The sequence below is a fragment of the Algibacter sp. Ld11 genome (assembly GCF_045066735.1).
In the GTDB taxonomy this organism is placed as follows: domain Bacteria; phylum Bacteroidota; class Bacteroidia; order Flavobacteriales; family Flavobacteriaceae; genus Algibacter.
This window is the reverse complement of the sequence record NZ_JBISHH010000005.1, coordinates 57,672-115,342: the sequence shown is the minus strand read 5'-3', so window position 1 is coordinate 115,342 and position 57,671 is coordinate 57,672. Positions and strand designations below refer to the sequence as shown.

Here is a 57,671-nt window from a genome sequence, read left to right as displayed (position 1 = left end):
AAAATAGAATAGTTTAAAATTTAATTCAAGCCTTTTAAAAACATATAAACTAAGCTGAGATATAACTTCAATTTAGGCATATATAAGCGCTTAAAATAATCGCAATCTATTTTTCTAACATATTACACCAAAAAAATAAACCCCGTAAACCAAATGTTTACGGGGTTTTGCGGAGAAAGATGAACTACACATAATCTAATTTTTGTAGTATTGATAAGTGATAACTAAATGTTTTAGTTTTTACGTACCAAATTAAGTTTTATAGGGATGGTTATAAAATGAACAACCCTAAAAACTTTGAAAATAGATTTTACTAAGTATTATTTTAGCCTCTAAAAGGGTGCAATAATTTATTTATAAACACAAAAAATAGCTTATCGCTCTCAAAACCTTCTCGTATTTTCTGAAAAGCTATACGCATTTGAGCCTCTACAGTTTTTATAGAAATACCCATTTTTACAGCTATCTCCTTATACTTAATTCCTTGAATCTTATTCATTTTAAGAATCTCTTTACATTTAGGAGGTAGAGATTCTATAATTTCGTTCATTCTTTTAATACGGTTATCTAAAGCTTCTTTATCTTCTTCTATTCTATCTCTCAAGGCTTTTTCATATATAGAATCTAAAAGCTTTGTTTGCTTTTTTTGTTTTTTCATACTATCAACATATCTATTGTGAGCTATAGCATACAAATAATTTTTTGGTGATTTTACTTCAAGTAATTTTTCCCTGTCTTTCCATAAGTCTACAAAAGTTTGTTGCACAATATCTTCTGCACTCATTTTATTATGTGTATAAATAATAACATAAGCTACAAGTCTATCATAATAGAGATTAAACAAATAACTAAATGCTTTTTTATCACCTTCTTTAAACGCCTTTACAGCATCTTTTTCTGTCATATGAAAAAACTTTTACCCAAAGGTTAAAAAAAAAATAAAATTTTTTAGGGGTTTTTTAAAATTTTAAAGCATAATAATAAAGGAATATTATAAAAGGTTGTTAAATCGAATAAAATTCGTTAAAAAAATATGAAATCCCACATCTCTAAACTTTTAGAAGGCACCATTTCAGAATCTGAAATTATAGAACTTAACTCTTGGTTAAAAGATTCTAAAAATAAATCTATTCTTGAAGCTTATATAAAAGATTATCACGATTTAAACTTAGCTATTTTAGAAAACAATATAGATGAAGCATTTAAGAATGTAACAGACAAAATAGAAAACACAAAAACACCTGTAAAAGTTTTACCTTTTTATAAAAAGAGTTTCTTTAAATATGCAGCAGTAATGCTACTATTTCTTTCTGCTGGTTACTTTTATTTAGATAAAATAAACCAGTTTAATAACACACCTATTATAGTTAACAATAATATTGAAATAGGAACAGATAAAGCGACCTTGACATTAGGAGACGGAACCAACATTACTTTAGAAAAAGGGTTACAATATATATCACAGAATATAGAAAGTAATGGTGAAAAGATTATTTATAAATCTTCTAAAAAAACAAAACCAGAAATCGCTTATAATTATTTAACCATTCCAAGAGGGGGCCAGTACCATTTATACCTTTCAGATGGTACCCAAGTCTGGTTAAACTCTGAATCTAAACTTAAATACCCTACATTATTTATAGATGGAGAAATACGCAATGTAGAATTAGTATATGGAGAAGCTTATTTTGTTGTATCATCAAGTACAAAACATAATGGGGCTAAATTTAAGGTACTAACAAAGACTCAAGATGTAGAAGTTCTTGGAACAGAATTTAATATTAAAGCATATAATAATGAAAATGCTATTTACACAACATTAGTTGAAGGTAAGGTAGCAGTGAGTAATGGCAATGTATTTAAAGTTTTAAAACCTGAACAACAATCTATAATTAATCAATCTAATTCTGGTATTGCAGTTAATTCTGTAGATATTTTTACAGAAACCTCATGGAAAAGAGGCGTCTTTAGTTTTAAAGGAAAACCCTTAAAAGAGATTTTTAAAGTCTTATCGCGTTGGTATGATTTTGATTTTATAATTGAAAATAAAAATTTAAATGCTATTACTTTTAAAGGCGTTTTAGGAAGAAATCAAAATATTGAAGAAGTCATGTCGGCAATAAAAAACTCAAGTATAATTAACAATTACGAAATACATGATAAAACGATAACAATAAAATAAAAAACAAAGGGATAAAGTGTTGACCGTGGGAAGTTTTGTGCTTCATCCCTTTTACTTATTACTAATTAATTTTTAACTAACTAATAACATGTAAATTTATGAAAATTAAATTAACCAATGTTCTTTTCTTTTTTAGAAAAAAACTTTTAATCGTCATTATGAGATCATTTATATTCTTATTCTGTGTTGCTGCATTTAGTCTCTCACCCTTAGATGTCGCATCTCAAAATTCAAAAATTAAGATTAAAACAGACAAATCTCTTACTGTTGATGAAGTTTTTGATCTTATCATGAAGCAAACAGATTACAAATTTGTCTATCAAGAAGGCATTTTTGACAAACATCCAAGTATTGATTTAAAAAAAGGAGTTATAAGTACCAATAAGCTGTTACAAGAAAGCTTAGACAGTGATGATTATAATCTAGTATTATCAGAAAACAACACCATTCTAATCAAAAAGAAATCTATTATTAGTAGCTTATTTCAAAGGCAAAAGGTTTCTGGGAAAATTACAGATGCAAATGGGCTACCAATAGTTGGGGCTACCATTTTAGTTAAAGGTACAACAACAGGAACTATTAGTAATTTTGATGGTAGCTATAGTATAATTATTCCGCCTACAGACAATGTATTGGTTGTTTCTTTTGTAGGTTATCAAAACCAAGAAATTCTTGTTGGAAATAAAACCATTATTAATATCATTCTAAAAGAAGAACTAAATACACTTGATGAAGTGGTTATTACAGGGTATCAAAAACTATCTCTAAATCAATCTACGGGTTCGGTTTCTAAAGTTAAAGGCGAAGACATTGTAAAAAGAGGGCGTTCTAATTTAATTAGTGCTCTAGAAGGAAAAATAGCAGGCTTAGGTGTAACTGCAGATATTAACAATGAAGGAGGCTCTAAAATAGATATTAGAGGAATAAGTACGGTTAATGGAAACTCTTCTCCTTTAATAGTAATTGATGGTTTTCCCACCCAAATAGATATTACACAAATTAATCCTTACGATATTGAGTCTGTTACCGTTTTAAAAGATGCTGGAGCAGCTTCAATTTATGGAGCACAAGCTGCTAACGGTGTTATTGTTATAACAACTAAAAAAGGTGAAAAAGGAACTTTAAATATAAATTATACTCAAAACATCACTGTTAATCAAAAACCAGATGTAAGATATAGATTAAACAGGTTAACAGGATCTGATTTAGTTGACGCACAAATTAAAGCTACTGAAAACCTTGCTCCTTTTGTATCTTTTCACTCTTATCAATACGAATTAGATAATGCTTTTTTACCTCCCGCATTCATTTTCCCAATTGCTCAAGCACGTACTCAAGTATTTAATGCTATGGCAAATTTGAATGATGGTGTTATAACACAAGCAGAAGCAGATGCTATTATAAACCCGCTACGCAGTATAGATAACACTAACCAAATACAGGATTACTTTACTCAAAGCCCATTTGAGCAACAACACAACCTTAGCATTAGTGGTGGAGGAGAAAACAATGTATTTAGAGCTACTTTAAACTATACCAGTAATAAAACATCGTTTGTAGGTAATAAACAAGACCGTATATTATTTGATTTTCAAAACAGTACAGACATCTCTAAAAAAGTTAAACTAGATATTAATGGTAATGTAACCATAAACGATAACAAATCTATACCTTACAATAGAGATATTGTTTTTGGTCAGATTAGTCCTTATGAGTTATTCGCAGATGCTTCAGGCAACCCTTTACCAGTTACTGTTGGTAACATAGGTGAGTTTTACTCAGTAAATACTGGAGGATTATTTGGAGGAAAAGACCCTATTGAAATTCAACGTTTAATCGATTTAGGCTTATATGATGAAACGTATTACCCATTAAGAGAACTCAACAACTACAGTAATAAGGCAAATAATTTAAACACACGCTTACAAGCTATGCTTCATGCAGACTTAGCCAAAGGTTTAAAAGCTACTGTAGGTTTTCAATATCAAATATCTGCTAACAGAAATACCAATATTTCTACAGAAGACTCTTTTGAAATGAAATCGCTTATTAACAATACCGCGTCAAGTAATTTTAATGGAGATAACACAACATTAATTATTCCAAGAGGAGGTAGACTTATTGAAACACGTGGAGATACTCGTTCTTATACGGGACGAGTACAATTAGATTACGAAACCAGCTATAAAAAACATAATTTTAGAGCGCTCGCTGGTACAGAAATTAGGCATTTATTCAGTTCTTCTATAACGACAGATCGTTTCGGGTATAACGAAAAATCTTTAAATACTGTTCCTGTAAATAAGTATACCTATGGTACTGATGGTCTTGCTCAAACCCTCACCGGTACAAACTATCCTATATTTGGCTTTATATCAGGAGGATTAACCTTTTATGATGATATTTCAGAAAACACCGACAGGTTTTTCTCTGCCTATGGGAATTTTAGTTATGATTTTGATAATAAATATGTGCTTACAGGTAGTGTTCGTTTAGATCAATCTAACCTTTTTGGAACAGACCCTAAATTCAGGTATAAACCATTTTGGTCTGTAGGTGGAAAATGGAATATACATGAAGAAGACTTTTTTAATATTGATGCCATAGATAGATTATCTTTAAGAGCCTCTTATGGTATTAATGGAAATATTGCTAATCTTAATGGTCCTTTTAATGTTGCTCAACTTGGCATATCAGGAAGAGCTGGGTTTATAGAAGGTGCAGAAATTATTTCTCCTGCTGTTAAAAACTTAAGATGGGAACGTACTGCTACTAGTAATTTTGGTGTAGACGTATCTATGTTAAAAAACCGTGTGGCCTTAAGTCTAGATTATTACAGAAAGAAAACATCAGATATTTTTGCTTCTGGGAGAAATAACCCAATAAACGGAGTAAACAGAATATTAAGAAATGATGCAACAATAACTAATGATGGTTTTGAAGTCTCATTAAACACTAGAAATATTACATCTAACAATTTTAATTGGTCTAGCACACTTGTATTTAGACACAATAAGAATAATGTAGAAAAAATTAATGTTCAAGAACGTTTTGCCACTTCCTTTGTTACCAGCCCTAGAAACCAAACTGGTAATCCTGCAAATGGTTTATATGTCTTTGATTGGGCAGGTATAGATAACGAAGGAAATGCTACTGTAAAAACTAAAGATGGTGAAATAGTAACTTTAGCTGGATCTTTTAATGTAGGCGGGGATGAATTAATTAGAGAAGATTTAGTTTACGCAGGAACTATTAATCCTACATTCACAGGTGCTATAACCAATAATTTAAACTATAAAAACTTTAATTTGTCCTTTATATTTGTTACAAATCAAGGGCACAAACTACTAAAAGACTCTTATAACGGAGAAACCTCTCCTGGTCAACCACAAAATATAAATACAGATGCTCTTTTTGCTTGGAATGCTCCTGGAGATGAAACATCAACAGATATTCCTCAAATAGGAAAATCAGGAATTGTTGCCTCTACAACAGCAGTTGCTAAGTATAGTACAAAGAATGTTATTGATGGTGGTTTTGTAAGATTAAGAGAAGTACTCCTTAGTTATACCTTACCACAAGATGCTATAAAGGCAATAGGCGCTAAAAACGCTAGTATTAACTTAAGAGGAAATAACTTATGGTTAAGCACTAAAAATAACGAAGGGATTGATCCTGAAGCTCATGGATATGGCGTACGATATTTCCCGAGACAAGCTTCATTTACTTTTGGTGTCAATGTTAACTTTTAAAATGAAAAAAATGAAAAATAAATTAATTATATATTTAGTTTTACTATCATGCGCACTTTATAGCTGTGACGATTATCTTGATGTTGAACCTGTAGGTCGAGTAATACCCGAGACCATAGAAGATTTCGACCTTTTATTAGTTGGAGGAGACTTTTCTATACACACCACTTCTGATGAAAATCTACTATATTTATCGGCTGACGATGTTACACCAAATGCACCATTTATAGGAAGTCTTGATAATCTTGAAAACCCGAGAGCAAAAGCTATTAGATGGGATAAAGAACTATTCTTTGCTGAAGCCGAAGTTAATCTATGGAATAATCCATATAAAAATATATACACTTACAATGTAATTATTGAAAATATAGATAATGTTATAGGAGATAATGAAGAAGCTAGAAAACGTATTAAGGCAGAAGCCAGAACCATGCGTTCTTATGAATATTTTATATTAGTAAATGGCTTTGCTAAACAATATAATACTTCTACAGCAAATGGAGACCCTGGAGTACCACTAGTTACAACTCCAGATGTTGTTGGAGACCCTATAGGAAGATCCTCTGTACAAGAGGTCTACGATTTTATAATTGAAAACATAGCAGAATCTATTAACGACTTACCAACCAATGCTCTTGGAATAACCAGAGCCAATAAAGCAACAGCTTATGGGTTATTGGCTAGAACATATCTGCAAATGGGTGACTATCAAAATGCTAAAATTAATGCAGATTTAGCCTTAGCAGAAAATGGTAACATAAGTGATTACACAGTTACTGGTGCTGATTTAGTAAGTCTTTATAATGTTGAACAGTATTGCGATAGATATTTTGGCGCTCTATCAGGATTTGCTGGTGGTGCTTTATCTGATGATTTAGTAAATCAATACGATATAGTAAATGATATGCGTCTTAATGGTATTTATCAATTCAATTTCCGAGCCAATGGTTATACTAGAAACTTTCGTATAAAAAGTAACCATTGTGTTTCTAGTCCAGAAATGTACCTTATTAGAGCAGAATGTAATGCACGATTAGCAAATAGCACTGTACAAGATGTACTAGACGATGTTAACTTAATACGTAGAAATAGAATTTTAAATTATACAGACGAAACCAGTATTACAACAAAAGAAGATGCCTTAAGTTTTGCTGTAACCGAAAGACGCCTTGAACTTCTTGGAACAGGAATGCGTTGGTTTGATTTAAAACGACTAAATAAAGAATCTGCATTTGCAAAAACACTAACGCATACCTTAGGCGGCGAAACATATACACTAGAACCTAATTCTAGTCGTTATGTATTCCCTATACCTCCAGAGACTCTTAATTTTAGCCCAAATATGGAACAAAATATTAGAGATTAAATTAATCTACAGGGCACTTCGTATGGCGAAGTGCCTGTTTTAACCCCTTAATAAAAATGTTATGAATTTAAAACAATTATCCATTGTCATACTTACTCTAGTATTTAGCTTTAGTAATGCTCAAAAAACTAAAAAAAATCCAGTTAAAGTAGACGCTATAAATTCTAAATACGAAGGTGAGACAAAAAAAGGTCTTGCCAATGGGAAAGGGAAAGCTACTGGAACAGAAGACAGTTATGAAGGAGCCTTTAAAAAAGGCTATCCGCATGGAGAAGGAACCTATACATGGGCTAATGGGAATACTTACGTTGGAGAGTTCTCAAAAGGTAGTTTAAATGGAAAAGGAAAGTTAATTGTACTTAAAGCAGATAAATCTATAGACAAAATAGAGGAAGGCTATTTTAAAGACAATGAATATATAGGCCTTTATAAAGACCCTTATAAAATAATTTCAGATGGAGGTGTTCGTAACACTATTTTTCAAAAACGTAGTGGAGAACTTAATCAATTAACCTTTGAGGTTTTTTCTAACGGTGTTGCAGTTCCTCTTAATAAACTAGAAATTACAGACCTAAATAACTCATTGGTTCAGGTTATTAATAATCTTAAAACCATATCAAATATTAATTTCCCTTTAAAAAGAGTGCAGGTACGTTTTAGCATAGATAATGCTAATTACGACCTCATTTTTGATCTTTACCAAAAAGGAAATTGGCATCTTACAATTTCGGTATAATATATTTTTCAAAGCTTATTGAAGTAAAATATAATAAACAAACCTCATCATATTAGGTTATTCTTAGGCGCTAGTTTATGTGGTTTAAATCTCCTGATAATTCAAAAACTTATAAAATGTTAAAATCAAAATATTTGCTATTAGTATTAGGCTTAGCCTTAATAGCATGTAAAAAAGAAAAGCTAGATCATTACACTATTAACGGTACTATAAATGGTGTTAAAGACGGTACTAAAGTGGTGTTATCTTTACAACATCCCGAATTTTTTTTAGGATTAAGAAAAAAAGTAGCAGATACTACAACGATACAAAACGGACAATTTACGTTTACAGGAAAACTAGAAAATCCAACTTTATACCATATTGTTTTAGTAGAACCAGAAAAAAAGAGATTTGAAAGTTTAGTGATTCCTGTATTTTTTGAAAATGAGACTATAAAAATTTCTACTAAAAAAGAAGCTATATCAACTCTTTCTAATTTATATAATGGTACATATAATTTTGATGCTATTAAATTGGAAGGCGCCAAAATACATTTAACATACGTAGATTACTTAAAAGATATGTCCAGAGTACAACTTAAAGAGGGAAAACTCTGGGACGAAAACTTAAAAAACTTTAAAGAAAAAAGAAAACTTTCAGTTTCACAAGGTATTGAATTTGCCAATAGATTCGAAGTTGTTTGGAAAGAAAAAAATGAGTTTTCTTTTAATTTTGTTAAAAATAATATCAATTCAACATTAGGGCAATTTGTCGGTTACCTCTCAACAGTTATGTCTCCCGCAAAATACACTAAAGAACAATTAAATGAGATTAATTCACTTATTCCAGAAAACGCTAATGGTTTTCCTGGAATAAAAGTGTTGAAAGACCATATTGTTGCTTATGAAAAAATAGCTCCAGGTTCTCAATATATAGACTTGCCTTTTAAAGATAAAGACGGTAATAATACAAAACTATCTAATCATGTAGGCAAGGGTAAATATATTCTTTTAGAGTTTTGGGCTTCTTGGTGTGGTCCATGTAGAATGGATATACCTCATCTAAAAGATATTTACAAATTATATAGTAGTGAAAATTTTGATATTATAAGTATTTCTATGGATAGTAGCCATGAAAATTGGCAAAAAGCTATAAATGAAGAGCAAATGCCTTGGCTTCAAGTGTCAGACGGAGAGGATTTTAATGGCGATTTAGCTAGAAAATATAAAATACAAGGCATACCTGCATGTTTTTTAATAGACCCAAATGGCATTATTGTAACCAATAATATGCGTGGGTCTTATATGGACAAACGCCTTATTGAAATGTATGGTAATAAGTTTGGAGATAAATATTAAACAATTAACAAAATAGTTATTAAAAAGGGAAGTGTATAACTTACCTTTTTAAATTTATAAACATTTTAACATTTACTTAATAAGGGCACTTCACTTTTTTCTACTCTATAATTATATAACTTATAATCAAACTTAAAAAGATGAAAAAAATCTTAACAGTATTATCACTTTTTTTAATTACAAGCATTAGCGCCCAAAATTTAAGCGCGCCATTACCTGTAGATTCTAGCATTAAAAAAGGCGTTTTATCTAACGGTATGACGTACTATTTACACAGTACAGATGTTACCAAAGATGTTGCTAGTTACTATATTATTCAAAATGTAGGATCTGTTTTAGAAGAAGACAATCAACAAGGTTTAGCTCACTTTTTAGAGCATATGGCATTTAATGGTACAGAAAACTTTAAAGGAAAAGGTATTTTAAATACTTTAGAAAAAGAAGGTATTGTTTTTGGTAAAGACATAAATGCATACACATCTTTTGATGAAACGGTTTATAATGTAGACAATGTACCAACAACGCCTAAATTAATAGATACAGGTTTGCAAATTCTTCACGATTGGTCTAATTATCTTTTATTAACCGAAGAAGAAATAGATGCAGAACGTGGTGTTATTAAAGAAGAATGGCGTACACGCCAAAACGGACAAATGCGTATACTAGAAAGCACAATAGGCGCTATGTTTGGACATTCTGTTTACTCAAAAAGACTTCCAATTGGATTAATGGATATTGTAGAAAACTTTGAATACAAGGCTTTACGCGATTTTTACCATAACTGGTATCGCACAGATTTGCAAGCTATTGCTATAGTTGGCGATTTTGACGTGGCAGAAATGGAAGCCAAAATTAAATCTAAATTCTCGGCTATACCAGCGATAAAAAATGGACCAAAACGTTTTAATATTAAAATTGATGATAACCAAGCCCTAGATTATGCCATTGGTATGGACGATGAAGTATCTACAGCTAGTATTCAATTTGGTATTCGCCATAATAATAGTTTAGCCAACGAAACTGTTGCCGATTTAAAAGAAAGTTTATTAAATGGTATTATTTCAAGTATATTAAGAGAACGTTTTAGTAATATTACTCAAAATCCAGACGCACCTTTTATTGGTGTACGTGCTGGCTATAGTAACGCTACTCGTTTACACAATGCGTTTAATATTCAAATAACTCCTAAAGAAGGTAAACAACAAGAGGCTTTTAAACTAGCCATGCAAGAAATTAATAGAGCTGTAAAATTTGGTTTTACTAACGCCGAAATTAATCGTGTATTAGTAAGCTATAAAAGCGGTTACGAAAATCAAATAGCAAAACTAGAAGACAGAAGTCATAAGCAAATTATTAAGATTATTCAATCTAATTATTTAGATAATAATACAATAGGAGATTTAGCTAAAGAATATGAAATTGCAAAGCAAATATTAAACCATATTACCCAAGAAGATTTACTTAAACAAATACAAAAGTTGTACACCAAAAAGAACAGGAGTTTAATTGTTACAGGGGTAAAAGGCAAAAACAACTTGACTAAAAATCAAGCTATAAGTATTTTAAACGAAGTAGAAAACAGTACAACATTAAAGCCTTATAAGGAAGAAGAAGCATTAAAACCTTTAATGGCTGGTGTAAATTTAACGCCTGGAAAAATTATTAACAAAGAAATTAATAAAACTCTTGGCTTTACTACATATACACTTAGCAACAATGTAAAAGTACATTTTCAATTTGTTAACAAAGACAAAAATAAAGTAAGTATGTTAGTGCATAGCTATGGTGGCACATCTTTACTTCCTTTAGAGGATATGCCTTCTGCAAGTATTTTAGGTAATGTAGTTAGTATGTCTGGACTAGGCGAATTTTCTGCCACAGAATTACCAAAAGTACTAGCTGGAAAACAGGCTAACGTTAACTTTAAAATTAGCGGTTTGTCTGAAACCATATCTGGTGGCTCTACAACTAAAGATGTAGAAACTATGTTAAAATTGGCAAACTTACGTTTTACCAAACCTCGCTTTGATAAAACTGCATACAATGTATTTATGCAAAATGTAGATAATTACTTAGTCAGAAAAAGTCAAGATTTAAAATCTAAAATGAGTGATAGTTTAACTGTAACATTATACGGTGAAAACAATCCTAGAAAACCTCTTTTTAACAAATCGTATATCCAAAAATTTAGTTTAGATAAAGTTGAAGACATTTACAGATCTAGATTTGCTAACATAGGCGATTTTCAAGTCTTTATTTCTGGAGATGTTACTGCAGAGCACTTAGAGCCTTTATTAGAAAAATATATTGCTAGCATACCTGCAACTAAAGAAAAAGAAAATTGGAAAGACAACTCTGTAAGTTGGATAAGAGACAATACAGATAAAGATATTTACTTGCCTATGCAAGATGCCAAAACATCGGTTAAGATTGCTATAAAAAACGAGATGCCTTATAATTTAAAAAATGCTTACTTAATGAGTATTTTAGGCGATATACTTACACTTAGGTACACACAGTCTTTAAGAGAGGAAGAAGGTGGTACTTATGGCGCTAGAAGTAGCGGGGCTTTATCTAAAAAACCAGTTTCTATAGCTAGTTTAGGTGTTAGTTTTGATTGTAATCCAGATCTTGCAGAAAAGTTAATTAGTATAGTTTATAAAGAAATTGATTTAATTAAAAATGGTACGATACAACAAAACGACTTAGATAAAGTTTTAACTAACTTTTTAAAAGAAAGAGAAGAAAGTAAAAACTCTAATCGTTACGATATGAATGCTATGCAAACTCTTATTTTAGAAGGTTATAATAGAACTGAAGCTGAAAATTTCGAAGATATTATTAATGCTATAACCACAAAAGATATTCAGGAAATTGCCAAGAAATTATTAAAAAACAAGAAATCTTACGAGGTTGTTTTTAAACCTCAACAATAAAACTTCTTCCTTTAATAGCAAAAGCCAGTTATATAAATATAGCTGGCTTTTTTTATACAAAATAATGCTACTTAATTTAAGTAAACTGCCTCACTATAAACAATAAAAATGGTGTGTCTTCAAATCCCTTTCTTATTTTTTTAAAGGCTATACCCATTTGCACCTCTACTGTTTTTATAGAAATATCTAGTTTTTCTGCTATCTCGCTATATTTAAAACCTTCAAACTTATTCATTCTTAAAATTTGTTGACATCTTGGCGGTAAATCGTTTATAATAGCTTTTAACTTTTCTAGCCTCTTTTTCATTAATTCTTCATCTTCTTCTACTAAATCGCGTAATGCCTTTTCTCTTAAATCATCAAAAAAAGTATCTTGCTTTTTCTTTTTCCTGTAATTATCGATATAAGAGTTATAAGCTACAGAGTACAAATAGCTTTTTGGAGATTTTAAAATTTTTATTTCCTTTCTTTTTGTCCAAAAAATAATAAAAGACTGTTGTGCAATATCTTCAGCCAAATAAACATCATTGGTAAAAGTATTAATGTAGCCAACTAAAGGTGTGTAATACTTATCAAAGAAAATTTTGAATGCCTTTTTATCATTCTTCTTAATCGCCTCTAATAAAAAAATATCCTTCATTAACTGTTTCTAAGAGGTAAACTTAGCAGAAATCGCATCAATAAAAAAAAATATTTAACAATTATTTAATTTTTCTTTAGGGGGTTTCTTAAAAGTTTGCGTCACTAACATACAACACTAAAAAAAAAGACGTGAACAATTTAATTAGTAAGCTTTTATCAGATTCTATTACAGAAGAAGAAAAAAAAACACTGCGCATTTGGCTTAAAAACCCTAAAAACAAAAAAGTCTTTAATGCACAAGTACGTCATGCTTATACTTTAAATCTACTTTATAATAAAATAAACGAAGAAGAGGCTTACAACAAAGTATTTAAAACTATAGAACAACAAAACAAACCTATACCACTGTACAAACGCAACTTTATTAAATATGCTGCTGCCATTGTATTATTTATGGCTATTGGGTATTTTTATGTAAATAAGAATAACTTAAATAAAAGTAATATTACCATAAGTGAAACCAATATTAAAGTTGGCACAGACAAGGCTACTTTAACTCTAGAAAACGGTACCAATATTTTTTTAGAAAAGGGTCAAAATTATATTTCAAATAATGTAGAAAGTAATGGAAAGGCGCTAACCTATAAAATAAAAAAAGACGCTAATAAAGATATAGCTTATAACTATTTAACAGTTCCTAGAGGCGGACAATATAATGTAACACTAGCAGATGGAACTAAGGTTTGGCTAAATTCTGAATCGCAATTAAAATACCCAGTACACTTTATAAAGGGGCAAACAAGACATACAGAATTGGTTTATGGAGAAGCTTATTTTGATGTATCTCCAAGCACTAACCACGATGGTGCTAAATTTAAAGTACTAACTAACGGGCAAGAAGTTGAGGTTTTAGGTACAGAGTTTAACATTAAAGCCTATAAAAACGATAATGCCACATATACAACGCTAATAGAAGGTAGCGTATCTGTAAATAAAGCTAATAATAACAAACTTTTAATACCAAATCAACAAGCTGTTGTTTTTAATAAAAATGAAGATATTTCTATTTATAACATTGATGTTTATAATGAAATTTCTTGGAAAGAAGGCGTTTTTAGTTTTAAAAATAAACCTTTAAAAGAGATTATGGCAACATTATCCAGGTGGTATGATGTTGATATTATATTCGAAAATAAAGATTTAGAAGATGATCTATTTGGTGGCGTTTTTGATAAAAGTCAAAAAATAAGTGAAATTCTTAATTTAGTCCAACAAACAAATGCTGTGTCATTCAAAAAAGAAAAAAATGTAATTATTGTAAAATAAAAAAAAAGGAACAGAGTCTAGACATCCTACCGTACCATTCTCAGTCCCCTTTATTGCGTCTTAATTAATTAAATGTTTAACTAACTAAAAACAATCAAATTTATGAAAATTAAATTTATTAAAGGTCCTATATTGTATAGGAAGAAATTCTCTTTGATTATTATGAAAACTATCATCTTTTTATGTTGTGCTTTAACTTTTGGTTTTAACCCGAATACAGGGTTTTCTCAAAACGTAAAAATACATATCGATAAGGATAAAGAGGTCTCGGTAATAGATGTTTTTGAGCTCATTAAAAAGGCGACAGATTACAGGTTTTTTTATAAAACCGAAGATTTTAAAAACGCGCCGAAAGTCTCTTTAATTAAGGGAGAAATAACAGCTCATAACTTACTATCTCAAAGTTTATCGTACGGGAGTTATTCTTATGAGTTAACAGAACAAAAAACCATTGTTCTCAAAAAGAGTAGTAAAGTTTTTAAATCTAAATATCAACAAGAAATATCAGGTACAATTAAAGATGTAAATGGTGCGCCGCTACCAGGTACTACTATTTCTGTTGCAAACTCTGGCGGCGTTATTTTGAGAGGAACTACTTCAGACTTTGATGGAAACTATAGCATAAAAGCAACAAAAGGTAATACGTTAAGTTTCTCGTACTTAGGTTTTGTTACTCAAAAAGTAATTATCGAATATGAGTATAATATTAATATTACTCTTTTAGAAAATACAAACTTACTCGACGAAGTTGTTTTAAGTACCGGATATCAAAAAGTATCAAAAGAAAGAACTACGGGATCTTTCGAGAGTATAGGTGCAAAAACTTTAGGAATAAAGACAGCTCAAAATGTATTTGATAAGATAGAAGGCGAAGTTGCTGGAGTAGTATTTGAACAAGATTCCGACGGTAATAATACTGCCATTGTTAGAGGGCTAAGTACTATAAACTCGGTAAGAACACCTTTAATTGTAGTTGATGGTTTTCCAATAGAACAAGGTTTAGAAACCATTAATCCAAACGATGTAGAAAATATTACCATTTTAAAAGATGCCGCTGCTGCTTCTATATGGGGTATTAGAGCTGCAAATGGAGTTATTGTTATTGTAACTAGAAAAGGGTCTAAAAACACTAAAACAAATGTTTCATATTCATCAAATTTTTCTATAACACCTCAAATAGATTTACATGAGCAGCCTTACGCTTCTACAAGTAGTTTTCTTGAATTTGAAAAGCACATGGCAGATAATGATTGGAGAACCCTACCTAATGCTTTTAACTCGTCAAACATTAGTAAAGGTTTAGAAACGTATCTTTCCTTGAATGAGGGATTAATAAATGAAGATGAAGCTAATGCTACCATTAACAATTTAAAAACCATAGATAGCAGGCAACAATTTGAAGACTTATTTTTATCTAATCAAACCTGGACACAACACAACCTAAGCATTAGTGGCGGTGGAGAAAGTAGCAGCTACCAAGCATCATTATTATATAATGAAAATAAAAATCAAGGTTCCTTTAACAATAATGATAGCAATCAAATTATTGCTAATATTAGTAATCAAATAGACATATCTCCAAAATTTACTTTTACAGGAAGAATTAATTATTCTCAAGATAGATCTAAACGAAATGGTATGTCTTTAGGCAATGCACAAGGATTAGATCAATATCAAAACATATTAGGTGAAAACGGAGAATACCTTGTTCAACCTCAAGGTTTTTACGAAGAATTTAAAGATGAACGTAGCGTAGAGAATGGCTACCCATACAACTGGGATTACAACTTAAAACAAGAGCTTGAAAATAAAAACAATAAAATAACAAACTCACGTATAAGGTTACAAACAGCATTAAAATATAACATCACAGATTATTTATCTCTAGAAGGACGCTATCAATATGAAAAAGGTGTTTATGAAACAAAATACCTATATAACGAAAATACGTTTCAAGTAAGAAACTTAATTAACACATATACTACAAATTCTGGAGGAACAATTTCTAGTGCAATCCCTAAGGGAAGTATATTAGATTTAGGAAACATTAATAGCGAGTCACAATCTGGACGATTACAATTAAACTACAATCAATCTTTCAAAAACAATTTGCATAACATAAGTGCTATAGGAGGTTATGAGGTTAGAAAAGTTTTATCTAATTCTCATAACAATAGATTATATGCTTACGATGATCAATCTTTAGATTTTGCACGAAATATAAACTATGCAGATCGTTTTCCTACGGTATACTTTTTTGGTCAAAGTCAAATACCAAATTACGAAAGAGTAGCAGAAAGTGAAGACAGATATATTTCTTACTATGGTAATTTTGCATATACCTATGATAGAAAATATTCCCTAACAGGAAGTGTTCGTTTAGATGATGCCAATTTATTTGGAGCCAGTGATGAGTACAAAAATATTCCTTTGTTTTCTGTTGGTGGTAAGTGGGCAATTCATAATGAAGAATTTTTTAATAGTAAGGTAATTAATAAGTTATCGTTAAGAGCGACTTATGGTAGTAATGGTAATGTAAATAATTCTACTAGCCCATTTGTACAGGTAGGTATTTCTAGCGATCCTTTTACTGGTAATGAGTATGGATTCATTTCTAATGTTAAAAATCCAGAATTAAGATTAGAAAAAGTTTATGTAACTAATTTTGGGCTAGACTTTGGAATGTTTAATAATAGACTAAACGGTAGTATTGAATATTATGAAAGAAAAAGTGAAGATCTTTTATCAAATGTAATTTTCCCTTCGGTATTAGGATTTAACTCTGCATTAATTAACGCAGGAAAAATGGAAAATAAAGGTATAGATATATCTCTACGAGGTTTAATACTTAAAACTAAAAACTTTAGATATAATACCACTTTAAATTTTAGTTACAATAAAAACACAGTAACTGAGGTAGATATTCCTAACGATACGCCATTTGCTTACACTGTAACGCAAACACCTTTAGTAAATACACCTTTACGCTATCTATATAGTTACCAATTTGAAGGTTTAAATGATGAAGGAGACCCTATGTTTTTAAACGAAAACGGAGAGTTAGTAAATAGAGACATTGATGTAGTAGAAGCTCTTAAATACGAAGGCACTACGTTACCTAAATTTTATGGAGGTTGGATAAATCAATTCTCGTATAAAGACTTTACTTTAAGAGCATTAACTAGCTTTAAGTTAGGACATGTTTTTAGAAACACAAATTTCTTAGACTACTCAGATTTACCTAATAAATTTGGCGGTAATAAGTTTATACATCAAGATTTTGAAAGTAGATGGCAAAACCCTGGAGATGAAGCCACAACTAATATTCCAAGAATACCAACTACAAGAACAGATGCTGTACTAGATACATACATGACCTATTACAGATACGGTAGCCAGCATGTAGATGATGCCTCTCATATTCGCTTAAGAGAAGTGGTGCTTTCTTATAATTTAAACCCTAAAGTAACAAGTTTAGTAGGCTTAAACAATTTAAGTATTAACCTACAAGCTAAAAATTTAGCAGTGATTAATTTCAATAAATGGAATGTTGACCCAGAAAGCTTCATATTTAAACAAAGGCCTACGTTTACTATAGGTGTAAATGCTAATTTTTAAAAATAAAAAAGATGAAAAATACAATATATATACTTTGTCTTGCGCTTCTAGCATTGTCTTGCGATAGAGAAGAGTTTTTAGACATTCAACCTAAGGGACAAGTAATTCCTTCAAAAATAAAAGACTACCGTCTATTACTAGACCAAACTGAGCGATTTGGAAATACTCAAGGTTTACAAGTTATTTCTCCTGGTTTTGTTAACAGCTATTCTAATTCAGAATTAGCCAGTGACGATGTCATGATAACAGATAATTTTATAAGTTTTTATCCAGAAGGATCAACTTCCACCAATACTTTTACTTGGAATGATAATATTTATACAGATGCCCAAGAAGACGGAGATTGGCAAGCATTGTATGGACAAATTTATGTTGCAAATATTATAATAGAAGATATTTTAAATACTATTGATGGTACCCTAGAAGAACAAATGGCTTTAAAAGCCGAAGCATTAGCTCATAGGGCATTTGCTAATTTTATTTTAGTAAATTTATATGGAGTTCACTACAATGTAGCATCTGCAAGTACAGATTCTGGAATACCTTTAAGGTTGGGTACAGAACTTGTTAGTGTTCAATTGCCTCGCGCTACAGTACAAGAGGTTTATGATGTTATTTTATCAGATTTAAACGAAGCCATAGACAATTTACCAGAAACAGCAGAGTTAGTTCATCGACCATCAAAGGCAGGTGCTTACGCGCTTTTATCTCGTGTATATTTATATATGGGTGATTTTGAAAAAGCTAGAGATGCAGCAGATTCTGCATTAACATTAAGTAATACCTTAGTAGATTTTAACATATTTCCAGATTGGTTTTTTCCTACTATAGCAGAGCTTGGAGATATAGCACAAGAGGATTCTGAAATTATTTGGCATAAAGCATCGAATGCAACATATGGCACTAGGCTCGCTTCTAACGAGTATCTTAGCTTATTAGAACCAACAGATCAAAGGAGAAGGTTGTTTGGCCCTCCATCTCTATTTGGACTATCTGGTACTGAGCAAATATATGCTATGGGGTTTGTTAGAAACTTTAGACCAGTAGGTCCCTCTGTTCCAGAAATGTTACTTACTAGAGCAGAATGCAATGCCAGACTTAACAACTTAACTCCTGCTTTAAGCGATCTTAATACACTTCGTGAAAAAAGGATGGATACAGGTACATTTGTTGAAATAGTTAGCACAGACCAAGACGAAGTATTAGCCTTGGTTAAAAAAGAAAGAAGACTTGAGCTATTTATGAAAGGGCATCGTTTTTTTGATTTAAAACGCTATAATATTTATGATACGCCAACAATAAATCTTACTCATGTTTATGATGGTAACTCTTTTAATTTAGACGCAAACAGTAAAAACTGGGCATTACCAATAGCAGCAAAATATATTCTTCAAAATCCAGAAATAGGAGAAAACACAAGAGATTAGTAACTTTTTAATTTCTTTAAAAGCAAAAAGCTAAATACAGTATTATTTAGCTTTTTGTCTTTACACTCATACTCTTTTTTTAATATTTCATTACATCAATACAACTTATACGCATTATGAAAAAAATAGCATTATATATACTTAGCATTTCACTATTTACAAGTGCTTGTGCAAATAAAGACACCACACCATTATTAAACACGTGTAAAATACAAATACATGTGGATGGTACAAGTACTGGCATTGCAACAATAGCTCCATATCAAAGGGTTCAAAGCATGGAAGAATACAATAAATTCACCATAAAAGATTCTATAAAAGGTAAAACATCTACTATAGAAATAGATACAGTACAAGCATTAAGAAAAGTAACATTAAACTATAATAACAAAATGTATAGTACCAAACTATTTACTGGTGTTGGCGAATATATTTTAACTATTAAAAACGATAGTCTTATAGTTAAAGGTGCTCCAAGACACGAAGAATTCTTAAAAATAAATGAGACCCTTGGCATTTCTAAAATGGAAGATTTAAAATACAAAAAAAATCTAACCAAAGTAGAGGACGATTTCAAAACTAATTTTTCCAAGAACCTTATCGAAACAATAAAAAAACACCCAAAAAATACAGCTTTAGCTCAAACAGCTTATGGCCAATTTTGGGCAGAAGATGTGGCAACTCTAGACAAGGTTTTAAATAGTTTTGATCAAAGTATGCATGCCAATTACTTTTTAACCCCATTAGTAGAAAGAAGAAAAAATTTAGACATAGTTACGGTTGGTAAGCCTGCTCCAATATTCACACTTAAAAGCTATGAGAATAAAGATATATCCATCTCGGACTACAAAGGAAAATATCTTTTAATAGATTTTTGGGCTTATTGGTGCGCACCTTGCATAAAGGGATTTCCTGAGTTAAAAGAAATTAGAAAGTCTTATCCAGAAGATAAACTAGCCATTTTAAGTATTAGTACAGATAAAAACTATGATAAGTGGATTGAGGCTGTAGATAAACACAAACTACCGTGGACGCAAGTTATTGATGACGCAAAATTACCTGTAGATATTAGCTCTAAGTACGTTGTTACGTCAATTCCTCACTTACTTTTAATATCTCCAGAAGGTAATATTATTTATAAACATAAATATACTGACAATCTTACTGATGAATTAAAAAAGATATTAAACTAACACATGAAAAAATCATTAATAGTATTAGGCATAGCGTACTGTTTCTTTTCTTGTAAAGAGCATGCTTCAACAAAACAAAGCTTAAAAGAAGATTATACTATAATTTCTGGAAAAATAGTAAATACCGATACTAAAAAGATAGACTTAACAAGCTCAGTAATGTTTAGTGCAAACCCTAACCCTAAATATTCTATACCTGTATTAAAAGACGGTACCTTTAGAGACACCTTAACTTTAACACCAGGGCATTATCAATTCACAGAAGGTGAAAACAGTACAGAACTACATTTATTTAAGGGAGCAGATATTAATATTTCTTATAATGCAAAAGACTTTAAAAAGACCTTAAATTTTTCTGGTAAAGGCTCTGGAGTTGCAAAATTTCTTTTAGAAAAAAATAAAATAACCACAAAAGTCTACGCTAGGGATAGCGTTACTGGTACTAACATTTATAATAATACAGAAAAAGACTTTAAGGCAAAAATAGACCTTGTAAAAAGTGATTTAGAATTAGCTTTATCTTCAAATAAAAATATTTCTGAAGACATTAGAGCTATAGAAAAAAGAGACATACATTATTTACATGTAGATTTTATAAACAGGTTTAAGGGTGTCCACGCCTTTATAAGTGGAGACTCTACTTATATCCCATCTAAAAAATTCACTAAAGAGCTAGATGAATTGACGTACGACAATGAAGAAGATTTTATATATTCAAGAACTTATGCATACTTGTTATTAGAGCATTTTAGAGATAAGGCCATTAAAAAAGAAAGTGAAAGGTATCCTTCTAATATGGAGTTATTAAAATCTTTTTTAAATATCCCGAACGAAAGCATTAAAAATACAATGCTTGCATTCTATGGAAAATCTTCTTTACCAAGAGCGAAAAACTTAAAAGATATGTACACTCTTTTAAATTCTAACTCAACAAATAATAAAGACAAAGAAAGTTTTACCCAATTATACAACGACTTAAAACTATTAACCAAGGGGCAGCCATCTCCAATGTTTGAAAATTATGAAAACTATGAAGGAGGTGCCATGTCTTTAAAAGACTTAAAAGGAAAATATGTATTTATAGATGTTTGGGCTACTTGGTGCGGACCATGTAAATATGAAATTCCTTACCTAGAAAAACTAGAAAAAGAGTATCATAATAAAAACGTAGCTTTTATTAGTTTATCTGTAGATAGAAAAAATGCTTATGATGCGTGGAAAGAAATGATAAAAAATAAAAACATGGGAGGTATTCAGCTCCTTGCAGACCATGATTTTAAATCTAAGTTTATTCAAGATTATAAAATTAGAGCTATACCACGGTTTATATTAATAGACCCTCAAGGCAATATTATTAGCGCCAATGCACCTAAACCCTCTAGTGCAGAAATTAGACCGCTTTTAGATGAGTTGATAAATTAACAACATTAATAAATATATACTATAGAATCAACATTTGAAACTTTAACATTATTAATAATAGCAAATTTAAATTTTCTGGTTTTAGATTATATAAACACAATAAATAACAAATTCAATGAAAAAAGTATTATCAGTTTTAATAGTTACGTTATTTTTCAATATTACATTCTCACAAGGTGTTTCTTTTGAACACGGAACTTTTAGCGAAGTTTTAGAAAAAGCAAAAAAGGAAAACAAATTGGTTTTTATGGACTGCTATACAACGTGGTGTGGACCTTGCAAATGGATGACAAAAGAAATTTTCCCTCAAAAAGAGGTTGGAGATTTTTTCAATAAAAACTTTGTAAGTATAAAAGTAGATATGGAAAAAGGAGAAGGTGTTGAGTTAAACACTAGGTATGGTGTAAAAGCATATCCAACGCTATTATTTATTGATGCTAACGGACAAATAATTCATCAGCTTGTTGGAGGAAAACCAGCTGATGAATTAATAAAAGGAGCAGAAAATGCTCTTAACCCTAGCATGACCATGAGTGCCATGACTAAAAAATATGAGAATGGAGAAAGAGATTTAGATTTTGTTTTAAGTTACATAGATGTCTTAGATCAAGCATATAGTAAAAAAGAGAGCCAAAAAGTATCAAAAGAGTTAATGTCTAAATTACCTGTAAAGAAATTTGCAAACAAAGACATGTTTAAAGTTATAGCAAACTCTGATGTAGATTATAATTCTGAAGCTTACCAATATGTTTTAAAAAACAAAGAAATGCTTTTATCAAAAAAAATTGACTCTACTCAATATTTTGGAGTTATAAGTGGAGCTATTAGAAACTATTTAGAAAATAAGGCTGAAACCGTTGAAACTCTTGACGAGTTAAAAGCTGAAATTGAAAAATGTAAAAAAGATTATGCTTCGCCATATCAAGAAGTAATAGAACAAAGGCTAACCTATACCTATTATTTAGCTCAAAAAGATTTTGATACTTGGTTTAATTTAAAACTAGAAGAGGCTAACAAACAAAAAGGAGAACAAAGCTATGTATACACTGTTCACGATATAGGCGATGAAGTTTTAAGAAATCCAAAATTTGAAGGTTCTAAAGCATCTATAGATAGGGTTTTAAAATTAGGACACGAACTATATGAGCTAGAAGATAATAGTGGTATTATTATGGGAGGTTTTTTATTAGCAAAAACATACCTTAGAGCTAAAAACAAAGAAGAAGCATTAAAATATTTCAATATTTTCTTTGAAGAAAATAAAAAATCTGGAGGAAATAATGACCATCCTTCAGTAAGTAGTGTTTTAAATGCTATTGAAATTCTTTAATATTTGTTTTCTAATTACATGGATTACTTAAAAAACCGCGCTAAAAAGGCGTGGTTTTTTATTTTTTAAAATTAAGTTATTCTTTAATGAAGTATTCAAATAAATATTCATTATTTAAAACCATTTACGTAATTATTTAAATGTTTCCTGATTATTAAATTTCTATTAATATCTTTTTTATAGATTTGTAAAAACCTTAAGCTCTCTCAACTTAATGAACCTTATTCTTGAGGAAATAAGAAAAAAAAACGAAATAGTTTTTAAAAACTTTTTTGACAAACATTATAAAGAGTTGGTTGTGTATGCTAACGGTTTTCTTTTTGATATAGATGCCAGTGAAGACATAGCACAAGAAATCTTTATATACATATGGGAGCATGCCAATAAGTTAAATATTGAAACTTCTTTAAAAGGTTATCTCTATACTATGGTAAGGAATAGATGTTTCAACTATCTAAAATCTATAAAAATTACCGATAATTTTGAATTGTTAGATTTTAATATCAATTTAATCACAGAGCACGTTTTTAATTCTACTTCAGACGAAGATAAAACCATTGTATATCATCAAATTCTTAAAATTGTTGATACACTTCCTGAAAAAATGCAGCAAGTCGTTAAACTTAAGTTTCTTCATAATTATAAGTACTCCGAGATAGCTAAGGAACTCGGGATTTCTGTAAATACTGTTAAAACACAGTTGAAAAGAGCAAAATTGAAAATTACAGAAATGGTAACGGTTATACTTGTTTTGCTTGAAATAAATCAGTAAAAATTAATATTCGTTGATTTAAAATCATTGAATTTGATTTTTTTTTGAAAAAAAAGTATTTTTTTTGTCACCCATTATTATCTTTTTGTTGTCTTAATGTTAAAGCATTGTAATACAAGACAACTAAATGGAATTCAAATTAATTATAAAGAAACTAAATAACACCCTTTCTGAAGAAGAAGCCACTATTTTTCAGGATTGGTATAATGAGTCCAACTTTCATAGAGCATACTTTAAGAAAGTGAAGGAAAATTATCATAATGAAATAGTTTTAATAGACATTGAAAAAGGTTGGAAAGAAGTAGAACAGAAAATAAAACCGGTTGCAGTTAATAAAACTGGCTATTTAAAGTATGCTGTTGCCGCAGCTATTGTGTTATTAATTTCTATATCTTTTTTATTTAATAACGGAAAGGATAGGGAGGTAGTAGTCCCAGTAATAACCAATAATACTATTAAAACAGGTACAGATAAAGCAACGCTTACTTTAGAAGATGGTACATTGATAGCTTTAGAAAAAGGAGAGCAATATATTTCTGAAAATTTAGAAAGTGATGGAGAAGCTTTAGTCTATAAAGGATCTAGTGTAACTTCAAAAGAAATGGTTTATAATTATTTAACCATTCCAAGAGGTGGTCAATATCACATAGTTCTATCAGACGGTACAGAGGTTTGGTTAAACTCAGATTCTCAAATAAAATATCCTGTGACATTTATAAAAGGTGAAACTAGACAAATTGAATTGGTTTATGGAGAAGCCTATTTTGATGTAACTCCAAGTACAGCTAATAACGGATCTAAGTTTAAAGTACGTACAGAATCACAAGAAATAGAAGTTCTAGGTACTGAGTTTAATATTAGTGCTTACAAGGATGAAAGGGCGATTTATACCACTTTAATTGAAGGGAAAGTTGCTGTAATAAATGGTAAAGCAAATACTATTTTAAGCCCTAGCCAGCAATCAATTATTGTAAAAGAAAAAAATGGTATAAATGTAGTTAAGGCTGATGTTTATTCTGTGACTTCATGGAGAAAAGGTGTTTTTAGCTTCGATAATATGCCTTTAGAAAATATTATGAAAGTTTTAGCAAGATGGTATGATGTAGATGTTGTATTTGCTAATCCTAATTTAATGAACGAGCACTTTACCGGTGTTTTGAGAAAAAATCAAAATATAGAAGATATTTTAAATTCAATTCAAACCACTAATAATATAGCGTATGAAATAAATAATAAAACAATAACTTTTAAATAGAAAAAGAAAAGGGAATTGAGGCTCGAATATCTCACCAAACTAACCTCGCTTTCCCCTTTAACCATTAATTAATCAAATTATTAACTAACACAGCAAATTTATGGAAATTAATTTAACCAATGTTCTTTCCCTTAAAAGAAAAAACGTGCTAAACATTATTATGAGAACATTTATTTTCTTCTTTTGTTCTACCGTTTTTAGCTTTTCTTCAGGAGATGTATTCTCTCAGAACGTAAAAGTTCAAATAAATTCGGACAAGACAATAAGTATTGACGAGGTATTTAACATTATTAAAGAGCAAACAGATTTTAATTTTATATATAAATCTGGAATGTTTAAAAACTATCCAAAAGTAGATGTAAAGCAAGGTACAGTAAAAGCAAATAGATTGTTAGAAAGAAGTCTTTCAAGCGGTGATTTTAAAATTATCATTTCTGATAAAAACACTATTGTTATAAGGCAAGAATCTGATATTCAGGACATTGGGATTAGAGGGCAAATAACAGACTCAAAAGGGCTTCCTTTAACAGGAATAACCGTTTATGTTTCCAATAGGCAACCGTCTTATGATAGAGTTTCTAGTGACTTCGTTATTAGAGGCACAGCTACTGATTTTGATGGTAATTTTAAACTAAAAGCAGAAGTTGGATATTATTTAGTTGTAACGGGTTTAGGTTATGAAATACATTCTGAAATTATAACAACGGAAACAACTTATAATATTGCTTTAAAGGAAAGAGCAGATGTTTTAGACGAAGTTCTTGTAGTTTCAACAGGTTATCAGGAAATCTCGAAAGAGAGAGCAACTGGTGCGTATGTTGGTGTTAGTCAAAATCAATTAGAAAAACCAGCTTCAAGCATATCAGAAAGAATTGTTGGTATGGTTGCCGGTGTACAAAGTACGGTAAATGCCGATGGTACTGTAGACTTTCAAATTAGAGGGCAATCTAGTCTTTCTGCTAATCAACAACCATTAATTGTTGTCGATGGTTTTCCAATAGAACAAGGGTTTAGTGCCTTTGACGATCTTGGTTTGTTTGGTTCCAACAGTCCAGATGTTCAAGGAGGTTTTGGTACTATAAATCCAAATGATGTTGAAAGTATTACAGTTTTAAAAGATGCAGCAGCATCTTCTATTTGGGGAGCAAGAGCAGCCAACGGGGTTATTGTTGTTACTACAAAAAAAGGAAAAAAGGGAAGAACAAATGTATCCATTTCTTCCTTCGTTAAAATGTCAAGTAAATTAGATTTAGATTACGCTCTTACAAGAGGTTCTAGTTCGGATCTTATTGATTACCAGCAAACAGCATTCGACTCCAATTTCTTTAGTAGTGCCTTTGGTGGGCCTCAAGGCGCTACTTCACGTGATTTAGGAGCATATTCACAAGCTTTTGTAGCCATGAATGAAGCACGCTTAGGTAGAATAACAGAAGCAGAAAGAGATGCAAGACTTGCAGCATACAGAGGTTTAGATAATACTAAGCAAATTAGAGATTATTTACTGGAATCTCCTTTAACAACTCAGCATAACATTAGCATTTCTGGTGGAAATGAAAAAATGACTAACAATGTATCCTTGTTGTTTGAAGACAATAAAGGCTTTTTTCAAGGTGATGATTCTAAAAAATACTTAATAAATTTTAGAAATAACACAGCTTTAAGTAAAAGAATTAGTTTTCAGTTTGGAGCTATGATGCAACATAAAAGCGTAAATACTAATTCTGGTCAGCAAGATCCTTTATCTGGAGCCGGTGATATGTTAAGCACCATAAGAGGTTTGGCTCCATGGGATATGTTAAAAAACCCTGATGGTAGTTTAACAGATATGTCTTACTTAAAATACTACAGACCAAATCTAGATGCTTTTGTTCCTTTAGAGAGTTTCCCTTACTCAGACTGGTCGTACAACCCAATTTCGGAAGTTCAAAATAGAGATATTAACACAAAGCAATTAAATGCTCGTATTAATGCAGGTTTAACTATTGATGTAATGGAAGGGATGAAGTTTTCTTCTAGCCTGCAGTACGAACAATTTAAAACAACAGCAGAAAATTATTATAGCGATAAAACTTTTGATGTTCGCCAATTTATTAACGAAACTTCTGGTCCAGAATGGAATTTTGGAGGTACGCCAACACAACTTGTACCAAGTGGAGGTGTTTTAGAACAAGCGTCATCAGAAATTGAATCTTATAATTTTAGAAATCAATTAACTTACAATCGTATATTTAATGAAAAGCATGCTGTAGATTTTGTAGCGGGTACAGAAGTTAGAAGTAGAGTTGCATCTACCACTCAAAACCCTCCTGCTTTTGGTTACGACCCAGAAACTTTAATAACTTCGGAACTTCTAGGAGATCGAAATTCGGCAACTTTGTGGAACTACTACCCAGCACAATATGCCAGTTATTTCTACGATTTTAGTTTAGCTGCAGAACATCAATTTACAGAAAACACCGATAGATTCTTTTCGGTTTACGGAAACTTAGCATATACCTATAACGATAAATATACTGTTTCGGGAAGTTATAGAACAGATGCTGCAAACATTATATCTGATGATCCAGCATTACGTTACGATCCTTTTTGGTCGGCTGGTTTAGGATGGCATATAGGACAGGAAGATTTTTTAAGTCATGTAGATTGGATAGATAGGTTGTATTTAAGAAGTACATATGGATCAGGTGGTAATATAATTCCAACAGCTTCATTTACACCACTTATAAATTTAAGTAGTTCATTGAATGATGTTACAAATCAAATTACAGGGAGTATTACAGATGTTGGGAATCCAACACTTAGATGGGAAAAAACTAAAAGTTGGAATATAGGAACAGACTTCTCTATATTAAACGGAAAGCTAAATGGTTCTGTAGATGTTTATAACAAAAAAGGAGAAGATCTAATTGTAAACCAATCGTTACCTACGGTATATGGTACAAACGAACAAATGCTAAATAATGGTAAAATGGTGAACAAAGGATTCGAATTAAATATTGGTACCAATTTACCGCTTAAAGGAAATGATATTGTGTGGTCTAGTAATTTTACATTCGCCCACAATAAAAATGAAATTACAGAATTCGATAAAGGAACCTATCACCAAACCGAATTATATGGCGGCCCTACATCTTCATATAGGGAAGGTTTTGATGCGAACACCCTTTGGGCTTACCAATATGCTGGTATGCAAGACATAGGTTCAGGTACAGTTGTTCCAACCGTAGTAGGAGAAAATAATACGAACATAGCTATAACAGGCTGGGCATCTGGTGATGCACGTAATTTTATGGTAAGTCAAGGTACAACCAATGCACCTACAACTATTGGTTTTAGAAATTCTTTTAAAATTTACGATTTTAATTTATCTTTTATTTTAACAGGTAAATTTGGTCACGTTTTTAATAGACAAAGCTTTAACTACCCTGGAAGCACAGGTGGTTCTAATTATAATATTAATAGCAACTATAACGAAGTCGCTAATGGTGATCCTGATTTAATAATTCCAATACCAACTGATGAACCTAGTTATTACTTCTATGATAGGTATTATCCTTACATGGACTATTTATCGCAAGATGCTGGGCATATAAGAATTCAAGAAATAAATTTAACGTATTCATTACCTAGAAATATAATCCAAAAATTAAGAGTGAATTCTATAAATCTCTTTGCCCAGGCAAATAATGTAGGTGTTATTTTGTTTAATGATTTTGGGGAAGATCCAGAATATCCTAAAGGAACTTTAAGACCTCAAGCAACTTTTACATTTGGAATGAATTTAAACTTTTAATTTAAAAACTATGAAAAAATTATATAAACATATATTAGTAATTGCCATTTTGACTTCATTCTTCAGTTGCGATTCGTTTTTAGAAGAAAGTCCAACAAAATCAGCATCTATTGTACCAGAATCTTTAGCGCATTTTGAAGCGCTATTAAATGATTATTCTAGTTTTAGTGATGAAGGTATATCTGCATTAATGTTCGGAACGGACGATTATGAATTATCTACAGATTTATATGATGGTTTTAGTAGAGCATATAGACCCGCTCAAGCTATTTTTGCTACTTGGGATATGGATCTTGTAGCTAATGAAGGTATTAGGTATTCTGGATGGGATACTGAATTTGAAAAAATTTTTACTGCAAACTTAATATTAGAACAAATTAATGATGTAGATGCAACAGATAGTGAAAAGGCTAATCTTATAGCTGAGGCTCACTTTATTCGTGCTTATAGTTATTTTATACTTTCAAACGTATTTTGTTTGCCTTATACAGAAGCTAATAAGGGCGAACTTGGTTTACCAATTAAGCAAACTACAAGTTTTGATGAAGCTATAGAAAGAGCAACCCTTGAAGAAACATATGCACTTATAGAATCCGATTTAATGAAAGCCTTAGAAATTACGCGTGAGTTTGGGCAAGTAAATGGCCTTAATAATTCATGGCGTGCTAGTACTGCTGCTGTAAATGGATTTGCGGCGCGTTATTACTTAGCGCTGAACGAATATGATATGGCTCAAGAATATGCGCAAAATGCATTAGATGAATATGATGATTTAAGAAATTATAATACAGATATGCGCTATTCGGATATTCCAGAACAAGCTACAATATTTAACCCGGGGCCAACTAATGTTGATATCTTATACCCATACACACATGATCAACAAACGGTTGTAGAAGATAGATTAGATTTCGGAGAGTCTTACTACTATAGACAGTTAACTAATGCTTATTGGGCATATTGGCCTTCTCAAGAGTTATTAGGGCTTTATGATCAAACAAATGATCTTAGATATAAGTATCATATCGTTGAGGATTATACATATACCCGTGGAGCTGTTTACCCACCTTATAGTTATCCTGGGTATATTTTCTTCTTTAAAAGTGATATTCTTAGTGGCCCTTCGGTATCTGAAATGTTATTAATTAAGGCTGAGTGCCAAGTAAGATTAGGTTTGTGGTCAGATGGAATTACAACTGCAAATGTGTTAAGAGTAGCTAGAATGGATGCCACAGCTGATTCTTCTGATATTAATTTAAGTGCAACTTCTCAAGCAGAAGCCTTAGTTAAAGTTTTAGAAGAGCGTCGTAGAGAACTTCCTTTTGTGCATAGATGGTATGATGTGAGACGTTACAATAATAATGACGATGCATCGGATGATGTTGTAATGACTAGAACGTTCTATCCTTTTAATGCAAGTGCTATTATTAGTAGTGAAGCTCCTATAACTTATACTTTAGAGAAAAACTCGAGAAAGTTTGCTTACCCAATTCCTAATGATGAAATCTTAATTTCTAATGGGAAATTAGAACAAAACAAATATTAACACAATGAGATAAGATTGAAATGTTAGGGTTTATAAATTTTATAAACCCTAACATTTTCAAATAATCATTACACCCTTACTATTTTCAAGTTTTTAATTGCATGTATTTATTTAATACAGAGCAAAGGAGCTTTGTATATCAATTACAAAAAAAATTGTTACGTATAGTTTATAAGCATGCTATGTGAAATTTTGATGTACTGAGTATTTATGGAAGTGATTTAGTTCCCTGTAAATAAGTGGAATACGCGTTTAATGTGCTCTAAAATTAATTGTAAAACAAATTATCAAATGAAGAAATTAGCTCTAATAGTTATTACTGTTTTAATTGTTTTCTATAGTAATAAAATAACATCGCAAACCACAACAGCATCTGGATACACTATTACTGGAACAGTTAAAGGTATTGATAATGTTTATATTAAATTAAGAGAAGAGGGAATTCGCGATCGTTCAGAAATAAAGACCCTTGACAGTGTTAAAATAACCAATGGTAAATTTGAATTCAAAGGAAAAGTGGATTTAATTGACATGGTGGGTTTAATAATTGATGATCTATACTTTGGCCGAATTATACTTGAAAATAGCCCTATTTCTGTGGAAATAGATGTTACCAATCTTAATAAGAGTAACCCTTATTTTGTTCCTGTAGTTCGTGGATCTAAAAGTCATGACCAGTATGCTGCGGTAGATGCAAAAGTAAAAGCAGTTTTTAAAAATCCAAAGTATAAACCTTTAGATGCGTTGCGAGAAATGTATATGACGGCCAAAAAAACGAAAGATCCAAATGATATGGATAAGGCCAACGCAAAACAAAAAAAGCTTATACCGTTGTCTGAAGAAAGGATAAATACTATGACTAAAATTAAATATGATTTTGTTAGAAATAATCCAAGCTCTCCAGTAGCGGTTCATGTTTTAGGCTATCAGTATACTGAAGGTAGAATGACCAAAGATGAACTCAAAGAGTTTTATCATTTATTTAAAGGAGATGCTAGAGAAACCAATTTCTTTAAGCACCATATAACCAAAGTTTATAAAGACAATTTTGAGAATTTAGGTATTGGTAATATAGCTCCAGACTTTACATTAAAAACCGTCAATAATAAAGAATTAACGCTTTCAAAAGTAGAAGGTAAGTATTTGCTAGTAGATTTTTGGGCATCATGGTGCATCCCTTGTAGAGCATCGTTTCCGCATTTAAAGGAACTGAGAAAGCAATATGGAACAGAAGGATTTACAATTGTAGGAATTGGAACTGCGGATAAAGAAGACAAATGGGGAAAAGCTATTGAGGAAGACCAAACACCTTGGCTTCATGTTTTTGACACGAATGAGGAAGGAAAACAGATGTACGGCCCCGTAGCTATAAGCTATAGCGTTCCGCATTTACCAACTACTTTTTTAGTAGATCGTGATTTAAAAATTATTCTACGTAATCCTTCAAAAGAGGAGTTAGATACTAAGCTAAAAGAATTGTTTGGACATTAAAACAACATAACTATTAAAATATTAACTATATGAAACATATCATAAAAAAAGCTGTTTTTGTACTATTCATAGTTGCATTTGTTTTTTCAAACAAAACAAACGCTCAAGAAACTAATAATAAATTCACATTAACAGGAGAAATAAAAGGGCTTTCTGGTAACTTATATTACAATAATCCAGATAGAGAATATACAAGAGAATTTCGAGCAGATTCTATTATTGTTGTAGATGGAAAATTTCAGTTGTCAGATTCCATTTCTAAATTAGCATTATTAAGAGTTTATCCGTCATTTAGAGATAAAAACAATAAAGTATTTAAGATTCCTAAAGGAGGAAGAGGATATTTTCCTGTGAAATCTGCTTATTTAATGTTTTACGCTTTTCCGGGGGGCAATATTACTGTTTCAGGTGAAGCTACAGATTTTGTTAATGCCTATCCTTCGGGTGATAAATACAATAATAGTTTAGCTGCGGCAAACAAGATAACCTACCCAAATTATAATAAAATGGGAAACTTGGCTGTACAAAATACCTACGAAACAGATTCATTAAAAATTAAAGAAAATGAATTAGAAGCAGAAAAAATATTTAAAACGAATACAGAAGCATTAATAGCACATATTAAAGCAAATCCAAAGTCGTTAGCTGCTGCTTGGTATTTAAATGATATGTTGGTTCGTTCACATATTGATAATGAGCAGGCCGAGGTGTTGTTTAATAATTTGTCTACAGAATTATCGGAATATTCAGATTATAAAGATGTAGCTGCTCGCATTGAAGGCACAAAAGCCACTAAAGAAGGGTTTCCTGTTCCAACTATTAAAACAACTGCAACGTTAGACGGTAAAGAGTTCGATATTAAATCATTTAGAGGCAAGTATGTGTTAATTGATTTTTGGGGTATTTGGTGCGGACCATGTGTTGCCGAAATGCCACAGGTTAAGGAATTCCAAGAAAAGCATAAGGATAAATTAGTGGTTCTGGGAATTAATTCTGGTGATACTAAAGAGAAAGTTCAAAATTTCATTAATGAAAAAGGATATGATTGGCAACAAATTTTAAGCTCTAAAGAAAGTAATTCAGACAACTTTGTAAACCGTTTTAATGTACAAGGCTTTCCAACTAAATTAATTATCGATCCTCGAGGGAATATTGTAAAACGATTTGTTGGTGGTGGAGAAGAAGCTTTTCAATTATTAGAGGAATTATTAGAAAAATAAAACATATACATATGTGCCTAAATAAATTTTATCTCATATCTACTATTTCAATTCTAACAATAATAGCTTCAGGTTGTAACTCAAAAACACATGTCGATTACGCAGTTGTTTCGGGGAAATTTAAAAATGTAAATGAGAATGAAGTTGGCTTTAGGTCATCAGTTTATGTTCCTATAGGGGACACATTAGAAGCTGTGGTTAAAACTATTAATTTTGATGAATACGGTAATTTTGTTGATACGATTTATTTAAAAAAAGGCAGAGATTTTACAATTTTCAATAATAAAAATTGGTTAAATATTCATCTTAGACTTGGTGATAAATTGCAGGTAACAGCAGATATTAATGATTTGGAAACTACCGTGAAATATAAAGGAACTGCAGCTCCAATTAATAACTATTTCCTTAATTACTATCAATTATCTAATAAAGAAAATAAAAACTACCAGGCTAATTTAAAACTAGATGAGTCTGAATTTAAAATTGTAAAAGAGGAATATAAAAATTCTATGCTTAAGATGTTAGATTCTATTGATGGGCTCCCAGTAGAATTTATCGAAGCTCAAAAAAAAGATTTGCATTATGGCTTAGTTGGAAACTACATAAACTATGCTGAGCGTCATGGAATGGTGGTTGGTGATGAACATTACAAACCCTCTTCAAAGTTTTTAGATATAGTAGCAACGGTTAATTTGAATGATTTAGAAGAATTTAATAGGTCTTTGCATTATGGTCAGCTTCTAAAGAAATATTACACTTACGAGTACTCCAAAATTGGTGACTTTTTTGAGGAAGACAAAGTTAAGTTTGTTCAGTTTTTGGAACGTGAAATTAAGAATCAGAAAATAAAGGAGGAGCTTTTGTTTCTGTATGGTGCTCCAATCCTAACAAGTACCAAAAAAGTGGAATTATGTTTGGATATCTTAAATAGAAATATTTCTAATGAGGACTATAAAAAAGTATTATTAGAGAAGTATAATCAATTACAATTAATGATGCCAGGGAAACCATCTCCATCATTTACATATCAAAATGTAGACGATAGCGATGTTTCTTTAAGTGACTTTAAAGGGAAATATGTTTATATAGATCTTTGGGCAACTTGGTGTGGGCCATGCAAGGCTGAATTTCCTTATTTAAAAGCGGTTGAAAAGAAATATCACGGTAATGGGAAAATTGAATTTATAGGTATTTCCATTGATAATTTTAAAAATATTGAGAAATGGAAAGACGATGTCGAAAAACATGACTTAAAAGGGATTCAATTAATTGCAGGAGACGACAGAACCTCTGGTTTTATTGGTGAATACCAAGTAGAAGGTATTCCTAGATTTATTCTAATAGATCCTGAAGGAAAAATTGTTGATGCTGATGCACTTAGACCATCTGACCCAAAATTAATTGAACTGTTTGAAGAATTAGGAATATAAAATATAATTTAAATGAAAACACTATTTAATACTATAACACTAATAGCATTATGCTTTTTTGTGTTTGTAAGTTGTAAAAAAAACGAACCAAAACATGATGGTTATACAATTACTGGAAATGTTTCAGGAGTAGATTCAGAATGGGTAAAAATAGTTAAACCCAATTATGCAGATCGAGGAAGTCTAGGAACAGTAATAGACAGTGCTCAAATACAGAATGGAACTTTCAAAATGAAAGGAAAAGTAGAACATGTAGATATGATGAGCATTTTTATTGGTGAAAAATACAGAACTATGGGAGGGTTTTTATTAGAAAATAGTGCCATAACTCTAACTATGGATCTTTCTATGGCTGATAAACATGGGCAATTTAAACCAACAGTTTTAGGTTCTAAAATGCAGGACAGTTATGAAGCTCAGGAAGCTAAAGATATGGCTGTGTTTAATGATGATAAATATGCGTCGCTTTTAGCTTTAAGAAAAGAAATGGAGGAAGCATATGAGTCTAAAGATGAGGCAGTAATTAAGGCTTATCGAGAAAAAGCTGAAGGCCTTAGAGATTTAATGAATACACGCCAAAAGGAATATCAACAAAGTAAAATTGATTATGTGTTGAAAAACCCAAGCTCTCCGGTTGCGCCTTATATTTTGAGTTTTCAATTTAGTGAAGGACGCATGTCTAAAGATAAAATGAAAGCCATTTATCCTGTTTTTAAAGGTGAAGCTAAACATACTGCTATGTTTAAGTATTATGAAAAAACATATGATGATATATTCAATAGCTTAGGAGAAGGGTCAATTGCTCCTGATTTTAAATTGAACGATGTAAATGGTAATGAAGTAAAACTATCTGAAGTAAAGGCTAAATACAAGTTAGTCGATTTTTGGGCTTCATGGTGTGTGCCTTGTAGAGCATCTTTTCCGCATTTAAAAGAATTATACAAAAAATATGAAAAAGATGGCTTTGAGATTGTAGGTGTTGGAACAGCCGACGAAGAAGAGAAGTGGAGAAAGGCCATAGAAGAAGATCAAACGCCTTGGATGCATTTAAATGATACTGGAGCAAATCATCAATGGGGTGTTGTTGCAAGACAATATAGCGTCCCCTTTTTACCTACAACATTTTTGATGGATGAGAATGAAAAAATTATTCTAAGAAACCCAACAAAAGAAGATTTAGATAATAAACTAACCGAACTTTTTAACTATTAAAAGAGTAATAAAACATTAAAAATGAAAAATAAATTTATTTACAGTTTAGCTGCCGCATTATGCATATCTATCATAAGTTATGCTCAAAAAAAGCAAAATATCAGTGTGCTTTATGTGGGCTATAGTGCTGAAAAGCCAATACATGAAAACTTGGAATCGATAGTTGTTTCTGGCGGAATGACCCCAGAACGATTTAAGGAAGAATACGGAAAAAGAATGCCCGCGTTTAAGGGGTTGTTAGAGACGTATTTTACAAACGTTAAAACAGTAGATGCCAGAGATTATAAAGAAGTCATGTCATCAAATTATGATGTAACTGTTTTCGATGAAGCGCCAACACCAATAAAAGATCGTGTTATTCATAACGATCCTGTAACGGGAGAATTTGTGAGTATGGAACCGGCTAAATATGTAAGTGATGATTTTAATAGACCATCCATTTTTATTGGACATACATCATCTGTAATAGGGAGTAGTTTAGGCTCTAAGTTGGATTGGTATTGTCTGTGTTTAGATAGACATGCGCATCATATTAAAACAGAACATGCCATTTTTAAAGGTCCATTTAAAACAGAAATTACTTTAAAAAATAGAGCTACCCCAGAAGGTGTTTTAAAAGCGTTTGACGGTTTAGATGAGCCCTCCGAAATCCCAATGTGGGAAGTTGACAGTGAAGGATATGAAGATGGTAAAGGTTTTAGAATAGGTATGGTAGCTCGTGGATGGGGATTTGAAGACTCGCCAGAAGCCGAAATTATTTCAAGTGGTGAATGTTCCAAACAAAAAACAGCTGTTGCTCTAGGAAGGCATGGTAATTTCTTTTTATGGGGCTTTGCCGGGTCGCCAGATTACATGACAGAAGAGGCTAAAGCGGTATTTGCTAATGCTATAGTTTATACTAATAAAAATGCCGATGATAATATAATAGTTAGAAAATACAACCAGCGTATTGCTACTAAGGAATATATAGATGAGATGCTTTTTTACACAACAAAACCATCTTATTTAAGTTATGTTGAATTTTATAAGAAAGTTAATGAAGAAACAGAAAAGCAGAAAATAGCCTTAGAAAAAAAGCAAGCTGCAAATGAAGAATTAACTCAATTTGAAAAAAGGATGCTAAATAGTAAACCGCAAGTAATTGCCACTAGAGAAGGTTACCTTAAAAAGAATATAGGCAGAAACTCGTGGGCAGAGATTACAGGATTAGATACGCTGGCTATTAGAAAATACCTTATTGAAAATAGAGATTACTTTTATTCTGAGCCTAATGGTTTTTACGATTTAAAGGTTGACGATGATATTAAAAGTTTGGGCATTGCAAACACCGATATAAAAATGCTTGATAAAGCAATAAGTATGTTAGAAAAAGGTGTTGAAACAGAAAAGGCACATAGAATATTATTGCGATATACACTCGAAGATTTTACTTCACCCAAAGCATGGAGAACTTGGTTTAATAAACATAAAAACAATATGTTTTTTACCGAAGCTGGTGGTTATGTTTGGATGATAAATGATGCAAATGCAAACCCGAAAGTAAGACCAAGAAATGAAATAGACATTGTATCAAACAAATCTAATTAATTTAAAACTATGAGCTATAGGTTACTTATTATTTTGTTGTTTATAACTAGTGGAATTGGTTGGGCGCAAAAAACAGAAATATTACCAGATTTAATAAACAAAGTTGAACTGGCATCTAATACGTTGGAAGAAGCTAAACCGAATCATATGGATCCGTTGGCATTAAAAGCAACACTAGTTTGGTCTGAAGATAAATCGCAACTAGCTATAATAATGAAAGCAACTCTATTGGAAGGCTGGCATATTTATGCTTATGTACCAGAAACACAACCCTATATAGCAACCGATATGAGATTAATACTTCCCAAAGGAATAACTAAAATTAAAGATTGGGAAAATCCTTATAGCACTCCGTATGAAAATGGGATTTATATTTATGAGGGTAGTATTGTATTTGTTCAATATTGTTCAGTGAATAGTTTTAACAAAGACGATGTAATAACTAGTGGATTATATTATCAAACCTGCGATATACGCAAATGTTTTCCTCCAGAAACAAAGACGATTAGTTTAGTTTTAGATTAAATATTATACACATCAAATAAAAATATAATGAAAAAAATAATAATCGTACTCGTCATAAGTATTTTTAGTTTCGGATGTAAAGAAACTCCACTAAAAGCAAACAAAACAGTAAAGTTAAGTGGAACCATAGTAAATTATACTCAAGACACCTTGTATATGGATAATGTTACTTCTAAAGACATGTTGTTTATAGAAGACATTCAACCTATTATTCTAGATAATAAAACAAGTTTCAATTATACTTTTGAACTGGATAAACCTGCGTATTTCCAGATTGGTAGAACATTTTTGTATCTCTCTCCAGGAGATAGTTTAGTGGCTAATTTAGATACTAATGGTCGTGATTTGGCGTCTTTTACGGGTAAAGGTGCAGAAGCAAACAATTATTTACGAATGGTTCCTTACCCAAAAGGTGGATCTTATTGGGGAAACAGAGCTATTTCTTCTAGTATAAAAACCTACCAAGATATGCCCGAGGCTTTTAAAAAAGCTGCTAAAATTCGATTAGATGAGCTTAATCAGGTAACCAATGTGTCAGAAGAGTTTAAACATTTGGAAAAGGCACGTATAAAGTTTGATTATGTAAATAGTTTAAATTCTGTTATTTATTTATACATCAGTAAATTGATGAGTAAACAAATTACTCAAGAAGAAGCCGATAAAATAAAAGCAGAAGCAGAAGCCTATTTTGTGCCCTATGTTAAAGAATATTTAGACGATTTTAATAATATAGAATACCTTCAGCTAGAAACCTTTCAATCGGTTTTGTATGTCTTAAAAGATGATGAGTTTAGAGCAAAACACAATTTACCAGAGTTAAGCCCAAAGCTAAGTGAGTATATTTTAACAAATGAATTAATAAACGAACTGAAATTTAATGGGTATTCCAATGAGGCAGGAAATAAATTAAAAGAGGGAATAAAACAAGTTGTAAATCAAGATTATGTTGAGGTTTTAAAAAAATTACAATCTGAATATGAAACTATTACAAAAGGAAATCCAGCATCCGACCTTACGTTTACAAAATTAGATGGTAGCACCGTTAAATTAAGTGATTATAAAGGCAAAGTAATTGTGTTGGATTTGTGGGCAACTTGGTGTGGACCATGTATGGCAGAAAAACCTTTTTTTGAAGCTCTTGAAAAAAAATACCAAGAGGATAATAATGTCGAGTTAATTTCTCTTTCTATAGATACTGAAAAAGTTTGGCAAGCTTATTTTAAAAAAAATAAAGTAGTTGGAAATCAGCTACAAATAAATAGAAGCCAACTTACCAATTATAAAGTAGCAGGTATTCCAAGGTTTTTTGTGATAGACAAGAATTTTAATATCATAGATGTTTATGCACCTCTACCTTCTTCAGGAGATTTAGAAACTTTAATCAATCAATACAAATAATAAAAACAGTTTAAAAATGAAAAAATATACAACACTAGTTATAGCCCTTTTAGTGCTTTGGGGATGCAAAAAAGAAGAACCTATTAATTATGTTATCCTTTCTGGTACAATTACAAATAAAACAGAAGATTTCACAATTATGTCTCGCGATAGATCCTTTAAACATGCGCTTACCATGGGGGAAGACGGAAGTTTTCTTGATACGCTTCGGGTAAATGCAGGGACTTATATGTTATATGGTGGAAAAAATGTAGCCGCAGTGTATTTAGAAAAAGGAAATAATATTATAATCAATGCAGATGCCAATAATTTTGATGAAACGCTATCATTTTCTGGCAAAGGATCGGAAGTAAGTAAATATCTTGTAGCTAAGTCAGCTAAAGAAAAAGAATTAAAAGGGGAAGGTCGTACTTTTTACACCCTTGAAGAAGCTGATTTTAAGGCCAAAGCTAAAGAAATTGAGACTACTTTGAAGAAAATGGTTGACACACAGGAAGGTGTTTCGGAAGAATTTAAAGCTAAAGAAAAGAAAGATTTGCACTATGCTTATTTAATGAACTTGAACAGCTATGGCCAATACCATTCGTATTATGCTAAAAAACCTGATTTCAAACCATCGGATTCTTTTTTGACAGAATTTAAAGATTTTGATTTTAATAATGAGGAAGATTACATTGCTTCAGCTAACTACAGGCAATTGGTGTCAGGTAATGTTATGGATGAAGCACAGAAAATGATTAAAGACGAATCTTTGAGCTATAATATGGCAAGTTTAAAATCTGCAACCAACATTAAAAATGAGTACATTAAAAATGATATTCTTTATTCGACAGCAAAAATGGGTATGACCTTTACTAATGATGTTCAAGGCTATTATAAAATATTCATGGATGCGTCTACCGACGACAAGAATAATAAAGAAATTTCAGAGACTTACAACAAATTGAAAACTGTGGCTCCAGGACAACCGTCACCAAAATTTGTTGATTATGAAAACTATGCAGGAGGCTCAACCTCTTTAGATGATTTAAAAGGCAAGTACGTGTATATAGATATATGGGCAACTTGGTGTGGTCCGTGTAAAGCAGAAATACCATTTTTGCAAAAAGTGGAAAAACAATACCATGGTAAAAATATAGAGTTCGTAAGTATTTCTGTTGATAGGAAGGCTGATCATGATAAGTGGAAAGCTATGGTTAAAGAAAAAGAGCTTGGAGGCATCCAATTGTTTACGGGCAATGATTTTAAGACTAAATTTATTGAAGACTACTTTGTAATGGGCATTCCCAAATTTATTTTACTGGATCCTAACGGCGATATTGTTCAATCAAGTGCACCAAGACCTTCTGATGAAAAGTTAATTGAGTTATTTGATGAGTTAGGTGTTTAGTGATTCTTTAAAAATTAACATTTTATTAATAAGGGAGATAACTATTATTAGTGTCTTCTATACATAATCAAAACATAAAACATAAATGAAAAAACTAACAATTTTATTATGTCTGTTATCGGGCTTTATCTTAAGTTCTCAAAATTTAGATTTACCACTGCCAACAGATCAAAGTATTAAAACAGGTGTTTTACCTAATGGTCTTACTTATTATATAAAAAGTACAGATATTGTAGAAGATGCTGCCAGTTACTATATCATTCAAAATGTTGGGTCGGTTTTAGAGAATGACGATCAACAAGGTTTGGCTCACTTTTTAGAGCATATGGCTTTTAATGGTACCGAAAATTTTAAAGGAAAAGGTATTTTAAATACGTTTCAGGAAAAAGGGTTGGTTTTTGGTAGAGATATAAATGCTTATACAGGTTTTGATGAAACGGTTTATAATATTGACAATGTTCCAACAACTCCAGAATTAATAGATGCAGGACTTTTGGTACTGCACGATTGGTGTAATTATTTATCACTAACAGAGGATGAAATTGATGCGGAGCGCGGTGTTATTAAAGAAGAATGGCGTACACGTCAAAACGGGCAAATGCGTTTGTTTCAAACATCGCTACCTATTACTTTTAATCACTCTAAATATTCAAAACGCTTACCAATTGGTTTAATGAGCATTGTTGAAAATTTTGAATATAAAGCATTGCGCGATTTTTATCACGATTGGTACCGTACAGATTTACAGGTTATTGCCGTTGTTGGAGATATTAATGTTGATAAAGTAGAAGCAAAAATTAAAGCATTGTTTTCTGAAATCCCAGTTGTTAAAAATCCCAGAGAGCGCTTTATTGTAGAAGTGCCTGATAACCAAAAAATGCTGTATAGCTTAGGGATGGATAAAGAAATTTCTACAGCTTCAATAGATTTTGGTATTCGTCATAAAAAATCTTTAAAAGACCAAACCGTTAAAGATTTAAAAAAATCTTTGCTAGAGTCCATGGCGACTTCCATGCTTAGTTTAAGAATTAATGAAAAGGCTCAAAATCCGCAAGCTTCTTTTTTAGGTGCGAGAGTTAATTATGGAAGTATGGCAAGAGCTAATAATGCTTTTAGCGTTAGAGTTAGTCCAAAACCAGGGGAACAACAACAGGCTTTTACAGAAGTGTTGACTGAGGTGATTCGGGCTGTAAATTTTGGATTTACACAATCTGAAATTAATAGAACCATAAAAGAGTTTTCAAATTATTATGAAACTCAGATTGCTAAAAAAGATGATAAATCTCATGGAGCAATAATTAACGAAATAAAAGGAGATTATCTTAGTAATGAAACCATTACTGATATTGAAAAGGAATATGCTATTACGAAAAAACTATTTCAATCTTTAACTACTGATGATTTACATAATACTATTAAAAGATTATATTCTAAAACCAATCGATATTTAAATGTTACAGGTGTTGAAGGGCAAAATAATTTAAGCGAAAAAGAAGCTATTTCTATTATCGATAAAGTAGAAAATAGTAAAGATATTTTGGCATACACCGAAGCATTTGAAGGAAAAACTCTAATATCTGGATTAAACATAAAAGCGGGGAGTATTCTTAATACAGAAGAAAATAAAGAGTTAGGTTCTACAACATATACCTTAAGTAATGGTATTAAAGTACATTACAAGTTTGCCGATAAACAAAAAAATATAGTAGCGTTTAAAGCTATTAGTTATGGTGGGAAATCTTTGTTATCAGATGATGATTTGCCCTCTGCAGATTTATTAGGAAATTTAGTTCAAATGTCGGGGTTAGGAGACTACTCAGCTACAGAGCTAAAAAAAGTTTTAGCAGGAAAAACAGCTTCTATGGGTATAGATTTATCTGAAATTACAGAGAATTTAAATGGGTCTTCATCAACTAAAGATGTAGAAACCATGTTGCAATTAATGTATTTGTATTTTGAAAATCCACGTTTTGATGAACAGGCTTATCAAGTTTTACAAGGTGGTATTAACAATTATTTAATTCAAAGAAGTAAGAATATTGATGAGCAAATAAAAGATGGTATCACCACCACGTTATACGGTAACAGCAACCCAAGAAAACGTGTTTTTAATCAAGAATTTGTAAACGATGTTTCTTTTGAGAAAATTAAAGAGGTCTATTTAAATAGGTTTGCGAATCCTGCAGATTTCGATTTTTACATTGTTGGAGATGTTAAGGCAGAGCAATTGGAACCATTATTATCAAAATATATGGCCAGTCTTCCTACTACTAACGATAAAGAAATGTTTAAAGATGTTACTCCAGAATGGATGAGCGACAACGTAGATCAAGATGTGTTTTTAGATATGGAAGATCCTAAAACTAACGTTAATATGGCTTTTAAAGTAAACCGTGATTATTCCGTTAAAAACGAGTTTGTGTCAAGAGCATTGGGAGCGATAATGCAATTAAGATTAACCGAAACACTTAGAGAGGAAGAGGGTGGAGTTTATAGTCCAAGAGCTCAGGCATTTTTGGTTAAGGAGCCAGTATCACTATCGTACTTGTCTATTAAATTTGATTGTAATCCAGATTTAGCAGAAAAGCTAATTAGCATAGTGCATACTGAAATAGCAAAAATTAGTAATGGAGATTTTAAGCAAGAAGATTTGGATAAAACTCTTTCCAGTTACAAAAAAGAAAGGGAACAGGCTAAAAGTGATAACCGTTATGATATGTCCTTATTAACCACGTTTTATAGAGATGGTTATGATATGAATAAGTCTAAGAATTTTGATGATATAATAGGAAATATTTCGAAAAATGATATTGAATCCTTAGCAAAAGAAATGAAGAGAAATGGTAAATCTTTTGAAGTCGTTATTAAACCAAAAAAATAAAAAATTAACACCTTTCTATGTTCTTTTTGTTTCAAAATATTTGAGTTAGTCATTAAATAAATTTAAACAACTTAGAAAGACTCTAAAAGGGTTGTGTTAAAATAACAACCCTTTTTTTAAACACTATAAAAATGAAAAAAGTCACCTTATTACTCTTGTTATTAGTTAGTTATTTCGGGAATTCGCAAGTTCTGGAACCCGTAAAATGGTCTACACAAGTAGAGAAAACGTCAGACAAGGAATATCAATTAATAGCAACAGCTACTATTGATGAGAATTGGCATTTGTATTCCCAAAATGTACCAGAAAACGGACCAATTCCAACAACATTTTCTTTTAAAAGTAATGCCAATTATTTAAAAAAAGGGAATACAAAAGAAGACGCAGGTCACACTATTAATGACCCTGTTTTTGGCATGGAAATTAAGTACTTTGAAAACAAGGCTGTATTTAAACAGCGAATAATGCTAAAAAATAAGACCGCATTTACAGTGGATGCTATAGTTGAGTTTATGGTGTGTGATGATTCTAGATGCTTACCGCCAACAGAAGTAGATTTAGTTTTCGATATAAAATAATTGACTAAATAATTCCAAAATGAAAAAGCTTATTTTATTACTCTCTTTGTTGTTTGTGACTTTAGGAAACTCACAGATTGTGGAACCCGTAAAATGGAAAACATCTGTCGAGAAAATATCAGATAACACATATAAACTCATTTCAAAAGCCTCAATTGAAGCTGGCTGGCATTTGTACAGTCAAAATGTTCCGGAAGATGGTCCCATTCCAACAACGTTTATGTTTGATGATGAAAATGGAGCTTTCAAAATTGTTGGTAATACAACTGAAGGTGAGGGGCATACCGTTGATGATCCGGTTTTTGAAATGAAGATTAAGTTCTTTGAAGGTATGGCAACCTTTGAGCAAACAGTAGAAGTAACTGGAGACAAGAATACGGTGCATGGAGCTGTGGAATTTATGGTTTGTGATGACTCTCGATGTTTGCCGCCAACCGAAGTTGATTTGCAGTTTAATCTTTTTGATAAAAACACTTCGCCTAAAGTGGCTAGCTCTAATACACAAGAAGTTTCAGCAATTTCAAATACTTCCGATTCAAAATCAAGCTCTAAAAATGGACTTTGGGGCATATTCTTTATCGCTTTTTTTTCAGGATTTGCGGCTTTGTTAACTCCATGTGTGTTTCCCATGATTCCTATGACGGTAAGTTTCTTTACCAAACAAAGTAAAACAAAAGCAGCAGGCATAAAAAATGCTATTATATATGGATTATCAATTATTGTAATTTATGTGTTATTAGGCATTTTGGTTAGTTTAATATTTGGAGCAGATGCTTTAAATGCCTTATCTACCAATGTATGGTTTAATATTCTATTTTTCATATTGTTATTAGTTTTTGCTACATCATTTTTAGGTGCTTTCGAAATTATGTTACCAAATTCTTGGGCAAACAAAGTAGACTCACAGGCAGATAGGGGAGGTTTAATAGGTATATTTTTTATGGCATTAGCACTGGCTATTGTTTCATTTTCTTGTACGGGTCCTATTGTTGGAACCTTACTTGTTGAGGCAGCAGCAGGCGGAAGTCAAGTAGGGCCAATTATAGGTATGCTTGGGTTTTCATTAGCCATAGCCTTACCATTTGCTTTATTTGCTGCTTTTCCTGGGTGGTTAAATTCTCTTCCAAAATCTGGAGGTTGGTTAAACACAGTTAAAGTAGTTTTAGGCTTTTTAGAATTAGCATTAGCATTTAAGTTTTTATCAAATGCAGATTTGGTTTTACAATTACATTGGTTAGAACGTGAAGTTTTTATCGCTATTTGGATTGCCATATTTGGAGCTTTAGCTTTTTATCTTTTCGGAAAAATACAATTACCACACGATTCGCCATTAACCCATATTTCTGTAGGTAGATTAGGTTTAGGTTTATTGGTTATGTCGTTTACAATATATATGATTCCTGGTCTTTGGGGAGCTCCACTTAATTTTATAAGTGCATTTCCGCCTCCACAGCATTATAGTGAATCGCCTTATGGTGTTGGGTTTACACAATTGGGATCTGCTTCCGCCAATCATGAAACAATTCCAGAAGGAGCTCATTTAATGCCTCCGCATGATATATTGGCTTTCAATGATTATGATAAAGGTTTGGCTTATGCAAAGAAAGTTGGAAAACCAGTGATGATAGATTTTACGGGGCATGCCTGTGTAAATTGTAGAAAAATGGAGCAAAATGTTTGGGTAAAACCGCATGTTTTAGAAAAGCTTAAAAACGATGTTATCCTTATTTCTTTATATGTAGATGATAAGCGTCCTTTGTTGGAAAGTGAAGTTGTAGACTCTAAACTTAAACCTGGTAAAAAGTTAAAGTATATAGGGCAGAAGTGGAGCGAATTACAAACCATAAAATATAAAGCTAATACGCAACCGATGTATGTACTCATGGATCATAATGAAGAGAATTTGATTGATCCCGTAGCATATACTCCAGATATAGAAGAATACAATACTTGGTTAAAAAAGGGTATATCAAATTTTAAAAAATAGATAATTCCTAATTCCTAACTAATATCAACTAAAAAATAATTTGAGTTTAAAATCTTATGATTAAGTCTGAAACAAAAGAAGCAATATCAAATTCAAACCCATCGCGTTTAGAAACTTATTTTAAGAGCTTTAGGGATAATATTATAGGTAATAATCAAGAATTTGAATCACCTTACGGAAAGCAAAAAGTTTTATATGCAGATTGGACAGCGAGTGGAAGGCTGTATCGGCCTATAGAAGAGAAACTAATAAATGATATTGGGCCATTTGTAGCAAATACGCATACAGAAACATCCGTTACAGGTGCTTCCATGACACGAGCTTATCACGAGGCTAGAAATATTATTAAAAGTCATGTAAATGCATCTAAAGATGATGTTTTAATTACTGTTGGTACTGGTATGACCGGGGCTATTAATAAGTTTCAGCGTCTTTTAGGAATTAAATTAAATGAGAATTTAAAAGATCATACGCAAGTGCCTGCTATGCTGCGTCCAGTTATTTTTGTGTCTCACATGGAGCATCATTCTAATCAAACTTCATGGTTAGAAACTATTGCTAAGGTAGAAGTGATCCCTTCCAATTTGGATGGGTTACCATGTTTAAAAAGTCTTCAATCACTTTTAGATAAATATGTGGAAACCCCAATAAAGATGGCTGCAATTACTGGCTGTTCTAACGTTACTGGCATCAAAACAAATTATTACGAAGTCGCTAGATTGATGCATCAAAACAATGGTTTATGTTTTGTAGATTTTGCATGTTCTGCACCCTATGTTGAAATTAATATGCACCCAGAAAATGAAGATGAATATTTGGATGCCATTACCTTCTCTCCTCATAAATTTTTAGGAGGTCCTGGTGCATCTGGTGTTTTAATTTTTAATAAGAAATTATATAAAAACTTAGTCCCTGATAACCCTGGAGGAGGAACCGTTTTGTATACAAATCCATGGGGTGATCATGATTATATAGATGATATAGAAACTAGAGAAGATGGCGGTACACCGGGGTTTTTACAAGCTATTAGAATCGCACTTGCTATAAAGTTAAAGCAACAAATGGGTGTGGAAAACATATTAGAAAGAGAGCATGAACTAAATGATATCATCTTTCAAAGACTTACAAAAATTGAAAATTTACACATTCTAGCGGAAAATCATAGAGACCGATTGGGAGTGTTTTCTTTTTATATAGATAATGTTCATTATAACTTAGTTGTAAAATTGTTGAATGATCGTTTTGGTGTACAAACGCGTGGCGGCTGTTCTTGTGCAGGTACTTATGGTCATTATTTGTTACATGTAAACCAATTAACATCCAAAAGTATTGAGCAAAAAATATTAGAAGGTTGTTTAATGGAGCGGCCAGGTTGGATAAGAATGTCCATTCACCCAACAATGACAAACGATGAAGTTGTATTTATCTGTAATGCCATTGAACAAGTTTCGAAAAACTATCAAGAATGGCAATTAGATTACCAATACAATGCCGTTAAACATGAATACATTCACAGAAATAAAATAACTGTAGAAGAAGAAATAACTCAAGATTGGTTTGAGCTTTAGTAAATCACACTTCTAAAAAATAGTGAAGCGATTAATGTTAAAATTATTAATGTGAGCTTTTATCCTAATTTAATTGTCGTAATATTTATTATGCCATATGCTTATAAATTAATCAGCTGATACTGTCAAAACTATCTTCAGCCAACAAAAGTTTGATTAATGCAGGTTTATATCGTTTTAGAGGGCGGATTCAATTTGGTAGAGCTTACTGTTTTGCTGATTCTTTAAAAGAGCTAAAGGAATAGTTAACCGAAAGATTACATTTTCTTTACCAACAAGTCTTTCGGCGTTATTTCTGTAATATTTTTATTATAAAATTATCAATAGCATCTTTGTCTTTAGGTTGTTGCCTCATTAAATGTTCGTGATAGGTTACAAACGTAATTAGTTACTCGTTTTTAGAAAGCGTTTCTTGAATTTTATTAACATAGATTTTAATAGTATCCATATATCTATGAAACTCACAGATATTGGTGTTAGTCTCATGAACCTTAATTGCTTTAAAATTTCATGTAGTCAAGAGCACTTTTCGTTTAATACTGAATTAGCAACGTTTACCATTTGTAGATATCCTTAAGTAAATTATAGTATAACCGTTTTTATCGACATCGTTTTCTTCTAAGGTAAAATAAGATTGAGAATGCAGTTTGCATCGGTACGTCACTTATATTCAAAATTTAAGAACCGAATCTCGAAAATTTAATATAATTTTATTTGATATCGATAGAAATTAAAAAAGCCCATAAACATAATATTTACGGGCTTTTAGTGAGATTTTTTAATCTCTAAGCGGAGAAAGAGGGATTCGAACCCCCGGAGGTGTGACCCTCAACAGTTTTCAAGACTGCCGCATTCGACCACTCTGCCATTTCTCCTGAGTGCCTTATCAGGTTATTCCCTGAATGCGGGTGCAAATATAAGAGCCTTTTTCGTTCTATTCAAATAAAAATATAGTTTTTTTAAAATAATTTTAAAAGTAATTTATAACCTATTCATTTATAGGTTAAAACAGAAAAAATAAATGTTTAAAAAAAATATCATTGAACAAAAGCAGCAACATTTCCGAAATAATTCAAAAAAAACAAACTTTTAAAACCTTACTTTTGTAAATCAATTAAGTAAAACCGAATGGATATTATAAAACAGTTGCAATGGCGTTATGCAACCAAAAAGTTCGACGCTAGCAAAATATTAACACCAGCAAAGTTAAATACAATTAAAGAGGCCTTTAACTTAACCGCAACCTCTTTTGGTTTACAAACGTTAAATCTTGTAATTGTAAAAAATAAAACACTTCGCGAGAGCCTGTTACCGTATTCTTACAATCAAGCGCAAGTAGTAAATGCATCGCACTTGCTGGTAATATGCATTCAAGAAAATATAGAAGATACCGACATTATAGAGTATTATAACAATATAAAAACTATACGCAACACGCCAGAAAGTATATTAAACCCATACCGCGAGCAGCTTAAAGGTATGATGCAAAATAAAACTTTAGAACAACGCCAAAGTTGGTCTAAAAACCAAGCCTATATAGCTCTCGGTAACCTCATGACGGTCTGTGCCATCGAAAATATAGATGCCTGCCCAATGGAAGGATTTTTACCTGAGAAATACGACGATATCCTTCAACTTAAAGAAAAAGGATTAAAATCAGCATTAATTATGCCTGTTGGATATCGCGCGGACGATGATATGTTTTCAACCCTAAAAAAAGTACGAAAACCAATTAATCAAACCGTTATAGAAATTTAATATATTTGGGCGTTACCGCAAGGGTCGGGCTTTCACTACTCAATCTTTTTGTTTTTTCACTAAAACAAAAAGGATTTCAAACAAGCCGTTCAATCCCTAACGCAGCAACCGTCCAACATAGAATAAAAAGATAAAAACACAACAATATGCCAGGATTCGAATTATTTGGAGAATTAGAAAAACAAGAAGTAAACGATGTTTTAGACAATGGTGTTTTAATGCGCTATGGTTTCGATGGTATGCGTAAAGGGCATTGGAAAGCGAAAGCCTTAGAAAGCGAACTGCAAAACACATTTCAATCTAAACACGTACAACTCGTATCAAGCGGTACAGCGGCTGTATCGGTCGCTTTAGGATCTGCTGGCGTTGGAGCAGGAGACGAGGTTATTATGCCAACCTTTACTTTTGTAGCTAGTTTTGAAGCTATAATGATGTTAGGCGCTGTTCCTGTTTTAGTAGATATAGATGATACTTTAGGTTTAAATCCTGAAGCTGTAGAAGCCGCTATAACACCAAAAACAAAAGCCATTATGGTGGTACAAATGTGTGGTAGCATGGCAAATATGGATGCCTTGCAAGCCATTGCTAAAAAACATGATATTTTGTTAGTAGAAGATGCTTGCCAAGCTATCGGGGGCACGTATCACGGAAAACCTTTAGGAAGTGTTGGAGATCTTGGTTGTTTTTCGTTCGATTTTGTAAAAACAATTACCTGTGGAGAAGGTGGTGCAGTAATAACCAATAATGAGACGTATTACACCAATGCCGACCATTACAGTGATCATGGTCACGATCATGTTGGTAGCGATCGTGGGGCAGAAACACATCCGTTTTTAGGCTATAATTTTAGAATATCAGAATTGCATGCCGCTGTAGGTTTAGCACAAGTAAAACGTTTACCAGAATTTTTAGATATACAAAAGCGTAATTTTAATATTATACGTGAGGCTTTATCGGTAATTCCAGAAGTTACTTTTAGAACGGTTCCAGAAGGAGGTGTAGAAAGTTGTGCGTTTTTAAACTTCTTTTTACCCGATTTAGAAACCTCTAGAAAAGTAATTGAAGCCTTTAAAAATGGAGGCGTAGATGCTTGTTGGAATTATTTCGATAACAACTGGCATTACATTCGTAAATGGGATCATTTAAAAGATTTAAAATCTTTATTTCCTATTACTAAAGAAGTAAAAGAAGGTTTAGAGTATCTTCAAACTAAAACTTTTGAAAAATCCGATCATTATATATCAAGAAACATCTCGTGTTTAATAAAACTATCATGGACAGAGGAGGAAGTTAAACAACGTGCTAATAAAATGGCAGAACTCATTAAAAGCGTATTATAAGATTTAAACATAACCTAGTGGTGGTTATAAAATAACATAAACATAAAGAAGGCTTTAGATTTTAAATTTAAAGCCTTTTTTATGTAAAGATTTTAAGTGCAACCATCTGTTTTTTATATAATTGCGTATATTTAATAAGCTATTAATTATTCTTATGAAATTCGCATACTTCCCATTTTTGTTTTTGGTCTGTTTTTGTTGTTTAGGACAAAATGATAAACAGTCAGATTCTGCTCTAATTGCAAAATATAAAACAAAGGTAATTCAGTACATAAATCCAAAGCCCGACAGTGCGCTTTATTATATACAGAAGAGTTTTAAAGTTGCAAAAAAAAGCAGTTATAAAAAGGGAATTGCCGATACGGAATATTTATATGCTCAGTATTTTAGACGCACGCAACAAAGGGATTCTGCCTTATATTATTTTCAAAGCTCAGCAAGGAAATCAGAAAATGAAAAATATAATATTGGAGCAGCCATAGCTTACAATGGGCTGTGTAGAAATTTGTACCTCTTAAGCGAATTTAAAGAAGCAGAATTTGCATGTGAGAAAGCTTTATTAAATATTAATAGCGAAGACGAACTGTCTTATATGACCAAAGCAGATACATACACCGCTTTAGGAACTATTTATAAGCAACAAGATTTTATTAAAAAGGCTCAAATATATTTTTTAAAGGTCGATTCTATGCATGTTAAAAAGACATTAAGACCAGATGTTATTGCTGCAGCATATCAAAATTTAGGAAGCATTTACTTGGAGTTTGACGATCTTGAACTTGCCGAATCATATTATTTAAAAGCAAATAATCAGTTTGGAAAACTACCCGCGGCAGCTGCCGAATATTACATGAGTACTAATAATGTAGAGTTAGGTAAACTATATTTTAAACAACAAAAACTAAACTTAGCGGATAGTATTTTAACCAATTCGCAGAAATTTTTTATTAAAATTAAAGACTTAAGTAACGCCGCAGAGATAGGGAGAGCACTTGGCCTTATTAAATTGGATAAAAATGAATTAGAAGAAGCAAAAGTCTATTTTACGAAATCTTTTGAATTTTATAAGGAATCAAAATTTAATTTACAAGCGGGTACAAATGCACTTGAACTCGCAAAACTTTCATTACTCCAAAATAATTTACAAAAAGCTTTATCATGGTCTAAGGTTGGGATTCAATTAAATGAAAGTATAAATAACAGCATACTTAAAAAGGATTTGGCATTTGTTATGGCAGATGTTTATACGCAAACAGGGGAGCATCGAAAAGCAAATAATCTTAGTAAAATAGCATACAAAATAAAAGATTCACTCAGTCAAATTCAAATTGCTGAAACTATTAAAGAAATTGAAGGGAAATATCAAACAGAACAAAAAGACAAGGAGATAAAATCTTTAAAAGCAGAAAGTGATTTAGCCCTACAACAACAGAAGAATGAGCGGAACTTATTAGTTGGCGGTTTAGGGTTTACAACGCTTGCCGGACTATTTCTTTTCGTGCTTTATAGAAACCGTCAAAAAACAAATACAAGATTAAAAGAACTAGATACTGCCAAATCAAACTTTTTCGCTAATATATCGCACGAGTTTCGTACACCACTTACTTTAATATCAAATCCAATAGATGCCGCTATTGAAGATCCTTCTATTTCAGATAAAAAACGAGATCAGTTCATTATGGCTAAGCGTAATTCCGATAGGTTATTGGCATTAGTAAATCAATTATTAGATTTATCAAAAATAGATGCAGGACAATTAAAACTTCATATTCAAAAAGGAAATATTCAAGACCTTATTTCTGGGTTAGCAGAATCTTTTAACTATTCAGCTGAACAAAACCATATTAATTATCAACTACAAATTGAAAAAAATGAAGATACCGTTTGGTTTGATAAGGACGCAGTTGAGAAAATAAGTATCAATTTATTGTCTAACGCTATAAAATACACACCCGCTAATGGTAGCGTTACTTGTAAGTCTTATATTAAAAACAATACATGGCATTTTAGTGTAAAAAACACAGGTGTAGGGTTAACAAAGCAAGAACAGGATCATATTTTTACTCGTTTTTATCAAACCGATGAAAACAACCAGGGAACAGGTATTGGTTTAGCTCTAGTGAAGGAATTAGTAGAACTTCATAAAGGAACCATAAAAGTGGAAAGTAAGCTTAATGAAGCTATTTGCTTTAGTGTTACACTGCCTATAGATAGAAATAGTTTTAAAAATGAAGTATTTATAGCATCATCTAAAATTACCGACGATTACGAATCGGTTAAAATTGAAGCTTCCAAAAACATAGAGGACGATTTTGAAGATACAGATAAGCCTATTCTGTTAATAGTTGAAGACAATGTAGATGTTACCATTTTACTTAAACAAACATTTGAAGATTATTATAATATTATTACGGCTAAAAATGGACAAATTGGTATAGATTTAGCTATCGAGCATGTGCCAGATATTATAATATCTGATATTATGATGCCTGTTAAAGATGGTGTAGCACTTACCAAAACATTAAAAGATAACGAGCTTACGAGTCATATCCCCATTATTTTACTCACCGCGAAAGCAGGAGACAAAAACGAATTAAAAGGTATAGAAATTGGTGCCGATGATTATATTACAAAACCATTTAACTCTAAACTGTTAAAAACTAAAGTATCTAACCTTATCGCGATTAGGCAAAAGCTTCAAAGTCGCTACAGTCAGGAAATAGTGCTAACTCCTAAAGATATTGCTGTTACTAATTTAGATGAGCAATTTTTAAATAAAGTTCAGGAAATTCTAGAAACAAATCTCGTAGAATCGTCTTTTAATGTAGAACATTTTAGTGATGCCGTAGGCATGAGTCGCATGCAATTACATAGAAAAATTAAGGCTCTTACAGGTTTATCTGCATCAGAGTTTATTAGGTCGCAACGCTTAAAATTAGCGGCAGACTTATTAAAATCATCCGATATTAATATTTCTCAAGTTGGTTATTCGGTTGGTTTTAACGACCATTCTTATTTTGCAAAATGTTTTAAAAATGTTTTTAACTGTACACCAACAGAGTATGCTAAACAGCATTATACTAAATAAGTACTTCTTAAACCCCTAAGTTAAAACAGGTTTCATTTTCAATTATAATAACACGCCCTAAATTATATTATAAAAGTTTTTGTTAAGGTGAAATAGGTCTCTCTAAACTATTGCTATTACTGCAATGTTACATAATTTATAGTTCTTGTTACATATATTATAACTAATTATTTATAAGCTGTTTACATTTGAAATAAGTTAATAGCATTCATTTATTTACCTGTTAGCAAGTGTCTAAAAAAAGTGAAAAATTTACTGGTAAAATAGAATCTCTCCCAAAGCATAGTATATATCTAAATGTAAATCACCTTGAAGAGGGCGAATACATTTTAAAAATAATGCATAAGAATAAAGTTATAAAAATAATCAGCTTTAATAAATAGAGAAAAATGAAACAGTGTTACACTTTATGGGTTTTTACCTTTTTTTTAGGAATTCTTAATTTCAATGCGCAATCAGATTTTAGAAAAGATTCCATTCACCTTTTTCAATGGGATAATTATAATGACAATTGGCGACATAATACTAAAGAGTTTCTTACTTACGATAATGGCGGTATTAAAGAAACAAATTTTCGCAGGCAATTTCTAACAGGTACTAATTGGGTTAATTATTATCAGTTCAATAAAACTTACACAGCAGATAACCAGTTAGAAAGTAATATACAACAAAACTGGAATAGCCCAAATAGCGGTTGGAATGATAAATACAAACACGTCTATATCTATGATGACGATGGCAATGAAATTGTACATGAGAATTCATCATATATCAACGAAACCTGGAAAATTAATTCAAAAGAAGTTAAAACTTATGTCGATAACTTTTTAAATACAACCACCATCTTAGCTCATGATACTTCCTTGAGTGTGTTTGTTCCACAAGAGCGTACTACTAATAATTATGCAGATAGTTTAGTTGATTACCAAATAGGCGAAATATATTATCGAGATGTTGCCGTTTGGGAAAATGACGAAAAAATAGATTACACATACAACATGGATAGGCAGTTAACAGATGTTGAGTATTATGGATATAATTCTAGTACTGGTGAGTTTTCTAGTGCTCCATATAAAAAAATAGAGAACAAGTACACAGCAGAGGGACTTATTGCGGAAAGTGTAACTCAACTTTGGTTTACGTCTGAATATAGAAACGTAGATCGTTGGTTGTATAGCTATGTAAATGGTAACCAAACCGAATTTATAATACAAGAGTGGAATAGTAGCGCTGATGTATGGGAAAATAAGTATAGGCATCTAAAAACCTATGATGCTAACGATAACGAAATAGAGTTTATCTACCAAAGTTGGAATACAGATGCAACACCTAATGATTGGAGAGGGTTTTTACGCATTGTTACTTATTGGTCGCTTCCAGAAGTTTTGAGTAGCAATGAGTTTCATGAAAAACCAACGTTTCTTATATATCCAAATCCAACATCAGAATATCTTAAAATTACTTCTAATGAAGCTATTAACCAAATTCAGTTATATGATTTATTAGGAAAGCAGGTATTGAAAACAAATAAAAATCAAGTGGATGTAAGAGCCTTGCCATCGGGTCTGTATTTGGCTAAAATAGAATATGGTAGTGATACAATTACAAAAAAGGTAATTATTAATTAAAAAACTAGAAACTATGTTCACGAAAAAGCCAAAAACCCACACCGTTATTAAAAGATTATTAATGCTATGTTTTGTAACAATTACTCAATTAGTAAATGCCCAACAAGGCATTAACTACAAAGCAATTTTAAAAGATACCGATGGCAATGTACTAAGCAATACTTACATGACAGTACAATTTAGCATCCATCAAAACACAGAAACAGGAGCTGTGGTGTACCAGGAAGATCATAATTATACCACCGATGCTAACGGCCTCGTAATATTAAGCATAGGTACAGATATTACACCAAGTATTGGCGATTTTAATAGTATAGCTTGGGGTAAATATGCTCATTTTTTGCAAACAAGTTTAACCTATAGTGGTGGTACTATTAATTTTGATGCTACCGAGTTTATGTCTGTTCCCTATGCTAAACACGCTGAAATAGCCGCTGTGGCCGAAAATGTATTTAGTGGCGATTATAACGATTTAATTAATCAACCAAACACCATACCTACAGGTTTAGAGTCTATAGATGAAGGTAATGGTGCGGGATGGAGGTTAATAGGTAGTAATCCTGAAAACTTTGGTTCTATTGGATACAGCGCTATAGATTTAAGTATTAGCGTTGAAAATTCAGAGTTATATGGTGCTACAGGATATGCTTCTTTTGCAATGGGAGTATACACAGAAGCTTCAGGCCAGTATTCAACAGGAATGGGATTATACGCAAAGGCTTTAGGAGATTGGTCTACAGCCACGGGGAGTGGAACAACAGCTTCAGGCCAGTATTCAACAGCCATGGGGAGTGGAACAACAGCTTCAGGAGATTTTTCAACAGCAATGGGCTATTCGTCAGTAGCTTCAGGATATTCGTCTACAGCCATGGGGCGGGGAACAACAGCTTCAGGAGATTTTTCAACAGCCATGGGGATTGGGACAACAGCTTCAGGAGATTTATCTACAGCAATGGGATCTAGAACAGAAGCTCCATCTTTTGCAGAAATGGCTATCGGTAGATATAATACAACCTATGAACCAACGGGTGTAACAAGTTGGGACGAAAATGATCGCTTGTTTGTTGTAGGTAATGGTACTTTAGACACAAATAGAAATGATGCATTTACAGTTTTAAAAAATGGTAAAACAGGTATTAATACTTCAAGTCCACAAAGTTTATTAGAAGTAGCGCATCAAGATGGAGGACCAACACCATCAAATCTCACCAATGCCATTAGTATAAAAAATTTAAATAGTGATAAATCGTGGCAATTTCATGTAAACAATCTAGGTGCGCTTGTGCTTTATCGAAATGGTATATATACTAGTTATTTTCATGAAACATCAGGAGCCTATGTTACAGTCTCAGACAGACGTTTAAAAAAAAATATTACTGGTTTAGAAAATGGCACACTTAATAAAGTAATGCAACTTAATCCTGTAAGCTATTTAATGAAAGAGCAAAAGGACACTAAGCGTAACTTGGGTTTAATTTCCCAAGAAGTACAAGAGGTATTTCCAAGTATTACACATTATGTTGAAGCGCAAGATATATTGTCGTTGTCTTACATTGAGTTGATTCCAATATTAATAAAAGCATTGCAAGAACAACAGGGAATTATCGATACTCAAATTGAAAAAAATCTTATTCAAGATAAATCTATAACTGCTCAAAACGAAATTATAAAAACCTTAGTAGCAAGATTAGACTTTATAGAATCAAAATCTAGTAATTAATTCACTTATTATGAAAAACAAAATACTATTAATAGTTGCATTTTTAATTTCAATATGTGTTAATGCCCAACAAGGCATTAACTATAAAGCCATTATAAAAGATGTTAGTGGTAATGTAGTAGCCAACGATTTAGTACAAGTTAGGTTTGCTATTCTCACAGGCATATCTAATCCTTCAGACAATAATTATTTAGAAACGCATACACCAACTACCGATGCTAATGGGTTAGTAATACTTAACATAGGTGAAGGTACTGTAAATAGCGGTGTTTTTGCAGATATAGATTGGGCAAG

37 protein-coding genes and 1 tRNA gene (2 of these 38 cut by a window edge) are annotated in these 57,671 nt (G+C 31.6%); 35 read left to right on the top strand and 3 right to left on the bottom strand.

Annotated elements, in window-relative coordinates; genetic code table 11:
* Nucleotides 1-12: the 3' portion of an arylsulfatase gene (locus tag ACJJV4_RS02535; protein WP_405291806.1), read on the top strand. Its footprint begins 1,806 nt before the window's first position; only the last 12 of its 1,818 coding nucleotides appear in the window; its start codon lies off the left edge, out of view; the stop codon is at nt 10-12.
* A 313-nt stretch (nt 13-325) separates the two neighbouring features.
* On the opposite strand, the gene ACJJV4_RS02530 is transcribed toward ACJJV4_RS02535, so the two are convergent.
* Complete coding sequence (locus ACJJV4_RS02530; protein ID WP_405291804.1) at nt 326-904, bottom strand: RNA polymerase sigma factor; 579 nt, start codon at nt 902-904, stop codon at nt 326-328.
* A gap of 129 nt (nt 905-1,033) precedes the next feature.
* Between ACJJV4_RS02530 and ACJJV4_RS02525 the strand changes: the two genes are divergently transcribed.
* From ACJJV4_RS02525 to ACJJV4_RS02500, 6 genes are all read left to right on the top strand, one after another.
* Nucleotides 1,034-2,182 carry a FecR family protein gene (locus tag ACJJV4_RS02525; RefSeq protein ID WP_405291802.1) on the top strand — a complete coding sequence of 383 codons (1,149 nt, stop codon included), beginning with the start codon at nt 1,034-1,036 and terminating at the stop codon, nt 2,180-2,182.
* Between the two features lie 158 nt (nt 2,183-2,340).
* Entirely contained in the window at nt 2,341-5,934 is a 3,594-nt protein-coding gene (locus tag ACJJV4_RS02520; protein ID WP_405291800.1) for a SusC/RagA family TonB-linked outer membrane protein, read from the top strand.
* A gap of 10 nt (nt 5,935-5,944) precedes the next feature.
* Entirely contained in the window at nt 5,945-7,300 is a 1,356-nt protein-coding gene (locus tag ACJJV4_RS02515; protein WP_405291798.1) for a RagB/SusD family nutrient uptake outer membrane protein, read from the top strand.
* A gap of 61 nt (nt 7,301-7,361) precedes the next feature.
* Nucleotides 7,362-8,036 carry a hypothetical protein gene (locus ACJJV4_RS02510; RefSeq protein WP_405291796.1) on the top strand — a complete coding sequence of 225 codons (675 nt, stop codon included), beginning with the start codon at nt 7,362-7,364 and terminating at the stop codon, nt 8,034-8,036.
* Nucleotides 8,037-8,152: 116 nt separating this feature from the next.
* Nucleotides 8,153-9,376, top strand: coding sequence for a thioredoxin-like domain-containing protein (locus tag ACJJV4_RS02505; protein WP_405291794.1), 1,224 nt, complete (start codon nt 8,153-8,155; stop codon nt 9,374-9,376).
* A 140-nt stretch (nt 9,377-9,516) separates the two neighbouring features.
* Nucleotides 9,517-12,312, top strand: coding sequence for a M16 family metallopeptidase (locus ACJJV4_RS02500; protein ID WP_405291792.1), 2,796 nt, complete (start codon nt 9,517-9,519; stop codon nt 12,310-12,312).
* Nucleotides 12,313-12,388: 76 nt separating this feature from the next.
* Here ACJJV4_RS02500 and ACJJV4_RS02495 read toward each other — a convergent pair whose 3' ends face one another.
* Entirely contained in the window at nt 12,389-12,952 is a 564-nt protein-coding gene (locus tag ACJJV4_RS02495) for an RNA polymerase sigma factor (RefSeq protein ID WP_405291790.1), read from the bottom strand.
* Between the two features lie 131 nt (nt 12,953-13,083).
* On the opposite strand from ACJJV4_RS02495, the gene ACJJV4_RS02490 reads away from it, so the two are divergent.
* The 22 genes from ACJJV4_RS02490 to ACJJV4_RS02385 all read left to right on the top strand — a co-directional run bounded on the left by ACJJV4_RS02490 (nt 13,084) and on the right by ACJJV4_RS02385 (nt 47,843).
* Entirely contained in the window at nt 13,084-14,220 is a 1,137-nt protein-coding gene (locus tag ACJJV4_RS02490; protein ID WP_405291788.1) for a FecR family protein, read from the top strand.
* A gap of 162 nt (nt 14,221-14,382) precedes the next feature.
* A complete protein-coding gene (locus ACJJV4_RS02485) occupies nt 14,383-17,838 on the top strand; it encodes a SusC/RagA family TonB-linked outer membrane protein (protein WP_405291786.1) in 3,456 nt (1,151 codons plus the stop codon).
* Between the two features lie 11 nt (nt 17,839-17,849).
* A complete protein-coding gene (locus ACJJV4_RS02480) occupies nt 17,850-19,265 on the top strand; it encodes a RagB/SusD family nutrient uptake outer membrane protein (RefSeq protein WP_405291784.1) in 1,416 nt (471 codons plus the stop codon).
* A gap of 116 nt (nt 19,266-19,381) precedes the next feature.
* Nucleotides 19,382-20,458 (top strand): TlpA family protein disulfide reductase, encoded by a 1,077-nt coding sequence (locus ACJJV4_RS02475; RefSeq protein ID WP_405291782.1) that lies wholly within the window; start codon nt 19,382-19,384, stop codon nt 20,456-20,458.
* Between the two features lie 3 nt (nt 20,459-20,461).
* Nucleotides 20,462-21,880 carry a TlpA family protein disulfide reductase gene (locus tag ACJJV4_RS02470; RefSeq protein WP_405291780.1) on the top strand — a complete coding sequence of 473 codons (1,419 nt, stop codon included), beginning with the start codon at nt 20,462-20,464 and terminating at the stop codon, nt 21,878-21,880.
* A gap of 115 nt (nt 21,881-21,995) precedes the next feature.
* The gene (locus ACJJV4_RS02465) at nt 21,996-23,210 is read left to right on the top strand and encodes a thioredoxin family protein (RefSeq protein ID WP_405291778.1); all 1,215 of its coding nucleotides are present in this window, start codon (nt 21,996-21,998) and stop codon (nt 23,208-23,210) included.
* A 214-nt stretch (nt 23,211-23,424) separates the two neighbouring features.
* Complete coding sequence (locus ACJJV4_RS02460; protein WP_405291776.1) at nt 23,425-23,982, top strand: RNA polymerase sigma factor; 558 nt, start codon at nt 23,425-23,427, stop codon at nt 23,980-23,982.
* Nucleotides 23,983-24,109: 127 nt separating this feature from the next.
* The gene (locus ACJJV4_RS02455; RefSeq protein WP_405291774.1) at nt 24,110-25,237 is read left to right on the top strand and encodes a FecR family protein; all 1,128 of its coding nucleotides are present in this window, start codon (nt 24,110-24,112) and stop codon (nt 25,235-25,237) included.
* Nucleotides 25,238-25,397: 160 nt separating this feature from the next.
* On the top strand, nt 25,398-29,030 hold the full coding sequence (locus ACJJV4_RS02450) for a SusC/RagA family TonB-linked outer membrane protein (protein WP_405291771.1): 3,633 nt from the start codon (nt 25,398-25,400) through the stop codon (nt 29,028-29,030).
* A 10-nt stretch (nt 29,031-29,040) separates the two neighbouring features.
* Nucleotides 29,041-30,576: a RagB/SusD family nutrient uptake outer membrane protein gene (locus ACJJV4_RS02445; protein ID WP_405291769.1), complete on the top strand. Its 1,536-nt coding sequence runs from the start codon at nt 29,041-29,043 to the stop codon at nt 30,574-30,576.
* Nucleotides 30,577-30,867: 291 nt separating this feature from the next.
* A complete protein-coding gene (locus ACJJV4_RS02440) occupies nt 30,868-32,067 on the top strand; it encodes a redoxin domain-containing protein (RefSeq protein WP_405291767.1) in 1,200 nt (399 codons plus the stop codon).
* Nucleotides 32,068-32,096: 29 nt separating this feature from the next.
* Entirely contained in the window at nt 32,097-33,287 is a 1,191-nt protein-coding gene (locus ACJJV4_RS02435; protein ID WP_405291765.1) for a redoxin family protein, read from the top strand.
* 11 nt (nt 33,288-33,298) lie between these two features.
* A complete protein-coding gene (locus ACJJV4_RS02430; RefSeq protein WP_405291763.1) occupies nt 33,299-34,717 on the top strand; it encodes a TlpA family protein disulfide reductase in 1,419 nt (472 codons plus the stop codon).
* 12 nt (nt 34,718-34,729) lie between these two features.
* Nucleotides 34,730-35,929: a redoxin domain-containing protein gene (locus ACJJV4_RS02425; protein WP_405291761.1), complete on the top strand. Its 1,200-nt coding sequence runs from the start codon at nt 34,730-34,732 to the stop codon at nt 35,927-35,929.
* Between the two features lie 21 nt (nt 35,930-35,950).
* Entirely contained in the window at nt 35,951-37,516 is a 1,566-nt protein-coding gene (locus ACJJV4_RS02420; RefSeq protein WP_405291759.1) for a hypothetical protein, read from the top strand.
* A gap of 9 nt (nt 37,517-37,525) precedes the next feature.
* Complete coding sequence (locus ACJJV4_RS02415) at nt 37,526-38,041, top strand: hypothetical protein (protein WP_405291757.1); 516 nt, start codon at nt 37,526-37,528, stop codon at nt 38,039-38,041.
* 27 nt (nt 38,042-38,068) lie between these two features.
* A complete protein-coding gene (locus ACJJV4_RS02410; protein WP_405291755.1) occupies nt 38,069-39,439 on the top strand; it encodes a TlpA family protein disulfide reductase in 1,371 nt (456 codons plus the stop codon).
* Between the two features lie 52 nt (nt 39,440-39,491).
* The gene (locus ACJJV4_RS02405; RefSeq protein WP_405291753.1) at nt 39,492-40,829 is read left to right on the top strand and encodes a TlpA family protein disulfide reductase; all 1,338 of its coding nucleotides are present in this window, start codon (nt 39,492-39,494) and stop codon (nt 40,827-40,829) included.
* An 85-nt stretch (nt 40,830-40,914) separates the two neighbouring features.
* Nucleotides 40,915-43,710, top strand: a complete 2,796-nt coding sequence (locus ACJJV4_RS02400; protein ID WP_405291751.1) for a M16 family metallopeptidase — start codon at nt 40,915-40,917, stop codon at nt 43,708-43,710.
* Nucleotides 43,711-43,841: 131 nt separating this feature from the next.
* The gene (locus ACJJV4_RS02395) at nt 43,842-44,288 is read left to right on the top strand and encodes a protein-disulfide reductase DsbD domain-containing protein (RefSeq protein ID WP_405291749.1); all 447 of its coding nucleotides are present in this window, start codon (nt 43,842-43,844) and stop codon (nt 44,286-44,288) included.
* A gap of 19 nt (nt 44,289-44,307) precedes the next feature.
* Nucleotides 44,308-46,275: a cytochrome c biogenesis protein CcdA gene (locus ACJJV4_RS02390; protein ID WP_405291747.1), complete on the top strand. Its 1,968-nt coding sequence runs from the start codon at nt 44,308-44,310 to the stop codon at nt 46,273-46,275.
* 56 nt (nt 46,276-46,331) lie between these two features.
* Nucleotides 46,332-47,843, top strand: a complete 1,512-nt coding sequence (locus ACJJV4_RS02385) for an aminotransferase class V-fold PLP-dependent enzyme (RefSeq protein ID WP_405291745.1) — start codon at nt 46,332-46,334, stop codon at nt 47,841-47,843.
* A 790-nt stretch (nt 47,844-48,633) separates the two neighbouring features.
* On the opposite strand, the gene ACJJV4_RS02380 is transcribed toward ACJJV4_RS02385, so the two are convergent.
* Nucleotides 48,634-48,718: transfer RNA gene (locus tag ACJJV4_RS02380), tRNA-Ser, on the bottom strand.
* 253 nt (nt 48,719-48,971) lie between these two features.
* Here ACJJV4_RS02380 and ACJJV4_RS02375 point away from each other — a divergent pair.
* The 6 genes from ACJJV4_RS02375 to ACJJV4_RS02350 form a co-directional block, all read left to right on the top strand.
* A complete protein-coding gene (locus tag ACJJV4_RS02375) occupies nt 48,972-49,601 on the top strand; it encodes an NAD(P)H-dependent oxidoreductase (protein ID WP_405291743.1) in 630 nt (209 codons plus the stop codon).
* Nucleotides 49,602-49,747: 146 nt separating this feature from the next.
* Complete coding sequence (locus ACJJV4_RS02370) at nt 49,748-50,941, top strand: DegT/DnrJ/EryC1/StrS family aminotransferase (RefSeq protein ID WP_405291741.1); 1,194 nt, start codon at nt 49,748-49,750, stop codon at nt 50,939-50,941.
* A gap of 154 nt (nt 50,942-51,095) precedes the next feature.
* Nucleotides 51,096-54,029, top strand: coding sequence for a response regulator (locus tag ACJJV4_RS02365; protein ID WP_405291739.1), 2,934 nt, complete (start codon nt 51,096-51,098; stop codon nt 54,027-54,029).
* A gap of 389 nt (nt 54,030-54,418) precedes the next feature.
* Nucleotides 54,419-55,657, top strand: coding sequence for a T9SS type A sorting domain-containing protein (locus ACJJV4_RS02360; RefSeq protein ID WP_405291737.1), 1,239 nt, complete (start codon nt 54,419-54,421; stop codon nt 55,655-55,657).
* A 13-nt stretch (nt 55,658-55,670) separates the two neighbouring features.
* Nucleotides 55,671-57,377 (top strand): tail fiber domain-containing protein, encoded by a 1,707-nt coding sequence (locus ACJJV4_RS02355; protein WP_405291735.1) that lies wholly within the window; start codon nt 55,671-55,673, stop codon nt 57,375-57,377.
* A gap of 10 nt (nt 57,378-57,387) precedes the next feature.
* On the top strand, nt 57,388-57,671 hold the 5' portion of the coding sequence (locus ACJJV4_RS02350; RefSeq protein ID WP_405291733.1) for a hypothetical protein. It continues 583 nt past the right edge of the window; the window shows 284 of its 867 coding nt (coding positions 1-284); it begins with the start codon at nt 57,388-57,390; its stop codon lies off the right edge, out of view.

What these genes read in the sequence shown, in the direction of transcription:
- ACJJV4_RS02530 (WP_405291804.1), bottom strand. Translation starts at nt 904, where the DNA reads ATGACAGAAAAAGATGCTGTAAAGGCGTTTAAAGAAGGTGATAAAAAA.
- ACJJV4_RS02525 (WP_405291802.1), top strand. Translation starts at nt 1,034, where the DNA reads ATGAAATCCCACATCTCTAAACTTTTAGAAGGCACCATTTCAGAATCT.
- ACJJV4_RS02520 (WP_405291800.1), top strand. Translation starts at nt 2,341, where the DNA reads ATGAGATCATTTATATTCTTATTCTGTGTTGCTGCATTTAGTCTCTCA.
- ACJJV4_RS02515 (WP_405291798.1), top strand. Translation starts at nt 5,945, where the DNA reads ATGAAAAATAAATTAATTATATATTTAGTTTTACTATCATGCGCACTT.
- ACJJV4_RS02510 (WP_405291796.1), top strand. Translation starts at nt 7,362, where the DNA reads ATGAATTTAAAACAATTATCCATTGTCATACTTACTCTAGTATTTAGC.
- ACJJV4_RS02505 (WP_405291794.1), top strand. Translation starts at nt 8,153, where the DNA reads ATGTTAAAATCAAAATATTTGCTATTAGTATTAGGCTTAGCCTTAATA.
- ACJJV4_RS02500 (WP_405291792.1), top strand. Translation starts at nt 9,517, where the DNA reads ATGAAAAAAATCTTAACAGTATTATCACTTTTTTTAATTACAAGCATT.
- ACJJV4_RS02495 (WP_405291790.1), bottom strand. Translation starts at nt 12,952, where the DNA reads ATGAAGGATATTTTTTTATTAGAGGCGATTAAGAAGAATGATAAAAAG.
- ACJJV4_RS02485 (WP_405291786.1), top strand. Translation starts at nt 14,383, where the DNA reads ATGAAAACTATCATCTTTTTATGTTGTGCTTTAACTTTTGGTTTTAAC.
- ACJJV4_RS02480 (WP_405291784.1), top strand. Translation starts at nt 17,850, where the DNA reads ATGAAAAATACAATATATATACTTTGTCTTGCGCTTCTAGCATTGTCT.
- ACJJV4_RS02475 (WP_405291782.1), top strand. Translation starts at nt 19,382, where the DNA reads ATGAAAAAAATAGCATTATATATACTTAGCATTTCACTATTTACAAGT.
- ACJJV4_RS02470 (WP_405291780.1), top strand. Translation starts at nt 20,462, where the DNA reads ATGAAAAAATCATTAATAGTATTAGGCATAGCGTACTGTTTCTTTTCT.
- ACJJV4_RS02465 (WP_405291778.1), top strand. Translation starts at nt 21,996, where the DNA reads ATGAAAAAAGTATTATCAGTTTTAATAGTTACGTTATTTTTCAATATT.
- ACJJV4_RS02460 (WP_405291776.1), top strand. Translation starts at nt 23,425, where the DNA reads ATGAACCTTATTCTTGAGGAAATAAGAAAAAAAAACGAAATAGTTTTT.
- ACJJV4_RS02455 (WP_405291774.1), top strand. Translation starts at nt 24,110, where the DNA reads ATGGAATTCAAATTAATTATAAAGAAACTAAATAACACCCTTTCTGAA.
- ACJJV4_RS02450 (WP_405291771.1), top strand. Translation starts at nt 25,398, where the DNA reads ATGAGAACATTTATTTTCTTCTTTTGTTCTACCGTTTTTAGCTTTTCT.
- ACJJV4_RS02445 (WP_405291769.1), top strand. Translation starts at nt 29,041, where the DNA reads ATGAAAAAATTATATAAACATATATTAGTAATTGCCATTTTGACTTCA.
- ACJJV4_RS02440 (WP_405291767.1), top strand. Translation starts at nt 30,868, where the DNA reads ATGAAGAAATTAGCTCTAATAGTTATTACTGTTTTAATTGTTTTCTAT.
- ACJJV4_RS02435 (WP_405291765.1), top strand. Translation starts at nt 32,097, where the DNA reads ATGAAACATATCATAAAAAAAGCTGTTTTTGTACTATTCATAGTTGCA.
- ACJJV4_RS02430 (WP_405291763.1), top strand. Translation starts at nt 33,299, where the DNA reads ATGTGCCTAAATAAATTTTATCTCATATCTACTATTTCAATTCTAACA.
- ACJJV4_RS02425 (WP_405291761.1), top strand. Translation starts at nt 34,730, where the DNA reads ATGAAAACACTATTTAATACTATAACACTAATAGCATTATGCTTTTTT.
- ACJJV4_RS02420 (WP_405291759.1), top strand. Translation starts at nt 35,951, where the DNA reads ATGAAAAATAAATTTATTTACAGTTTAGCTGCCGCATTATGCATATCT.
- ACJJV4_RS02415 (WP_405291757.1), top strand. Translation starts at nt 37,526, where the DNA reads ATGAGCTATAGGTTACTTATTATTTTGTTGTTTATAACTAGTGGAATT.
- ACJJV4_RS02410 (WP_405291755.1), top strand. Translation starts at nt 38,069, where the DNA reads ATGAAAAAAATAATAATCGTACTCGTCATAAGTATTTTTAGTTTCGGA.
- ACJJV4_RS02400 (WP_405291751.1), top strand. Translation starts at nt 40,915, where the DNA reads ATGAAAAAACTAACAATTTTATTATGTCTGTTATCGGGCTTTATCTTA.
- ACJJV4_RS02395 (WP_405291749.1), top strand. Translation starts at nt 43,842, where the DNA reads ATGAAAAAAGTCACCTTATTACTCTTGTTATTAGTTAGTTATTTCGGG.
- ACJJV4_RS02390 (WP_405291747.1), top strand. Translation starts at nt 44,308, where the DNA reads ATGAAAAAGCTTATTTTATTACTCTCTTTGTTGTTTGTGACTTTAGGA.
- ACJJV4_RS02385 (WP_405291745.1), top strand. Translation starts at nt 46,332, where the DNA reads ATGATTAAGTCTGAAACAAAAGAAGCAATATCAAATTCAAACCCATCG.
- ACJJV4_RS02375 (WP_405291743.1), top strand. Translation starts at nt 48,972, where the DNA reads ATGGATATTATAAAACAGTTGCAATGGCGTTATGCAACCAAAAAGTTC.
- ACJJV4_RS02370 (WP_405291741.1), top strand. Translation starts at nt 49,748, where the DNA reads ATGCCAGGATTCGAATTATTTGGAGAATTAGAAAAACAAGAAGTAAAC.
- ACJJV4_RS02365 (WP_405291739.1), top strand. Translation starts at nt 51,096, where the DNA reads ATGAAATTCGCATACTTCCCATTTTTGTTTTTGGTCTGTTTTTGTTGT.
- ACJJV4_RS02360 (WP_405291737.1), top strand. Translation starts at nt 54,419, where the DNA reads ATGAAACAGTGTTACACTTTATGGGTTTTTACCTTTTTTTTAGGAATT.
- ACJJV4_RS02355 (WP_405291735.1), top strand. Translation starts at nt 55,671, where the DNA reads ATGTTCACGAAAAAGCCAAAAACCCACACCGTTATTAAAAGATTATTA.